The sequence below is a fragment of the Salinimicrobium sp. CAU 1759 genome (assembly GCF_054482715.1).
This window is the reverse complement of record NZ_JBTLRK010000001.1, coordinates 1,344,945-1,402,615: the sequence shown is the minus strand read 5'-3', so window position 1 is coordinate 1,402,615 and position 57,671 is coordinate 1,344,945. Positions and strand designations below refer to the sequence as shown.

Below are 57,671 nucleotides of genomic sequence, written 5' to 3'. Positions count from 1 at the left end.
ACGAAAGATCTATCGCGAAATGACCGCCCAGCCTGATCCTTTTACTTTCTACTTAGGAAAAAAACGTTTACGAAACCTGCAGGTAGCTCCAACAGGAGATTATGCCACCTTTCAATTGATCACCCCGGTGGAGGCAAAAGACACAGATGTGCCTGATTATACCGACAAATCGGGCTACACTGTAGATCTTCCCGCCCGCAGTAAGGTAGGCAGTGAGCAGACCAAAATGGAAGCCATGGTGTACAATCTGGAACAGGATACTGTGTATCAGGTAAAAACAGATGATCTCCCCGGCATAAAAGACCTTCCCGATTACGTAAAAGACTATCCCGATAAGGAATGGAAAGAAGAAAACAGGGAAGTTTACGTAAACAGTCCAATATTTTCGCATGATGGAAAGCGTGTAGTAGTGGTCGTACGCTCGGCAGATAATAAGGACCGATGGATCACCTCGCTGGATCTGGAAACCGGAAATTTAAGATCTCTTGACAGGCAGCGCGATGAAGCCTGGATCGCCGGTCCGGGCATCGGTTACAACTGGAGCACGGGAGATATGGGTTGGTTGCAAAACAATAAAACTATATACTTTCAAAGTGAAGAGAGTGGTTTTTCACATCTTTATCTTCTTGACGTAACTTCCGGAAAGAAGACACAGCTAACAAGCGGAAATTTTGAGGTTTTTGACCCGCAGCTTTCCAGAGACGGAAAGACCTTCTTTCTAACCACTTCTGAAGTTGATGCGGGAGAAAGACATTTCTACCAGATGCCCGTAGGCGGTGGAAAAATGAAGCAGCTTACTACCCTTACAGGAAACAATGAAGTAAATCTTTCTCCGGACGAGAAATACATGGCGATAAGGTATTCTTATTCTAATAAGCCATGGGAGCTTTACCTGAAGAGAACAAATGCAAATGCAGAAGCAATCCAGATAACTTCGGGACAATCTCCGGAATTTAAGAGTTATAATTGGCGGGAACCTCAACGGATCCAGTTTGAAGCCCGTGATGGCGCTAAGGTGCCTGCCAGGCTGTATGAGCCCACAGCAGAGGCTAAGAATGGCGCAGCCGTAGTATTTGTGCACGGGGCAGGATATTTGCAAAATGCTCATAACTGGTGGTCGAGTTACTTCAGGGAATACATGTTCCATAATTTACTCACAGATCTGGGATATACTGTTTTAGACATTGATTATCGTGGCAGTGCAGGCTATGGACGCGATTGGAGAACAGGGATCTACAGGCACATGGGTGGAAAAGATTTAAGCGATCACATCGATGGGGTAAAATATCTCATTGATGAACATGAAATAAATCCCGATAATGTTGGGATCTATGGAGGCAGCTATGGCGGCTTTATTACTTTAATGGCCATGTTCACTGAACCTGGCACCTTCGAGTCTGGTGCCGCATTGAGATCGGTTACAGATTGGGCTCATTACAATCACGGTTATACTTCGAATATTCTCAATGAACCTGTTAATGATCCCATTGCCTACAGGCGTTCTTCTCCTATCTATTTTGCTGAAGGTCTTGAAGGCAACCTGCTTATTGCTCATGGAATGATAGACGTCAACGTACAGTTCCAGGATGTTGTAAGGCTGGCACAAAGGTTAATAGAACTCGAAAAAGACAACTGGGAAATGGCAGTTTATCCAGTAGAAGATCATGGCTTTACAGAGCCCAGCAGCTGGACAGATGAATACAAGAGGATTCTGAAGTTATTCAATGAAACGCTTCTCGATTAAACCTTCCAAAAATGAAATAAAACCGGCCCAATTCCAGGTGCCGGTTTTTTTATTTTCAGACTGGACTGCTTCTCAAAGCTCAGTTATTTTCCTACCTTTAAGTAACTAATCCATACCACCATGAAAAAGATCCTTGTTGCCATTAACGTTGAAGAAAATGCTCAACAGCTTCTTGCAAAAGCTGAAGAAATAGCTAAAGCTTTTGGATCCAAAATATGGATCCTCCACGTTAGCGAACCCGATCCCGATGACTACCTCGGCCTGGAAGCAGGCCCTCAATTCGCCCAGGATAAGAGGGTAGAAAACAGAAAAAAAGAAAAAGCACTTGTCAAACGTTTGGCTGAAGAACTAAGAGAGAGGAATGTTGATGCCCATGGAGTTCAATTAGAGGGATCTACTGCAAAAATGATCAAAAAAGAAGTTCAGGAAATACAGGCTGACTTGGTTATTGCCGGACACCATAAGCGAAATTTCTTTTATGAATTATTTGTAGGAAGTATTGAACAGGACCTAATGCAGGACTTGGATGTACCAGTTATGCTAGTTCCGGTGAAATACCAGGCTCCATAATCAACAAACTTGTAAGAATTCTATACCGACATAAAATTTTACACTCGCTAAAAAACATATTTATCGGGTAAAATCCATGTTTTTAGTTATTTATAAAAGGCATCCTGATTATTTTTTGTATATATTTGCATAATTCTTAACAAAAAATTAAGAAGGACATAACATCCCCCTACGATGACCGAATTCTGCTGGAAAGAAATTTTTGAGGCTATGCCATTCGCATGTCTTGTCCTCAAAATAGAACCGCAAAGTCGCTTCAATATTATCGACGTAAATCAAGCTTTCCTCAATCTTACAGGAGCTTCAAGAGAAAATTATATTAGAAAAGACATAAGTGACTTCCTGCCTGATAACCCAAATCAAGATCATGAAGTAATAATTTCTCTCAAGAAAACCCTTAAGACCGGGAAAAAACAGGTTGTCCAGAATCTGAAGTTCGATTTAAAAAATTCTGAGACAGGAAATCTTGAAGAGCGATATTTCTCTTTCCAGAATATCCCTATAAAAAATGACAGTGGAAAAATAGAGGTAATTCTACATACTACTAAAGAAGTAACTTTTGAGAACCTTCTTGCTCAACGTGAGAAAGAAATAGAACAGGAGTTAACGATAAATCGGCAACAGTTTAATCATTTTATTCGTGATAATCCCGATGCCCTGTTCCGCCTAGATCTGAACGGAATCTTTTTACACGCCAATAGTGGACTTGCAAAACTTGCAGAGCTACCTTTAGATCAACTTATACATACCAGTTTTTTCCCATTCTGTTCTCCCGAAGACAAGGAGCGCATTCTGGAAAATTTTGAAAAAGCTGTATCAGGGAAAATTACATCCTTTGAAGCCACCTATATTTCAGCGCTAGGCACGAGAGTGATTCTCAAAGTCCTTTTAATGCCCATGATCTTAGACGGGCGAGTTGTGGAAATTCATGGTATAGCAAAAGATTTTTCCGAGCTCCGGAACAATGAGAAAATAGTTATTGAAAAAAGCAAGTTTTTAGAAGTTAACGCATCCTTTGTTAGTTCCCTATTGGAAAATGAAATTAATGAAGACATTCTTCACGAAACTTTTGGGATCATCGCTCAAACAGTTGAGGCAGATCGTATGTATTATTTTGGTGCCGATGAAAATCCCGAAACAGGAGAGATTCTCATAAGCCAAAAAGTAGAATGGTGTAGTTCTAATGCTCAACCGCAGATCGACAATATCGAATTGCAAAACATGCCTATTTCAAAAGTAAAAGAAATTACTCCTCCCCTCATAAAGAATCTCCCTTTTACAGCAACTATTCAAGAGCTATCCCCCGGCATGTTAAAAGAGATTTTTGAAGAGCAAGACATAAAATCTATGTTGTTGCTTCCAATTTTCGTAGATGAAAAGCTTTACGGGTTTGTTGGTTTTGATGACTGTACCAAAGTTCGCAAATGGAAACAAGAGGAGATAACATTTTTAAAGAGCTTAACACAAAATCTTACAAATGCATTTGAGAAGAAGACTGCCCTTGAAAAAGTACGGAAAAGCGAGGAGGATTTAAAAAGGAGTGAACAAAAGTTTCGCGCCCTTGTTCAGGAAGGTTCCGACCTTATTGGGATCCTCGATATTGACGGTTTCTATTCATTTGTAAGTGAGAACTACAGGAAAATATTAGGTTATTCTACCAATGATCTTATTGGGGAAAATGCTTTTCATTTTATTCATCCTGAAGATGTTAATCGCGTTAAACAAGAATTTTTACTATTAAAGAAACAGAAGCAAATAATCTTGTCTCCTTTCCGCTTCAGAAACAATGCAGACGAATATCGATGGATACAAACTACAGCCACTAATTTACTTGACGATTTTGCTGTTCAAGGAATTATTGCCAATTCCAGAGACATTACAACTGAAATTGAACAAGCACAGCAAATTGAAGAAATTAACGAAAGATATAAATTGGCTGCTACGGCCACAGAAGACCTAATTTATGATTGGGACCTAACTACAAATGAAGTAACAAGATTTCACCAAAGCCGGAAAGAACTATTTGGATATCCTGCAGATGCAGTAAATGAGCGAAAATTTTGGAAAAGAAATATGCATCCAGAAGATCTCGATCACGAAATGCAGAAACTCAAAAATGCACTCTCTAATCCTAACGAAAACTATATTAGAGCAGAATATCGTTTTCGTCGTGCCGATGGAAGCTATGCCCAGGTTGTAGATAAAGGATATATTTTAAGAGATCAATCTGGAAAGGCAATAAGACTGATTGGGGCCACAAGTGATGTGACGGAGCTCTTAGCTAAAAAACAAGCATTGAAAGTAGCTAATAAGCGCTTCAAGATGGCCATGAAAGCCACCAATGAGATGATATGGGATTGGGATATTGAGACCGATTCGGTAACCAGAAGCAAAGGTTATAAAAGAATCTTTGGTTATGACACAAATGAAGCTACTTCTGTACATTCTTTCTGGCTTAACAAAGTTGCCGAGGAAGACAGAGAGAAAGTTAAATCTTCACTTAAAACAGCAGTTGGTGATCCTAAAGTTAAAAAATGGAGGCACGAATATCGATTCGTTAAGGCCGATGGAAAGATAGCATACATACAGGACCGGGGCTACATCTTGAGAAATAAAAAAGGTAAGGCTACTCGGGTAGTGGGTGCAGTGCTTGACGTTACTAATTCCCGAAGGCTGTTGCGCAAAATTCAAAGGCAAAATAAGCTGCTCAAAGAAATTGCGTGGGAGCAATCTCATGTAGTAAGAGCTCCCCTTGCGCGCATCCAAGGTCTACTCAACCTGCTGGAACAGGACCACCAGGAAGAAATGTCCCGTGAAGAGGTGTTGTATCATCTAAAAAATTCAGCCAATGAGCTCGACGATATTATTCGAAGCATAGTGGGAAAAACAGAAGAGCTCAATGTCGAGATCCAGTAGAGCATCTTCGCTGGAGATCCTGCTGGTAGATGATGATAAAGTGGTAGCTTTATTACATGAATACAGGCTGAAGTCAACAAAAATAAGCCTCCCGCCTATAATTTGCTGTAATGGCATGGAAGCTCTGGAACGGCTCCACAGGAATGATCATAAGTCAAAACATTTCCTGGTCCTTCTTGACCTTAACATGCCTGTTGTTGATGGCTGGAAATTTCTAAAATTATTGAAGAAAAATCCGCCGAAAGCCGAGGTTTCGGTTGTAATTGTAACTTCCTCTATTAATCAGCAGGATTATCTCAAATCCCAATCCTATGATTCGGTAATTCATTTCTGCAGTAAACCATTAACCGCTGATTGTCTTAACAATATTAAGAAGCTCGAGCAGGTACAAAAATTCTTTTAGGATAGAAAAGTGAGGTGACAGGATCTCTGGAAATTGCTAAAAATGTCACTTTTGGAAGGAATTAATCTGCGGAAATTAATAACTTGAAAAATAAAATGAACCAGGTAAAAACTGCCTTTGCCGGTTTTGGACCCGGCGGAAGCGTTTACAACTCCCCCATCCTCGCCAGTGTACCGGGATTTATTGTTGCCAAGATCCTCACCTCCAGCACTTCAAATGCAGCCTTAGCCCGAAAAGATCACCCAAAAGCCGATATAGTCCGGAATTTTTCAGAGATTTTAGAAGACCCGGAAATCGATTTGGTCATCCTGGTCCTGCCGAATCATCTTCATTATTCTTTTGCAAAACAGGCACTTGAGGCAGGGAAACATGTGCTGGTCGAGAAGCCATTTACCTCAAATGTCAAAGAGGCGAATGAGCTTATCAACCTGGCTCATCAAAAGAACCTTATTCTCAGCGTGCACCATAACCGGAGATGGGACAGCGATTTTCAAACTGTCAAAAAACTGGTTGAAAGTGGCATTTTAGGCAAGGTAGTGGAATATGAGGCTCATTTTGACCGCTTCAGAAATGAAGTAAAACCCGGGTGGAAAGAAAAGAAAGAAAATCCCGGCAGCGGAATTTTATATGACCTGGGCAGCCACCTTATTGATCAGGCGCTCACGCTGTTTGGGTTACCAAAAGAAGTCTTTGCCGATATAAGGATGCAGCGGGATGGAGCTAAGGTTCCCGACGCCTTTGAACTTCTGCTCTTTTACCCTAACCTAAAAGTCACTCTAAAAGCCGGCCAGCTCGTCAAGGAAAAAGGTCCTACATTTCAGGTTTTTGGGACTAAAGGAAGTTTTGTCAAATACGGTGCAGATGTGCAGGAAGAAGCTATGAAGCAAGGCAAAAAACCTTCAGAAACACAGGATTGGGGGATAGAACCTAAGGAGCTCTGGGGAAAACTTAATACCGTGGACGAGGAACGGCTGGTGGAAAGTGAACCCGGGAATTACCCAATTCTCTACCAAAACCTCTTCAAAGCCATTACAGAAAAAGAATCTCTGGCTGTGACATCCCAACAAGCCCGTGACGTGATAAAGATCATTGAAGCGGCACAGAAGAGCCAGGATGAGCGCTGCGTAGTTACTTTCGGGTAAGTTGCCTCTCGCCTTCTTTAAGTGCTGAAAAATACCTTTTTGCCTCCTTCAGCACCCGCGGTGCCATGATCAAAGTTGCCGTCATTGTTGGTATGGCCATCAAAGCAAAAAATCCGTCGATGAGGTTGATCATCATGCTAAGGGAAGTTGTTGCTCCCAGCAGGATACTTAAGATATAAAAGTAGTTATAGTAATGCTTCCGATGAGCTCCTATTAAAAATGAAAGACATTTACTTCCGTAGTATGAATAGGAAAAAAGAGAAGAAACACTAAAAATTGCGATGCAAATAAGCAACAGGTAGTTTCCGTAGAAAGGTATGGAAGCATCAAATGCTGCTGCCGTTAAACTTACCCCGTTGACGTCGTGCGTCTGCCAAACCCCGGTGACAAGAATGGCCATTCCGGTTAGAGAACAAACGATAAGGGTGTCTATAGCAGGACCCAGCATGGCCACAAGTCCTTCCCGAACGGGCTCTGCAGTCTTTGCCGCCCCGTGAGCCATAGGAGCCGTACCAATCCCGGCTTCATTCGAAAAAGCTCCCCGCCGAATACCCAAAATTATAAGTCCGCCAAGCATACCTCCCAAAAATGGCTCCCCGGCATAGTTTTCTGCTGCAAAGGCATCGGTGAAAATGAGCTGAAAATAGTAAGGCACCTGTTCATAATTCACAAAGAGAATGATCAAAACAGACACAAAATAAAGCGCCACCATAAGGGGCACCATTTTCGAGACGGTATTACTAATCCTTTCAAGGCCGCCATAGATCACCACAGCTGTAATTATTGCCAGAACAATTCCTATACTAAGGTTGGATATAAAATCCACCTCTACTCCATTTGGAGTAAGTAGAATATAATTTATGGCCTGTGTGAGTTGATTGACATTGAACACAGGCAATGCCCCCACCAGACCTGCAACGCTGAAAAAGGCGGCCATGATCCACCATTTCTTTCCAAGTCCTACAGTTATGAAGTACATGGGACCTCCCTGCAGCTTGCCTTCGGAGTCTTTTCCGCGGTACATTACTGCGAGCGTATTGGTGAAAAATTTTGTCGCCATCCCTATTATGGCACTTATCCACAACCAGAACATCGCCCCAGGTCCTCCAATAGCAATAGCCACCGCAACTCCGGCAATATTGCCCATTCCAATCGTTGAGGACAGTGCAGTAGAAAGGGCTTTAAAATGGTTGATCTCCCCCGGATCATTGGGGTCATCATATTTTCCCCGCAGCACTTCCAGGGAATGCCTGAGATATCTAAATGGTAAAAACTTTGAAAGAATTAGCAGATATAATCCGCCACCGGTAAGTAAAATTAAAAGCGGAAGTCCCCAAACAAAAGAGGCGAATTCAGCTATAAACTCATCTAGTTCAGCCATGGAACAAATATAGCTATTGCAGAAGATTGTGCAAGTCACTTACAATTCGAACCACAAGAATTTGTAGCGCTCTGATAAACCTCTTTAGGAAATAACAAATATTAATATTCTGTTAAATACCTACTTCTAATTCTTTACATTTGAAGCCCGAAAGCCACTCCCTAACCCGGCATAAATAGAAGTGAAATCCTCCATGGGGCAAATTTTCTTTTTTCTCATTTGTTTGTCCATTTGCTGCCAGAGCTGGAGCCAGGAACTCTTATGGGAAAAAACTATTGGAGGAGATGGTACAGACTGGTTTCATCACGCTTTTCAAGACAGCCGCGGTAATTATTTCTTTTCGGGGTATTCCTACTCTTCAGCTTCAGGAGATAAGACTGTCCCCAATCATTTGAGTGGTGACTCCGACTCCTGGATCGTAGAAACGGATCCCAATGGAAATATTCTATGGCAGCAAACCTTTGGGGGATACAGCCAGGATATGATCATGAAAGTCATCGAAATGGCGGACGGCACCTTCCTTTTGGCGGGATATTCTTACTCAGGAGCTTCCGGGGATAAGACTGAAGTTTTAAGAGGTCACAGGGACCTCTGGCTGGTAAAACTGGATCAAGACCGGGAAATACAGTGGCAACGCACCTACGGAGGGAATGATGCTGAAGATCTTAATGACATTGTAGTCACCAACGATGGTGGTTTTCTTCTTAGCTCTACCTCAAATTCCACAGCTTCAGGAGATAAAACAACTCCGGCACTGGGCAATTCGGATATCTGGATCCTGAAACTTGACAGGGTGGGCCGACTCGAATGGCAAAGAAGTTATGGCGGTAGCGGATATGATCATGATGCGCAGATCGAAAAAATGGACAACGGTAACTTTCTAATAGCTGCAACTTCTTCTTCAGGAATTTCAGCCACAAAAAGTGAACCCTCAAAGGGATTAGGGGATTACTGGGTATTTGAAATAAATCCTAAGGGGGAGATCCTTTGGCAAAGAACCATTGGAGGAAATAATGGCGAATATTTAAGCGACCTGCAGGTCACCCGGGACGGAGGTTATTTGTTGGGTGGGGATTCAAGTTCAGAAATCAGTGGAGATAAAACTGTGGGCTCAAATGGTTTTATAAATCTCTGGGTAGTGAAGATAAATAGCCGCGGAGATGTCTTATGGCAGCAAACCTATGGCGGGAATTCTACAGAATGGCTTTCAAGTTTTTATCCGGCACAAGAGGGAGGTTATATGATTGGAGCAATGTCGGGTTCCGATCCGGGATTTGATAAAACGGAAACCAATCGCGGAGACAGGGACTTCTGGATATTCCATATTTCGGAGGAAGGAGAAAAATGCTGGGACAAAACAATAGGTGGTAGCAGTACAGATCAACCTATGCAAGGTTTTGTAGATGTTGAAGGTAATTACGTCCTGGCGGGCTGGACAGATTCGGATGCTTCGGGTGATAAGACTGAAAATTCCAGGGGAGGCAGAGATGGCTGGGTAGTAAAAATTAAGCCACTTAAAATAGCTCCTCCTTCAGTAAATAACCCGGACACGTATATTGCCTGTGACGAGAATGGAGATGGGTTTGCAGAGTTTGATCTAAGCGATCTACAGCAGGATATATTAGGAGACCAGACTGATCTGGAGATCTTTTACTTTGACGCTAAAGGAAAGCCTTTACCTTCACCCCTGCCAGATAAATTCACTAATACTATAAAAGGAAATCAGATCATCACGGCTCGAATATCCAATGTTGACAATTCCTGTTCATCGGTGACTATAGAATTTACTTTGGCACTTGATAATTCCTGTAAAAAACCGGGCGGTACCGGAAGACCACCTGATTTCAGGCTCTATTTTCCTGAATTCTTCACACCTAATGGAGACGGCTATAATGATGACTGGGGTCCATTGACAGACAAAGTAAGGAATATTAAGGTTGTAGAGATCTATGATCGCTACGGAAAGTTGCTGAAGAAACTTGCTCCCGAAGAAACCTGGAATGGAGAATACAATGGCAATGAAATGCCTGTGGATGACTACTGGTTCACAGCGATCACTTCCAAAAATGACATTTTAAAAGGACATTTTAGCCTGTTGCGGTAAAGGCTGCTCAGTTTTCTCTCCTGATTCATCCTCCTGTAAATGAACAATTCCTTTTGGCAGAATAGCCATTGGAAGCGGATCCTGGAGATGAGCCGGAATCCCATTCACATACTCCTGGATGATCCCTATCTCGTCTGCCAGTTCACTACCGGCAAATCCGGTGATCTCTTGGCTGGTGATAGCACGGTTGTACAACGAAAGAAATCTTGACGCTAAAGGCATGTAAGACCAATGCCATTTTTCCTCGTGATACCCTTTTCGATCAAGTTCCTGAGAAGTATAGACCTGATGAAACCCAAAGCGTGCGGCATTCTTTACCAGCCATTCGTAAACAGCTTTACCCCTCCCCCCTTCAAAATGACAATTTTCAAGGTAATTCAAATCTATATCTGTACCCCAGTGATGTCTGGAAGTGGATGGCATGGAACTGAACTCCAAAATCGATCTGACCCGTTCTACAGGAGAGAGACTTTCCAGTTTTTGCCATTTGTATTCCCATATCTTCTTTTGCTCCTCAAAATTACGCGTACCCGAGAGGATCTTTAGATCAATACCATCTTTTAAAGCTGCACGGTGCATCTCCCTATAGGCCGCGTAAACTACAGAATTCAAATAAACAGGTTTATCTGCATATTTTTTATCTACCTTTTCAAAATCTCCCGATTGTCTGTAATCAAACTTTCCCAGGAGGAGTTGTTTAACACCTGCAGCCTCTTGAGAGGAAGCAGGAAAGGAGATAAAGAAAATGATAGCAAAGATTTTCCGTATCATTGGGAGAGTCGCGACATCAAGTTATTTTGACCTTCGATTTGGATTTTCTCTTTGACACCTGCCATGATCCTCCAAATTCAAATAAAGCAGCCAAAATCTTAAAAGTTTCTTAATAAAGCAAGTGAAATTTTTGCAGGAGGAGTCAATGCGGTCAATAAGCATAGCGAAGAAAAAAATAATTTATTTCACCTGAATTTATTTTCCTTTTTTATAAAATGGACTATATTTGCACCCGCCTACGCAAAATGGTTGACACCTTTTGCTTCGGCGGGCAAGCCCGCCCGATACAGGCGCAAGTTTAGGCCTCGTGGCGCAACTGAATAGCGCATCTGATTACGGCTCAGAAGGTTCCAGGTTTGAATCCTGGCGAGGTCACTTAAAAGACAAAGTCCGCAGCGAAAGCTGTGGACTTTTTTGTTTTCGGGAAAAGCACAATTTTGGAGCTATAGGACAATCATCCTGTCCGGAGAAAAAGATTTGTAAAGTCTTTGAAACCTAGCTTAAGATTTGGGTTTACACTTCCGCAAATTCCTCACTTCTCAAAATTAATAGCTCAATAAGCTCCAGCTCCCGTTCTTTTTTCAGAAGTTCGGAAGAGAATCCTTTAGCGTCTACGAATTCAATGAAAATACTGATATTTTCTGTAGAAATGTTTAAAACATCCTGGAAGAAGACCTCATCATAGCGGCTTCTTATTTCCCGCTCCAGTTTAATTAAACCTATTATATTCCGTTGAGAAGGTGCCGGTTTTTTGACCTTTTTGGGAGGTAAAAGCAAGCCTATGGCTTCACCAAAAAGAGCTTTTAGGTTTGCCCCATTTTTCATGCCTGTACTTGTAGGCATCGCAGCATTTGTTACCCCGGTCTGTCCATCTGCCCTCCATTCCCAGTCATAATCATTAATAGAAATAGCAGACATCGTGGGAAGAACAAGTTGCTGAGTCTCAATATTTCCCGCATCGACCTCAAGATCTCCTGAAAGATCATGTGGCCTAATCACTACTTCGGGAAGCTCATTTACTCCCTCTAATATTTCCACCACCAACCGCCGGTCCTTTATGACTGTTGAATCAATGCTCACAAGTAATTTTTTGAACTGCAATGCGGAAAAATAAACTGAATCTCCTTCCTGTACATATAAATCAAAATTTCCATCAAGATCAGAGATATCACCTTTACCCGAAGATTTATTGTAAATATGAATTGAACCAGGCGAAAATCCTGCAGGAACTATAATTGTTCCGGTCACCTCTACTCGCTCCTGGGATTGAGCAGCAGAAAAAGTAAGGAAAATGAAAGAAATTAAAAGTAGAAGTTTCTTCATCTCCTAAAGAAACGGAAAATCTTGTAAGAAATTGTAATCTACCTCCTACCCAAATTGACTCTTAAAGCTTATTCTTCAGCCTTCCGCTGCTTGTACTTCTGACTTTGAGCTACCAAGAAATCAACCAGGAGCATTTCGTTATCGGGTTTCAGCATTTCAGAAGTCAATCCATTATCTTCAGCAAAATAAATGAACTCGCGGATGTTGTCCTGAGAGATATTCAGCTGTTCCATAAAGAATTCGTCTTCATATAAGAGCAGCACCTGTTCGTCCAGTTCTTCCTCTTCTCCCACTGTGGTCATTACATCGCGGGAAGTAAAGATATTCCTGAAGATATTGGCAAAGTCCATTCCGCTGTAGATCATTCCGCTTCGCATTGCAGCATTGGGAGGCGAGACCAGCGAATCGGGCCTAAAAATATGTTCATAGGGATTAATTTCGGCAGCCGGCTTTGTGGGGAGATCTACCGTCACCACCGGAATAATAGCCACATCTACCCTCACATTTCCGGAAAGATCATAAGGAGTCACCACCACCTCCGGGAGCTCTGTAACCGCCTCGGACATGAATACATTGAGCAATCCGCTATCTAAAACTCCTTTATCAATAACTACAGAAAAATTCTGGAACTGCAAGGCAGAAAAATATAATGTATCTCCTTTTGCCACCCTCATCATAAAATCTCCCGATTCATCGGCTATTGTGGCACTTTTGGCGGTTCGGTTAATAATAGAAATACCCTCTGCACTCTCCCCAATAGGTGGCGTAATATTTCCTATGATCTGTACCCTCTCTTGCGTAAAGGCGGTCAAAGAAAGAAACAATGTGATAAGGCTTAAGAGGTATTTCATATGTCCGTTTTTTTAAAGAAACAAAATCTAATCTTTATAAAAATCTAATTTCCGACTAAACTTTAGTTAAAGTCAAGTCTCGGGAACAGTAGTTAATGGTGGAAATCTCAGGCCTTTCCTAAAGATTCCACAATCCTTATCTTGAATATTGAGTCCAGCTGAGAATTGGCCAAATTTTAAAACATCCCTTGGCGAGTTTTCTTAATTTTACAGTCATTACTAATTTTTAAAAAATGAAAAACCTCCTCCTTGCCAGTACTTCAACCCTGCACGGCCAGGATTATCTTGAATATTTAATTCCTACTCTAAAAAGCCATTTTTCGGGCTGCACCGAGATCCTGTTTATCCCCTATGCCCGCCCCGGCGGAATTTCTCATGATGAATACACCGTAACAGCCCAAAAAGCTTTTGAAAAGGCAGGTCTAAAAATTAAAGGTATCCATGAGTTTGACAGGCCAGCTGAAGCCGTGAAAAAGGCTGAAGGCATTTTTACAGGCGGCGGAAATACCTTCCTGCTCGTACAGCAGCTGTACAATTATGACCTCATTCCGGTGCTAAAGGAAATGCTGAATAATGGAACTCCTTATATGGGAACCAGTGCCGGAACAAATATTGCCGGCCTTAGTATGAAGACGACCAACGATATGCCAATTGTCTACCCTCCCTCCTTTACCACATTAGGGGCTGTGCCTTTCAATATAAATCCACACTACCTCGACCCCGATCCTAAATCCACTCATAAAGGAGAGACAAGAGAAACCCGCATTAAAGAATTCCATAATTTTAATACACCCCCGGTGGTTGGACTGCGAGAAGGAAGTTGGCTTGAAATTAAAGGCAAGGATATCAAGCTAAAGGGAACCCTTAATGCACGAATCTTTGAAGCCGGTCAGGACGCCTATGAAGTTGAACCGGAAACCCTGCTAAATGACCTCACATAGTGTAGAATATCAAAAGATCCTCGACCAGATAAAGCAGGAGTTCATCAACAAACCCCGCTCCGGTAAGGTAGCCTCCTATATTCCGGAACTGGCTAAAGTGCCTTCCTCAAAATATGGAATGCATCTTTATGACCTGCAGGGAAACAATTATTGCTTTGGCGATAGTAAGGAACGTTTTTCCATTCAGTCTATTTCCAAAGTTTTCACCCTTTCCCTGGCAATGAAGGTCATGGGTGATCAACTGTGGAATCGCGTGGGAGTAGAACCTTCCGGAGACCCTTTTAATTCTCTTTCACAGTTGGAAAATGACTCGGGGATTCCCAGAAATCCTTATATCAACGCCGGCGCGCTGGTTATAGCCGATGTTCTTGTATCTTCATTTAGTAATGCCAAAGCCTCGCTACTGGCTTTTTTGCACGAGATCACCGGCAATTCCAATATTGATTACGACCCCGTGGTTGCTGCATCCGAAAGATCTGAAGGTTATAGGAACTACGCTATTGTCAACTACCTTAAATCTTTCGGAAACATTGAGAATGATGTGGAAGATGTGCTGGATTTCTACTTTCACCAATGCTCCATCGCTATGTCCTGCAAAGAATTGGCCAATGCTTTTATCATTTTTGCCAACAATGGCACCACCATAGATTCGGACAGAGAATTCCTTACCGGCCGGCAGGTGAAAAGGATCAATGCCCTTATGCAAACCTGCGGATTCTATGATGAGGCAGGAGAATTTAGTTTTGAAGTTGGTCTACCGGGGAAAAGTGGTGTTGGTGGGGGAATAGTTGCTGTTCACCCCGACAGGTTTGCGGTAGCAGTGTGGAGTCCGCCGCTCAATCCCAAAGGAAATTCGGCTCTGGGCATGGCTTCCCTGGAACGACTTACGACCCTTACCGGTTTTTCTATCTTCTAATATTTCTGAAGGTGAGGTTGATCCTCGGCTCCTTTATCTTCTTTGACTTCGGAAGGCTGTGCAACCAGTATTTTTGAGTTTCCCCGGCCATAAGCAGAAGACTTCCAGGTTCCAGCTGAAGTTCTATCTTTTCTCCTGATTTTTTGTGTTTGAACAAAAATCTTCTTTCTATCCCCAGGCTCAAGGAAGCTATTGCAGGTTCAGGACCCAGCTCTGCCTCGGCATCCGAATGCCAGGACATGCCTTCATCCCCGCTGTGGTAAAGGTTGAGCAAACAGGAGTTGAATTCCAGGCCCGTCAACTGCTCTACCTTCTGCTTTAGTGGCAGTAACTGTGGTATCCAAAGATTTGCCTTTTTTGTCATTTTTGAATATGTATATTCAAATTCCCTGTCTCCATACCAGGCAGTCTTTCTGGCGGTAGTGATCTTTTTTCCTAAGATCAAAACCTCGTCATGCTTCCAATCCACCTTTTCGATCAATTCTTTAAAAAACTTCTCTTCCTCTTCTTTATTTAAGATGCTTCCGAAGTAGAAACTCTTCCCATCTACAGGTAACAAATTTTGAGGATCCTGGTAAAATTGCATCTTACTATGAGTTTTAATTATTACTTTCTTTTCGGAAGGGATTTAATACTTAAATTTTAAAAATGATCTAGTCTTAAATGATCATTTCCATCTCGTACTGATTAACGGGGTTCGAAAAATGCCATTTTTGGAGAGTCTTTATCAATTCAGTTCTTCCTGAATCAATATTCTTTAGTTTTACATCTTTCGCCAAAACAGCTGCCGATTGAAGCAGTAACTCATATTCATTGTTTTTGCTCTCCAGTTGAAGGATACTTCCGGTTTCATCAATTACCAGGTAGGCATCAGGAGAAATTTTATTGCCCAGGCACCAGGTCTGGATTTCTTCGGCCATCATTGCTACGGCTTCCGCAGTATTATCCCATGAATAATGTTTTGCTTTGTAAAGATCACCCTCCAAAGCCTGCGAAAAATGACATTTTTGAAGGTAATTTTCCGAAGTCACTTCAGGAATAGTCCCGGTGAAGCTGCGAAGGGTGCGTATAGCTTTAAAGCCCACACGTTTATAAACTTTTATTGCTCTTTCATTCTCACAGATCACCTCCAGTAAACATTTTTCTATTCCGTGTTGCTTTAGAAATGGCAGTGCGTGTTCATAAAGACTATCTACAATTCCATGACCGCGATATTCGGCTAAGACCCCCGTTCCTGTATTGTAGGCAGTAAGCTTGTTGAGGTGACTGTCCACTGCATTAATGATGTAGCCAACCAATTTATCACCATCAAACATCCCGTACGATAACTCCCAGTCTACCCGCGCATTTTTAAATCGCTTTTTCCAGTAAATTCTGTCGGTGGGTAGTTCAACGAAATAATTTTGAAAGGCAGAAAGGAAACAGGTCAACACCTCATCAAAAGGAGTAGAAGCAAGATTATTGATCTTCATGAGCCGAAAATTAGCGGCTCAAATTTAAATGAATTTATTCTTTAACGGTCTGTTTTCTTTTCATCATTACAAAAGTGCCGGCGATAAGAATACCGGCAAAAACAGGGTAAAGCATCCAAAAAGCTGAAGCAGTTGCTTCTTCAGAAATAATGGCAGCCATTACGATATGGAACATGGATGTGAAAAGCATTCCGAGTGTACCGGTAAGAAAAAGCGGATTGATCTGTCTCATTCTTTTTAGGTTTTTGAATGATTATTCAATCAAATTACAAAGAATATCAATGAATGGTACCGTTTTAACTAAAAAATTAACATTTAAGAGGAAGACTTGCCAAAAACAAGAAGCAAATGATCAGGTAAATGAAAAAAACGTCTCTCAATGAGCTGCTGAGGGTTAGTTCTACCTCATTTCAATTCGGCCGACACACCGGGTTCCCCTCGACTATGCTCGGGACAGGCTTCTCACCCGCTCTCCCGCATAAAAAAAAGCCCCGTCTTTCGACGAGGCCTGGAGCGGGAGACCGGGTTCGAACCGGCGACATTCAGCTTGGAAGGCTGACGCTCTACCAACTGAGCTACTCCCGCGTTAGTAATGCTCTGCAAATATATATTGAAAGTTTTTATTGCTCAAAATATTTTTAAAGCTTTTTCAAGAAATGATATCCCTTGATCTCATAGCCTTCATTAAGGTAAAATTTATGGCTGCGGTAATTACTCACATAGCTGTTCAACTCTGAAGTTTCACAACCTTTCCCTGCAGCATAGCTGTAGATGAACTTGAAAAGATGTTTACCCACACCTTTACTTCTGTAATCCTCTTTTATAAAGATGTGATCGGGTTCACACGAGCGACCGGCATAGTGGCGGGTCATGAACCACATCCCAAACACACCGATCATTTCCTCCTTATCGAAGATTCCAAAACATTCGTAATTCTGGCTGAACATTTCGCTAAACCTTTCAGTTAAAATTTCATCTGAAAACTGGTTGCCCATTAACTCTTGTATCATAGGCAGTATTTGCGGAATTTCTTCCTTTAAAATCTTGTTAAATGCAAGCTTCATCCCCTATTTTTCTGCAAAAATAGTCATATTTTTAGCTACCAATCTTTAAAAATTCACATGAAAGACACAGATAAAACCGGAAAACTTCAGGATCACATAGAACGTTCCCTTCTCAATGAACGTAAAATTTTCCTTTGGGGAACTGTAAATGAAAAAACAGCAAAACACATCATCGAAAGAATGATGTACCTGGATGCCACCGGAAACGAGGAAATACAATTCTTTATAAGCAGTCCGGGCGGGTATGTAACTTCCGGATTTGCCATCTATGATACCATGTTGAGCCTCAACAGCCCGGTTTCTACGGTTTGTACAGGCCTTGCTGCATCCATGGCTTCTATTCTGCTTTCGGCAGGTGCTAAAGGAAGAAGATTCGTGCAGCCTCACGCCAAGGTAATGATCCACCAGCCTAGTGGTGGGGCGCAGGGACAAGCATCAAATATTGAGATACAGGCCGCTGAGATCCTTAAGATCAAGGAACAAAGTGCCCGCATCCTGGCCGAAAACTGCGGACAATCCTATGACCGGATCATCAAGGATTTTAACCGCGATTATTGGATGGACGCAACAGAATCTGTAGAATATGGTATTGTAGACGAAATCCTTCAAAAGAAATAAAATGGATAAGAAAATTCAGCAAAAAGAAGCAGACGGTAAAGGAATGTTCTACATAGAAAAAGATGGTGACATCATTGCTGAACTCACCTATACTCTTCAGGACAATAATGTCATGACCCTGGACCATACGGAAACCGAACCAGAATTTACAGGGGAAGGACTCGCCAGTGGCCTGGTGGAGCACAGTGTAAAGTATGCCCGGGAAAAAGACCTTAAAATTGATCCTTTGTGTAAATATGCTGCTGCCCAGTTCGAGCGACATGAGGAATACCACGATGTAAAAGCTACGGAGGAATAATTATAAAGCTTTGATCCGTAAAATATCAGCCGAAGACACTTACCCGGTACGGCAGGAGGTGCTACGCCCTGGAAGACCTTTAAAAGAGTGCTTTTTTGAAGGAGATCTCGAAGAGGAAACTGTTCACTTAGGTTATTTCAACCGGCAGAAGCTGGTGGCTGTTGCTACCTATGTCGCCCGCAAAAATGAGCTTTTTGAAGCAAATTTTCAGTACCAATTGCGAGGCATGGCGGTACTACCATCCTTTCGTGGAAAAAATCTCGGAACAAAACTACTCTTATACGGCGAAAAGCTCCTGAAGGAGAGAAATCGACAGATTCTTTTATGGTTTAATGCCAGAGAAACAGCGGTTGCCTTCTATGAAAAGCATGGATATAGACCTATTGGTACTCCGTTCATGATCCCAAATGTGTGCATGCATATTGTGATGTACAAAAACCCTACTGAACTATGAAAAAGAACTTTTTACTACCATTGATCATTCTCCTTATTAGTCTTAGCGCCTGTGAGGGAGACAAAAAAGATCCAATGACCCGGGCGTCTTCAGATGAAGCATCGCAAAGAATTGCAGAAGCCACGCCAGATGGCATACGTACAGAAATATCAGCTAAAAATGACATTTTTGAAGGGGGAAGTCTGGAGGAAATTTATAGTCAAAGGGAATACAGGTCTTTATGGCGTGATGGAGAAGTACTACATTCCTTCTATAACAGCTTAAAAGCTGCCAACGACGAAGGTCTTGACTATAGAGATTATCACGGCCAGGAAATTGATTCTCTGCTTTCCCGATCTGATCTTGATGCAGGGCAGGCAGCGCGTCTGGATCTCCTACTTTCTGATGCTTTTCTCACCTATGCAAATCACCTTTACTACGGAAAACTGGATCCCGAAAAATTACACGAATTCTGGGGTATCTCAAGACAGCCGAAGGATATTAAAGAATTACTTATACAAGGTGTAGAAAATAATGAGATTCCGGAAATACTGGAGGATCTCAAACCAAAGAGTCAAATCTATCAGGGATTAAAAAAGAGCTTAGCTGAATATAAAGAGCTGAAAAACAAACAGGATACCATTAACAAAATCTCAAAAGGAGAAGTAATAAAGCCTGGCGATTCCGACCCCCGAATCCCTGCTATAGCTCAAAGACTGGAGCAGCTTAAAAGCTTCCAACCTGATACCTCGATTACTCAAAATATTTATTCTGAGGTTCTGGTAGAGGCCATTAAGGAATTTCAGGAGAGTAAGAGTATCCAAACAGACGGAATTATTGGAAATTCAACTATTGATGAGCTAAATAAGGGTCCGCAGGATATATACAATCAAATCCTCGCAAATCTGGAGAGATGGCGTTGGTATCCCCGCGACCTTGGAGAGCATTATATCCTGATTAACATACCTCACTTCAGGCTGGCGGTCGTAAAAGATGGCGACACTGTTAGGAAACACAATGTGATTGCCGGAGCCAAGGCGCGACCCACCCCTATTTTTTCAGATACTGTAAATCACCTGGTGATCAATCCTACCTGGACGGTTCCTCCTACCATAAAATCGAAGGACGTCATTCCAAAAATGGCAGCTGACCGTACTTACTTAAGCAGAAATAATATGACGGTCACAGGAACAAATGGAGAAAGGATCGATCCCTCAAATGTGAATTGGGAAAGCAGTGAAGCTATGAGCTATAGCTTCACCCAGCGTGCAGGACCTTCCAATCCTTTGGGACAGGTGAAGATCATGTATCCCAACAAATATCTCATTTATTTACATGATACTCCTGCAAAAAGCCTGTTCAGTCAATCCGAACGGGCAGAAAGCTCGGGTTGTGTGAGAGTTGAGAACGCCATAGATCTTTCGGCTTATATTGTAGAGAATCAGAGTGAATGGAATAAAAATAAGATTGAGGAGGTAATTCGATCTGGTAAGACAACCACTGTAAATGTAGACCGGCCCATCCAGGTCCATCATTTCTATTGGACAGCCTGGCGGGCCGGAGATAAAACTGTTGTCATAAATGATGTATATGATCTTGATGAACAGATCTACACCAAATTGACAGAAAACTAATTTTTAGACTGCCTGAGAATTGATATAGGTAGAGTTCGCAAGGTAATCTTCACTTGTGTGGTAGATGAATAATGCAGACCCTCCTTTGATTTTGTTGATGATCTCTTTGGATACTTCAGTAGGTACGGCAGGACATCCATAGCTACGACCAAGTCTTCCAAGTCTCTTGATAGAACCTTCTTTGGCATAATCTGCACCATGAATAACTACGTAACGCTCACGTGCTTTAGAGTTGAATCCTTCTTCCATCCCATCGATGAAAAGAGATAGTCCATTTTTCCCGTAGTAGGTTTCAGCAGTAACGTAAAACCCAAGGGAACTTTGTAGAGAGTTCGGTGTGTTGGAGAAATTAGTAGCCATATTACCACCTGTATTCTTTCCATGGGAAACGTAAGTGTGATATAGCACTTCATTAGTTTCCATGTCCAGGATCCATAGCCTTTTTTCAGTTGAAGGAAGACTGAAGTCGACAATACTCAAAAGTCGGTTTTCGATCTTCTCCTCTGCTTCTAGTTTGTTATAACCTGTAAGTGCATAAGTAAAAGAAACTCTGGATGGCATATTAGTGTTAACCGCTACAAAATTTTCGTATAGTAGGTCGATCTTTTCTTCGGCAGTTGGCTCAACTATTTCATTGGTAGCAGTCACTTCTTCAACCGGAAGAGCAGTTTCTGCAGGTTTGTAAGCAGTGAAAGCAAAAGAGGCAGTAAGAGTTAAAAATAGAGTTAGGGCAGTGATCTTCTTTATCATATCTTTTTGTTAAAGTTGTTGGTTGCCAATAATTATTCAAAGGTCATACCAAAAAGGGAAAAACTTCAATTAATTCAGTACAAATGAGCAGTTTAACATTCTCCTCCTCCACTTATAAGAACTCAAAAATTATAAAAATATTGCATAAAATAAATCTTAAAGTGTTAAACTTTTTCTTTTAGGTTTACTTCATTTTTCCGGACATTTTTGATTGGGTTATAAACTTTTCTCCCTATGCATATTTCGTATCTTTGTGCAAACCCTATTTTAATGGATAAGAAAGTAATATTGATGATCCTGGACGGCTGGGGGATCAGCAACGATCCCGGTACATCGGCCGTAGACCAGGCAAATACTCCTTTTATTGATTCACTATATAACAAGTATCCTCACAGTACACTTCGCACCGACGGAATGAATGTTGGCCTTCCCGAAGGGCAAATGGGAAATAGTGAAGTGGGTCACATGAACCTGGGAGCAGGAAGAATAGTTTATCAGGATCTTGCGAAGATCAACCTTGCAGTTGAAAATAACAGCCTTGGAAAAGAACCTGTACTGGAACAGGCTTTCAACTACGCCAAAGCTCATAACAAACCCATTCACTTCATGGGACTCGTAAGTGACGGCGGAGTTCATTCCCATATCAACCACCTCAAAGGACTGCTTACAGCAGCCGAAGAATATGGCATTTCTGAAAAGTATGTTCATGCTTTTACCGATGGTCGTGATGTTGATCCAAATTCCGGAAAAGGTTTTATTGAAGACCTGCAGGCGCACCTGAAAAAAACAAATGGAAAATTGGCTTCAGTAATCGGAAGATACTATGCCATGGACCGTGACAAGCGTTGGGAAAGGACAAAACTGGCTTATGACCTTATCGTCAATGGACAAGGTGAAAAACATCAGTATGCTTCCGAAGCTATTCAAAAAAGCTATGATGACGGGGTTACAGACGAATTCATCAAACCAATTGTAATGACCGATAGCTCAGGTAATCCTGTAGCTACTCTAAAAGAGGAGGAAGTAGTGATCTTCTTCAATTTTAGGACAGACAGAGGTCGCCAGCTCACACAAGCCTTGACGCAGCAGGATTTTCCCGAACAGGAAATGAAAGCTATGCCGCTGTATTTCGTTACTATAACACGCTATGATGAAACCTTCAAAAATATTCATGTTGTTTTCAGCAAAGAAGATATTAAAGCTACTCTGGGTGAGGTATTGGAACGTGCCGGTAAATCACAGATCCGGATTGCGGAGACTGAAAAATATCCTCATGTCACCTTTTTCTTCTCCGGCGGAAGAGAGCAACCTTTTAAAAGAGAACGCAGGATCATGATCAACTCTCCCAAAGTGGCCACTTACGACCTGCAGCCGGAGATGAGTGCATATGAAGTAACTGATGCTATCGTGCCGGAGATCAAAGATAAATCGGTCGACTTTATTTGCCTGAATTACGCCAATCCCGACATGGTTGGGCACACCGGAGTCTTTGAAGCTGCAGTGAAAGCCTGTGAAACGGTGGACGAATGTGCGAGAAGAGTTGTGGAAGCCGCCGAGGAAAATGATTATTCGGTTCTGGTAATTGCCGATCATGGTAACAGTGAATACATGATCAATGCCGACGGAAGTGCCAATACGGCCCATACCACGAATCCTGTACCTTTTGTTCTTGTAGATAAAGATATCAAAGAAATAAAGGACGGAATTTTGGGTGATATAGCACCCACTATTTTAAAACTTATGGGTATAGAACAGCCTGAACTGATGACTCAAAAACCCCTATTATAAATATGAAGATCTTATTTTATTTAATGCTGTTGATCACAGCAACGAATTGTGGTGGTTCTCAAACAACAGAGCCAGTAGCAACTCAGCCAGAGCCGGCAACCCAGGAAGAGCAATCTGATATTTTGGTTGGAGAAATAGACCATGATGATCTAAAAGAAGTTCCTTTTTCAGGCTGGTTTGATCCAATGTACAAGTCATTTAAGCCGAATGATGAAGCCCTGCAAACGATAAAAGAAAATATCAATGAATATGATATCGTAATGTTCATGGGTACCTGGTGCGCCGATAGTCAGCGGGAAGTTCCAAAACTCTACAAGATCCTGGAACTAAGTAATTATGATCTTGACAGAATGGAAGTGAGAGCAGTACGGGAAGACAAGACCCTGCCTGATGATCGTCAAATGAAATATGATGTCACTTATGTTCCCACCATCATTTTTTATAAAGATGGAGAGGAAGCAGGAAGATTTGTAGAGTATCCACAGGAAGATTTCGAGGATGATATTGCGAAAATAGTATCGGGTCAGGATTATAAACATTCATACGAGTAAAGAAAATTCCCCGTTAATTATAATTCCTATTTTTGCGCATGTCTAAAATGTTGACCATAGCAGTTGATTTTGATGGAACTCTTGTAGAGAACCGCTATCCTAAAATTGGAAAACCGATCTTGTTTGCTTTTGAAACCTTGAAGAAGTTGCAGCAGGAAGGCCACCAAATCATTTTATGGACCTATAGATGCGGAGTCAAACTTGAAGAGGCTGTGGAATTCTGTGAAGCTAAAGGCATTAGATTTTATGCCGTTAATAAGAGCTATCCTGAAGAGGAATATGAGGAAAAGCTAATGAGCCGAAAGATCCTTGCCGACGTTTTTATCGACGACCGCAATATTAATGGCTTACCGCCATGGGGAGAGATCTATCATCAGCTTGTAAAATCAGATCCACTGGAAAATGAGCTTCCCCGGAAAAGTAATGGATTGCTCAAAATTTTTAAAAGGTTATAATGATCATACCAAAGACCAGAGAAGAAATTGAACTTATAAGACACAGTGCCTTGATCGTGTCCAAGACCTTAGGAATGCTCGCCCGGGAAGTTAAGCCGGGAGTAACAACCTTAGAGTTGGATAAATTGGCAGAAGAATTCATTCGCGATCATGGCGCCGAACCCGGATTTTTGGGGATGTATGATTTTCCCAATTCCCTCTGCATGAGTCCAAACGCCCAGGTAGTACATGGCATACCCAACAAGGAGCCCCTTAAAGAAGGGGATGTAATTTCCATTGACTGCGGTGCCTATAAAAACGGATTTTACGGAGACCATGCCTATACTTTCAGTGTAGGAGAAATAGATCCTGAAACTCAGAAATTACTTGATGTTACTAAGGAATCACTTTATATAGGGATCAGGGAATTCAAGATAGGAAACCGGGTTGGAGATGTGGGTTTCGCGATCCAGCAACATGCAGAGAAAAATGGCTTTGGAGTAGTTAGGGAACTGGTTGGACATGGGTTGGGTGCAAAAATGCACGAAGATCCGGAAATGCCGAACTACGGCCGAAGAGGCCGCGGTAAAAAGTTCGTTGATGGTATGGTTGTGGCTATTGAGCCTATGATCAATGCGGGAACTCACAGAATAAAACAGCTAAAAGATGGCTGGACTATTTTAACCGCAGATAATAAACCGAGTGCACATTTCGAACACGATGTTGCAATTATTGATGGAAAACCCGAACTATTATCAACTTTTCATTACATTTATGAAGCTTTGGGGATAAAAAGTGACGAAGAGGAAGAATTCCGGGCACAAACCATCAACTTCAATGATTAAAAATTTTCGGCAGGAAAAGTGGCTCCCTTATTCCAGGGAAAACTGGCAGGAACGTTTCCGTTATGCTGTCTCTAACTATGGAAGGGTGGTGAGCTATGTCAAGAATCCTGACGGAGACCTGCTAAAGGGTGGAAAGTCCCAGGGCTTTCTCACTTTTGTTGCAACACTCAAAAATGGCAAGAAACAAGCCTGTTATATTCACCGCGTCGTAGCCGAGCTATTTCTTTCTAAGAAAGACGGAGATGAGTATGTGATCCACAAAAACTACAATAAGACCGAGAACAAGGCGAGCAATCTCGCATGGGTGAGCAAGAAGCAATGGGTTGCGCACCAGCAGAATAATCCACAAGTGAAGGAGAATAAACTTAAGCGCAAGCTTGGAACCATCAAATGCTACTCAAAGCTCTCTTATGCCCAGGCCACAATTCTGAAGAAAAAACTACTTGATCCAAACCGAAAAACCAGAATCAGAGTACTTGCAAAGCAATTTGGGGTTTCAGAAATGCAGTTGTACAGGATCAAGTCGGGCGAAAACTGGGGAGATATAAAAGTATGATCGGGAAGGCTTTTAAGTTTTTTCTGAACAAGATCCCGCGTCCCATTCTCATTAGGCTAAGCTATGTGGTGAAACCTTTTTTCCTGCTTAGCCTCCGTGGAAACAGATACACAGATCCCATAGACGGCAGAAGCTTTTCAAAATTCCTTCCCTATGGCTATGAACAACAGCGGGAAAATGTACTCTCCCCCTCTACCCTTTCTCTGGAACGACACAGGCTGCTATGGCTATACCTTAAAAACCACACTGATTTCTTCACTGCTCCTCATAAAGTGTTGCATTTCGCACCTGAGCAGGCTTTTTATAAAAGATTTCGGAAGTTAAAGAACCTCGACTACACCACTACTGATTTGGAATCACCTCTTGCAGATGTAAAAGCAGACATTTGTAACTTACCTTTTCTGGATAATAGCTTTGATATTATATTGTGCAATCACGTCCTGGAACATATTCCAGATGATACGCAGGCAATGAAGGAACTATACCGCATTCTTCAACCCGGGGGCACAGCCATTCTACAAATCCCACAGGATTTACAACGGAAAAAAACCTTCCAGGATGACGCTATTACAGATCCAAAAGAAAGAGCGAAAATCTTTGGGCAATATGACCATGTAAGAGTGTATGGAAGAGATTATTTCGATAAACTCCGCAGTATTGGATTTGAGGTTGAGGAAGTGGACTTAACATCAAACCTGGATCCACATCTGGTGGACAGATACAGACTGGCAAAAGGAGAAATTATTCCTGTGGCAAGGAAGTGAATTACTTAGTGGGGAAATTAAAATTAGTTAATGGTTAGTAAAGGATTAGCAGTTCAGTACCGGTGCGCATCCACGCAGTATGATTATCAGTTGTGTAAGGAATTCCATTCAAGCCGTTGTAAAAAATATTTCTTTTAGTATAGATCTGTCTACCAGATCGTTCTCCATCCTTGTTCCTCCGGCAATTCTGTTCAACGGACACAGAACCCAGAACACCGTTAGAATCTAAGAAATTCCCGGATCTTGGCCCCTGGCTCTTGATTCACCCCCTACAGATCCTTCAGAACTTCCTGGAAACCTGGAGTAGCATATTCCTTCATTTCTCCCTCTAGTGTGGAATAGATAAAAAAAGCATCCAGATTTTCCTGTTGTAAAAGCACCATTTTTGAGAGGTCATATCCCATGGCCATAAAAGCGGTAGCATAAGCATCGGCTAAGGCGCAATTCTCAGCAAGGACTGTCACACTTAAAAGATCACTTTTTTGAGCAAAACCGGTGAGTGGGTTGATAGTATGCACGTAAAGCGCACCGGTCTCGGGATCTGTTCTATGCTTTCGGTAATTCCCTGAAGTAGCCATTGCTTTATTTCGCAATTCTATAGTTGCAGTGAGCTCCCTTTGACCCATTTGCTGTATAGGGTCATCGATTCCCACCACCCAGTAGGATCCTCTTTCCCTGTTCACCCCACGGGCCAGGAGTTCACCTCCCAATTCTATTAGATAGTCTTCTACGCCTTTAGAATCTAAATAATGACCGATAAGATCTATAGCGTAACCTTTTGCTATTGCATTGAAATCAAGGTACATCTCAGGAGATTCCTTCACCACTATATTATCCTGCAGCTTCATCTTTCCAAAGCCCACATATCTCATAAGTGAATCAATAGTGAGTGAATCTACTTCCCTGGGTCCGCTTTCGGGTCCAAAACCGTATTGATTTACAAGGTCTCCAACAGTTGGGTCAAAATACCCGTTACTGTCCTCCCACACCTCCTTGGAAACTAAAAATACTTCCTGAAAAAGACTATCCACTTTCACCAGGCTGTCTCCCCTGTTAATTTTCGAAATATCGGAAGAATCCCTGTAGGTACTCATCGACTGATTTACCCTCTCAAAAATGGAATCCAGAGCCCTATCTATTGGGATCAAATCTTCAGAATAATAAGCGATGGAATAAGTAGTTCCTAAAGCTTCTCCATTGGCGCTTCTTTGCTCATCTATCTCCGAGCAGGAAACCAGGAGGAAAAAGGAAAACAATAAAATAATAGGTCTCAAAAATGTCATTTTTAGATCTCTTTTAATCCGTGGTAATTGACCACGTAATCTTCAGAACTGGACACAGGCAGATCATAATCTTTTGAATTTGCCAAACCGACTCCTGCATAAAAGGTACGTGCATCAAACTTCTGTGCATGTTGCTTTATAGTCTCAAGAAAGAACATATCCATTTCCTTGGGATCGTGTGGATATTCTATAGCCCGCACTATAACAAAATGAAGCTTCTTATCTTTCAATGCGACAAACTGTGGATCCTTTTTGAATTCACTGTTCACTCCGAGAAATTCATAGCCCTGCTCTTCAAGGTCCTTTCCAACAATGTTCATTGCCAAATTATGAAGTTCCTGATCTGTAAGTTGCGACATACAGCAAATTTAGTCAATAAAGGCAAATGTATTCAACCTTAAACAAAAACAGCCGCCCCTGGGCAGCTGTTTTTTATAATTTTGCATTAGATTATCCTCCAAAGTCATCAAATCTTACATTTTCCGGTGGCACTCCAAAGTCCTCGGCCATTTTCTCAACAGCTTTGTTCATTAGCGGTGGTCCACAGAAATAGAACTCTATTTCTTCCGGCTCATCATGAAGACTTAAATAGTTATCTATTACTACCTGGTGTATAAATCCAACGAAACCATCTCCTTCTCCATCAATTCCATCCTTCACCTTCCAGTTGTCCTCTTCCAGAGGTTCAGAAAGGGCGATATAGAATTTGAAATTTGGAAAATCTCTTTCAAGAGCTCTAAAGTGCTCGGTATAGAACAATTCTCTCTTAGAACGACCTCCATACCAATAAGTCACTTTTCTTCCGGTCTTAAGAGTTCTGAAAAGGTGATACAGGTGAGAACGCATTGGAGCCATTCCGGCACCACCACCTACGTAAAGCATTTCTGAATCACTGTGGTTTATAAAGAATTCTCCATAAGGCCCTGAAATGGTTACCTTGTCTCCTTTTTTCTGATTAAAGATATAAGAAGAAGCGATACCCGGATTTACAGCCATCCAGTCATTCTTTGCGCGATCCCATGGCGGAGTCGCAACACGAACGTTCAACATAATTCTTCTTCCTTCGGCAGGATAAGAAGCCATTGAGTAAGCTCTTTCCACAACCTCAGGGTTCTTCATTACAAGCGGCCAAAGGTTGAATTTATCCCACTCAAGCTTGAATTTATCAGGTTCTCCCGGATGTTCTTCAGGGTGAGCGGTGATATCCATATCCTCATACTTCACTTCACACTTAGGGATCTCAATCTGGATATATCCACCTGCTTTGTAATCCATATCTTCAGGAATCTCAACTACAAATTCCTTGATAAAAGATGCCACGTTATAGTTACTCACTACAGTAGCTTCCCATTTCTTAATACCGAATACTTCTTCAGGAATGGTGATCTTCATATCCTGCTTAACTTTCACCTGACAACCAAGACGCCATCCATCGGCAATCTCTTTACGAGTGAAATGAGGCTCTTCAGTTGGTAGAATAGTTCCACCACCTTCAGCAACAATACACTTGCACTGTATACAGGTACCACCCCCACCACAGGCAGAAGGCAGGAAAAGCTTGTTCTCACCCAAAGTAGAAAGAAGAGTTCCTCCAGAGCCTACTTCGATGTCTTTTTCATTGTTAATATTGATCTTCACAGGTCCCGACGGGATCAACTTGGCTTTTGCTCCCAAAAGAACAGCCACCAGGATCAAGATCAGGGCTAAGAATACAACAACACTTGCTATAATTACTTCCATTGCTTTCTCTCTATAATTTAATTCCCATGAAACTCATGAACCCAAGGGCCATAAGTCCGGTGATGATAAAAGTTATTCCTAATCCTTTAAGGGGAGCGGGAACATTTGAATAGGCAATCTTTTCACGGATGGCAGCGATCCCCAAAATAGCAAGGAACCAGCCAATTCCACTTCCAAAGCCGTAAGTAGCAGCTTCTCCAATACCGGAGAAATCCTTTTGTTGCATGAAAAGTGCACCTCCTAAAATGGCACAGTTCACCGCGATCAAAGGAAGGAAAATTCCCAGCGCTCCATATAGGGCGGGTGCGAATTTTTCCACGATCATTTCAACAAGTTGTACCATGGCTGCGATCACCGCAATGAACATGATGAAACTTAAGAAACTGAGGTCTATAGTTGCATACTCCTCGTTCAACCAGGTAAGAGCACCGGGTCTAAGAAGGTATTTGTCAAGTAAAAAGTTGATAGGTACAGTTATAGACAGAACGAAAATAACCGCTGCTCCTAATCCTACCCCTGTTTTTACTGTCTTGGAAACTGCAAGGTACGAGCACATCCCAAGGAAATAAGCAAAGATCATATTCTCTATGAAGATGCTTCGTACGAATAAATTAATATAATCCATATTCGAATTTTTTGTGGTTAGTGATTAGGCCTCGATTAGTTTTCTATTCCTTGAACGTTGTACCCAAATAATGATACCTACAACAATTAGTGCCATTGGTGAAAGTAGCATCAATCCATTGTTCTCATAGCCCAAAGCGTAAAGTCCGGTGGATTCTGCAAGAGTTGCACCTTTGTGTCCAAGCACCTCGTAACCAAAAAGTTTTCCGGCACCTAAAAGTTCACGGAAGAAGGCTACTATGATAAGAATAAGACCGTATCCAGCAGCGTTCCCTATTCCGTCAAGGAAGGATTTGTAAACTCCGTTCCCAAGGGCAAAAGCTTCCAAACGACCCATTACGATACAGTTGGTAATGATAAGACCAATAAATACCGAAAGCTGTTTACTTACATCATAAGCAAATGCTCTTAATACCTGGTCTACCAAAGCAACCAGGGAAGCAACAACTACAAGTTGAACGATGATCCTGATCCTGTTTGGGATCATATTTCTCAAAACCGAAATGATCATGTTACTAAACGCCATTACTGCCATTACTGCAATCGCCATTACAATTGCCGGTTCTAACTGAACTGTGATCGCAAGTGCAGAACAAATCCCCAGAACCTGAACAGTAATAGGGTTATCATCGTCAAGAGGATCTGTAAGAAGTTTCCTGTTGGCTCTCGATAGAAAGTGCTCTTTCTCCTCTGAATCTGAAAGAAAAAGAATCATTGCATCTTTCTTGGTTTCCTTGTCTACCTCAGCTACTTGCTCAGGTTTATTTTGTGTTTCCTGTGCCATAATTAAAAATTACTTGCAAAGTTCATATCTGTTTTGCTCTTGAAATAAGGCAGGTAGTGCTGAAGTCGTTCAGAGATCATATCTGATACACCATCTCCTGTAATTGTTGCACCCGATATTGCGTCTACCTTATTGTCATCCTTAGAAGTACTGGTGTTTCCTTTCACGACAGATACTCCTATTAGCTCTCCATTCTCATTAAAGATCTTTTCATCTGTAAAGCGCTCTCTAAACCATTCCTGAGTGATTTCTGCACCAAGCCCCGGAGTTTCCCCAAGGTGGTCAAACACTGCTCCTTTGATGGTATTCACATCATTCTGAAGAGCAATGTATCCAAAAATGGCATTCCAAAGCCCGGCTCCCCGAAGTGGAATAATGTAATAGGTCTCCCCATCAACCTCTGCTATATAAAGCGGAAAGTTTTGTTCTGTATCAGACTTCTTAAGCTCCTTTGCAAGGTCTACATCAAAAGCATTAACTCCTTCTTTTTCCTGACCCTGATTATTAAGAACAAGCTGTTCTTTAATATACTCCTGAAACAAAGCTTCAGCTCCTGCCCTGTCGGTTTGCACCCCAACTGTCGCAAGAATATTCTGCATTTTCTCCTGGCGCATGTTCTCATACTGCATTGGCTGCAAAGAAGTCGCAGCGAATGCAAGTACAACTCCTACTACCACCACCATTATAATGGCGAATATAAAGGTATACGAGTTGGAATTCGTTTTGTTTACTGTTTTCTCTTCCATAACTATACTACAGTTTCAACTTGATTGTTAATTCCTGCTGCCTTCCTTTTCACTCTTCGCTTAATGTTCCCCTGGATCACATAGTGATCAATTGTTGGGGCAAACACGTTCATCAACAGAATGGCAAGCATCACACCTTCGGGATAAGCAGGGTTGAATACCCTGATCATTACCGATAAGAATCCTATAAGGAATCCATAGATCCATTTACCTTTATAAGTTTGTGCAGCCGAAACAGGGTCTGTCGCCATATAAACAATACCAAAAGCAAGTCCTCCTGCAACAAGATGGTTGTACCACGGGAAGTTAGTAAGAGCATTTCCTTCAACTCCCATTGCCGGAAGTGCATTAAAGATCAAGCCCATCGCTGCAGCTCCAACCACGGCACTTAGCATAATTCTCCAGCTACCTACTTTTGTATAGATCAAGAACAGCGCACCCACCAAACATAAAGCTGCTGAAGTCTCTGATACCGATCCCGGGATCAATCCCCAGAACATATCCATCGTTGAATATTCTACCGGCTGATTTGCAGCAAGGGTTCCTAAAATGGTTTCCCCCGAAACTCCGTCAACTTCGGCAGCATTCATCACCCAAACCTGGTTACCCGACATATAAGTAGGATAAGCAAAGAAGGCAAAGGCACGAGCAGTAAGCGCAGGGTTAAGAATATTCATTCCGGTCCCACCAAACGCTTCCTTTCCAATCACTACAGCAAATACTACAGAAATTGCCAGCATCCACAAAGGCAGCCCCACAGGCATGATCATAGGGATCAAGAGACCCGTCACAAGGTATCCCTCGTTTACTTCATGGCCTCTAAAAATAGCAAACGCGAACTCAATTCCAAGACCTACCGCATAAGACACCACGATCATTGGAAGAATATCCATTGCACCGTGACCAAACGCATCCCAGAAATCAACTTCTGGCTGAATTTGCTTGAGATACTGGTAACCTTGATTCCACATACTAAATAGCAGTACTGGTAGAAGCGCAATTACTACAGTGATCATCACTCTCTTCAAATCAACCGCATCTCTAACGTGCGCACCTTTTTTGGTGGTGTGATTTGGCGTAAAAAGAAAAGTATCAAGCGCATTAATTGCGGGAGAATACTTCTCTAGTTTCTTACCCTTAGCAAAGGGCTCTTTAAACTTATCTAGTTTTTGTCTAATCCATTCCATAGTAAACAGTTTATCCAACTTCGGTGATCATTAAATCCAGCCCTAAGCGTATTATTTCTTGCGCCTCAATTTTTGAAGTATTCACATAATCTACAAGTGCAAAATCTTCGGGAGCAACTTCGTAGATCCCAAGATTCTCCATCTTCTCAATATCGGCTGCCATACAGGCTTTCAATAGCTGCATAGGATAAATATCCATTGGCATCACCTCTTCCATTTCACCGGTCACCACCAAAGCTCTTTCTTCCCCGTGAAGATTGGTATTCACTTCAAATTTCTTTTTAGGGAACATCCAGCTCAAAGAAGTTCTGGAATTAGAAGGGATGTTATTATATGTAAAAGGCAACCATCCAAACATACGGTACTTATTTCCTTCCGGGATCAAAGTAAGTTCATTCGGAAAGAATCCGATATACTGCTCGTTGTTCACCTGTTGTCCAGTAAGCACATCTCCAGATATGATCCTCACATTTTTGGTGTCAACAGAACCAACAAGATCAACAACCGGAGCTCCAATTGTTGTTCTAAAGTATTTTCTGTCTTTAGCCTCACTACCACAAACCGCAACAGTGCGAACAGCAGTGAATTTTCCTGTAAGGAAAAGATCTCCAATGTTGGCAACATCCTCGGGCTGCACAGTCCAAACACGATCTCCCATGTTAATTGGGTCGATCTTGTGGATCTGGACACCTACATTGGCAGCCGGATGCGGACCATAGACCTTATGAACCTCAACATTTTGAAGGCTATTTAAAACCCCTTCGCCTTTACCCGCAACAGATACGTGCACTTTTCCCGGGGTCAACCTGGTAAGTGCATTTAGACCGGCCTGAAATGCCTCAAGACGATCCTTTAGTATAAACTCAACATCTGCAGAAAGTGGCGCTGTGTTTAGTGCTGAAACAAAAATGGCCTTAGGGGTATCTTCAGGATCAGCCGGGATATCGTAAGGTCGCTGGTTGATAAAAGCCCAGCTCCCGCTTTCAAGGATCCTGCTTTTCACAGCATCCGCTTCAGCTTTTAATGGATCAAGAGTTCCAAAATCACGGAAATCATCTGAAGCGTCGGCCTCAATTACCACCTCAAGTATACGGCGTTTTTCACCCCTTACTATTTCTTTTAGAGTACCACTAACAGGAGACGTAAACCTGATCTTCTCGGTATATTTTGAGAAGAAAAGTTCATCACCTGCCTGTACTTTTGCACCCTCCTTTACAACCATCTTAGGTATCACCGAATGAAAATCGGGTGGTTTTACAGCGTAAGTTTTGGAACGGGGTGCGTCAACAAGGGTCTTTTCGGCTTCTCCTTTAAGGCGAAGCGTGAGCCCTCTTTTTATTCTAATGTCGTTTGACATAGGACGAAGTGTTAAAATTTCATTTAAAATCCGGGCAAATTTACTGATTTCCGACCCACAAATCCCAATTAAAACTAAATTAATTCCCCTTCAAACTTGTTAAAAAAGTCAAATAGTGACGGTAATCAGTTTTTGAGTATCTTTAAACTTATTTTCAGTGCATGAAGTCAATCTTTACCCTCTCCTTTCTCTTTTTATCTGGGATCTATTTTGCTGCTGCCCAGGCAGTCATTGAAACTCCCCCGCCTAATTACATTCGCACAGTAATCTTCACAGGACCAGAAGGATTCAGTGGCACTCCAATTATACAACTGGGACAACCCATTTTCTTAAGTTTCGATGATCTAATTGGGGATGAAGCAAACTACTATTATACTATTGAACATTTTAATTACGACTGGTCACCCTCTCAACTACTTAAAAATGAATTTCTAGAAGGCTTCGATAATGTAAGGATAACCGATTACGAAAATTCTTTCAATACCTTACAGCTCTATTCCCACTATGAACTGCGAATACCAAATGATAATACCCGTGCGCTCAAGGTTAGCGGAAATTATTTATTAAAGATCTTTAATGAAGAAAGAGAGCTAGTTTTCTCCCGGAAATTCATGGTTTACGAACCTCTCACCCGCGTGCCGGTCACTGTACGAAAATCCAGGGAGGTGAAATTCATTCAGACTAAGCAGGTGGTGAATTTTGAAGTAGACTCGCCCGAATTCATTATTCGCACCCCCGAAGAGTCTGTGTGGGCAGTAATACTTCAGAACAACAATCTTAAAACAGGTATATATAATATTCGGCCACAGTACCACATCGGGTCTACCCTGGTCTACAAGTATGATCAACTCACTTCCTTTTGGGCCGGAAATGAGTACCTCAATTTTGACGGGAAGGATCTTATGGCCGCTACGGTCAAAATACAGTACATAGACGTGCAGGAACTCTACCATCATTATCTTTTTCCGGATGTGATCAGAGCGTTTCAACCCTACACATACAATCCCGATATTAACGGAAAGTTCGTCGTCAGGAAGTTCCAGGCAGAAGAAGATGATATTGAAGCCGGGTATGTGTGGACTCATTTTGCTCTTCAAACTCCCGAACCTTTCCCAGGTGGAGAGGTTCATCTCTACGGAGAATTCAACAACTTTATCCTGGACGAAAGCACCAGACTCACCTATAATTTTGAAAAAGGAGCCTATGAGACCGCCCGTCTCTTTAAACAGGGCTACTATGACTATAAATATGTGTTTCTGCGGAATGACGGAATTTTGGATGAAGGCTTTATAAGTGGAAATTTTGTTAGCACCGAAAACAATTACACCGTTCTCATCTATTACCTACCTCCCGGCGGAAGATATACCCGGATCATTGGAGTTGGGAATGCCAGTTCAATAAACATCAGCAATTAAGGTTTCAAGAAAGATTTCACATGAGCAGAGAAAGAAATGTGCCTACCATTTATAAGGAACGGCATAAACTCAAGTACCGCAACACAGAATGTCTCAATTGCTATCATCCACTTGATATAAGTGACGAATACTGCCCTAATTGCGGACAGCTCAACAGCACTAAAAAACTCGCTTTCAATGACTTTTTCAACGAGTTTTTTGCAGGAATTTTTGCTTATGACTCCAGGTTCTACAGAACTTTAGGAGTTCTGCTCTTTAAACCGGGAAAAATCTCAAAAGATTATATTGAAGGAAAGCGGGTGCGATATGCCAACCCCTATAGATTTTACCTAAGTGCCTCAATAATATTTTTTCTGCTTTGGAGCACAACTCACCAGGTGGAGGCACCTATAGAAATTGATCGTGAAGCTTCCCTGGAACAGCGAAGAGAAGCAGATTCCCTTTTGGCAGCCCAACGCATTGAAAATCCAGCATTGGACGTGGTTCTCCCCCCCATAGATACTACTGATACTGAAACAGTGGAATATGTCCCGGAAAGTGCTCTGGATACTATGCCCTATTTTAATGCCCGCATAAAACAGTGGCAAGTGTTTTCAGACCACTATAGAAGCACAGAAATGAGAAACGCTGAAGCTGCTTTGGATAGTCTCAATTACTCCCAAACCGGCTTCAATCAATGGTACTACAGGAAAACGGTTGACGCTGAAAGATTCAGCTCAGATTCCGATCTGTTCTGGAACTATTTTTACAGCAAGTTGCCTTTCATCATTTTCTTTTATCTTCCGGTCTTCGCCCTTTTCATATGGCTATTATATTTGCGCCGACCCTTCACCTACATGGAACACCTCATCTTTACCTTCCATAATCAAACCACCTGGTTTGTTCTCTTTGGAATTGCGGTGGGATTTAATTCGATCCTTGACAACAGTGCAGCCACCTGGATAGCTACTCTCATCTTTGGTTTTTACCTGTATAAAGCCTTTCGCAGATTCTATGGTCAGGGAAGAGTTAAAACCCTTTTAAAGTTTATAATTATCAACATTATATTCTTTATTTTAGCCATAATAGCTGCCGCGTTTTCAGTACTGGCATCATTCGCGATCTACTAAGATGATACAACAAGTAACCAGAGGCATTAAGATCTCAATAGAAACTAACTTTGAGGGGACCTTCTACAAGAATTACAGGGTCCACTTCGCTTTTGGTTACCAGATAACCATTGAAAATCAAAGCAAAGATTCAGTACAGCTCACTTCCAGGTTCTGGAAAATTAAAGACGCTTTGAACAGAACTGAGATCGTGGAAGGCGAAGGCGTTATTGGCAAGAAACCTGTCATAAAACCCGGCGAGTCCCATACTTATAAAAGCGGATGCCTCCTCACCTCTCCTTTTGGTGCTATGAGCGGATTTTATAATATGATCAATTTCACTTCCACCAGGAAATTCAGAGTTGCAATTCCCTCCTTTAAACTCAGCGCTCCATTTGCGTTGAATTAAATCAAAATTTAGGATTCAAGGCTTGAGTTATGAGTTGCGAGTTTCTTTGAACGCTGTGGCTTAGGACATTTTGAAATTACCTTTCAAAAATGCCATTTTTGACTCGGCTAAATATTCCGGATGTCTCCTCAAGTGGAGTCGAGAGGTCTTTACGATTAAAAAATTGAATTCCCACCTGTCACCTGTCACTTGTCACCTGGCAGTAGGTAAGCCAGTTAATTTTTCGATGAGTATTTGGCACCACGACGTTTGGAAATACTGACCTCCCAAAAATGTCATTTTCGACATCTCTTTTTGAGGGTCTAGACCTGCCAACAAAATAAAATTACCTCCCAAAAATGCAGTTTTTCATTACTTCTTTTTTTGAAGTAAAATCTGTTTTCAAATTATCACATTTTCAAATTTTTAAATTCAAGACAGTCTCCTCCTCTGTAGTAAGATCTTTATATAAGAACTTTGTCTTATCCTCTGAAACTACCACCTGTGAAATACTCATAGTTTTCACAAATCCGCGATCTATGATTACCCCACGATCCTTGTCTCCCTTACCTGCCGAAAAATGGAAATCCAGCAATGCTTCAGGTGTCAATTCTCTTTTCTGCTGAAGCTTTTGGAACCACTCCTCCCGCAGCTTTTTCATTTCTTCTGAATATAAAGGACTGGATGACCAGATGCGAGGCTTCAGGGGCAGATCCTTAAAATGTTTTTCACTTCCGTCCCAAACGAATTCGAAGAAACGGAGTTTGTCATGCCAATCTGCTGCCACTATTGTAAAGGGCTCTACTTCAGACAGATCATATACTTCCGCAGCTTTAGGAAAATCTTTAGCAGCCAGGAGGTCCTTTACTACAACTCCCCTGCTCTTTCCGTAAGGTAGCTCTCTCTCATGTCGTTCAAAACCACCATTCAGAAGGCAGATGACTCGCTGACGTTCACTTATTCCCAGCCAGGTACCGCCGGCAAGAACATCTTTCGGAAATACCATTTTTAAACCCGCTATATCATACATCTTTGGCGGCAGAGTTTCCCTTCCCGGTGCTTCATCCCGATTGGAAGTAAGCATGAACAAATTTTTCCCTTTTACAGGGGTAATTGTGACGGTACACATTATGAAATAATTAAGATTCTATAGCTTTTAGCTGCTCATTTTGAGTAAAGTTCAGTAAAAAATAGTGTAACTAAAACTATTTTAATTTTTTTACCTTTACGACCACTCATTTAGAAATCACAAAAAATCAAAAACAACTATGGGAAAAGGTGTATTCCAGGTTCCGCAGGCAGTTAATGAACCAGTAAAATCATATGCTCCCGGAACACCCGAAAGAGAGGCCGTTTTAAAGGCTTATAAAGAATTGTATAACAGCAAAGTTGAAGTGCCGCTTTACATTGGAAGCGAGGAGATCAAGACCGGCGATACTGCTCCAATGAATCCGCCACACGATCACCAACATCATTTGGGAGATTATCACAAGGCTTCAAAAGAACACGTAGAAAAGGCTATTCAAAGTGCTCTGGATGCCCGGGAAAAATGGGCGAACCTCGAATGGGAGCAGAGAGCCGCAGTATTCTTAAAAGCAGCCGAACTTATTGCAGGTCCTTACCGCTACAAGATCAATGCAGCGACAATGATTGGGCAGTCAAAGAATATTTTCCAGGCAGAGATCGATGCAGCTTGTGAGCTTATAGATTTCCTTCGATTCAATGTAGAGTACATGACTCGTATTTACGAAGAGCAGCCGGAATCTTCTTCGGAAGCATGGAACAGGTTAGAATACCGTCCGCTCGAAGGGTTCGTCTACGCAGTGACTCCATTCAACTTTACCGCTATTGCCGGAAACCTGCCATCGGCACCTGCAATGCTTGGAAATGTGGCTATCTGGAAACCAAGTGACTCGCAGGTGTATTCTGCACAGGTGATCATGGAAGTATTCAAGGAAGCAGGATTGCCAGACGGGGTGATCAATATGGTTATGGGAGATCCAAAAATGATCTCTGATGTTATTCTTGAGCACAGAGATTTTGCCGGACTTCACTTTACCGGAAGCACAACCGTATTCAAGAATCTTTGGAAACAAATTGGAGAGAACATTCACAATTACAGGTCTTATCCTCGTATAGTTGGAGAGACAGGAGGTAAGGATTTCATCCTTGCGCATCCAACTGCAAGACCAAAGCAGGTAGCTACAGCAATATCTCGTGGAGCTTTTGAATTCCAGGGTCAAAAATGCAGTGCTGCTTCCAGAGTTTACATTCCAAAAAGCATGTGGGAAGAAGTTAAAGGATATGTAGTGGAAGATGTAAAGTCTTTCAAAATGGGTTCACCCGAGGATATGAGCAACTTCATTACAGCCGTGATCCATGAAGCTTCTTTTGATAAACTGGCAAAATTCATTGACGCCGCTAAGAACGACAGCGATGCGGAAATTGTTGTGGGTGGAAACTATGACAAATCAAAAGGCTGGTTTATTGAACCAACAGTGATTCTAACAGATAATCCAAAATACAGCACTATGTGCACCGAGTTATTTGGACCTGTAGTTACTGTATACCTTTACGAGGATGACAAATGGGAAGAGACACTAAAGCTGGTTGATGATTCTGAATATGCCTTAACCGGAGCTATCCTGTCCCAGGACCGCTACGCAGCTGCCGAAGCAACCAAAGCACTTCAAAATGCAGCCGGAAACTTCTATATCAACGATAAACCAACCGGTGCGGTTGTAGGTCAGCAGCCATTTGGTGGTGCCCGCGGCAGTGGTACTAACGATAAAGCAGGATCGATCCTAAACCTATATCGTTGGATTTCTCCGAGAACCATCAAGGAAACATTTGTTACCCCGACAGATTATCGTTATCCGTTTTTAGGGGAGTAATAAAAGAGAGGAAAATTAGATAGAAATTTCCTACAGTCCGGAATTCCGGTGAGCATATTCCAAGCTGAATGTTAATGATTTTCAAAAAAATTAACATTCAGCTTCTTTTTTTAAGAGTATTTTTCTCTAGAAATCCTAATTTTTTCCCTAAAAATTTCTTAATTCGTGTAGTTCGTCGGAAATACTGTTACAGATATCTAAAAATCAGTTAATTAACGTTTTTTAGCTGTAAATTAGCATGTTATAAAGCTCCCTTCGGAGTTAAATGAGTCCCCCTACTCTTAACGCTGCTACTTATGGTTAAAAAACTACTCTTAAAAGTTTTCGCTTTTTGGGCTTTAATATTGACCCCGTCCCTGGGGTGGGGGCAGTGTACTGATGGCCCTACTACTTCAGCTACCGCATCGATAAGCCTTCAGGGTTTAACTAACATTTGTTCTGATGAAAGTATTTCTTTTACATCTAATATAGACCTGAAGGATGGTGTTAACCCTGTATATCAATGGCAGGTACGAGTGGGGTCAGGTTCATGGACAGATCTTACGGGAGCAACAAGTCCAAATCTAACCAACTACACGCCTGTTCAGAATAACTCCAGATTCAAACTTCAGATAATTTTTTGTGATGGTACAGCCGAGCAGGAGGTTTTCGAAAGTAATATCTCATCCAGTATTACCGTAAATCAGATTTCCACCGCTAAAGCGTCAATTTCGGCCAATAAAACTGAAATATGCCCAAATGAAAGCATCAATTTTTCCGCTTCACTGGAGAATCAGGGAGGAAGTCCAACCTACAGTTGGAGGGTAAATAATGTTGAGAGAGGAACTTCTTCTACTTTCTCTTGGAACCAGTTTAATAATGGGGATAGCGTTGAACTTTGGATGACACCGTCTAAAGCCTGTGCAAATGATGGTGATGCCGATGAGAATAATATAGTCGAAAGTAATATAATCAGCATAACAGTAAAAGATGCTATTCCAGACCAGCCTTCAACTATAGATGGTCCTGCGAATTTATGCTCAAATACTTCTGCCACCTATAGTATTTCAGCTGTAGATCGGGCTACATCATATCAATGGACATTACCTACAGGCTGGACAGGAAACAGTACCAGTACCAGTATAAATATTATTTCCGGGAATGTTGCGAATGGTCAGGTTGTAAGAGTAAAAGCAATAAATGATTGTGGAGAAAGTACAGAATCAACCCTGACTGTAGATATTGGACCCGGAATTCCTTCTAATCCCGGCACTATTTCGGGACCAGGTCTAATTTGTCCAGGGGATACAGTTACCTTTTCCGTTTCAAATGATCCTGATGTTAATTCGTATACCTGGGGTTTACCTTCAAACTGGAGTATCCAGGGAGGAGATGACGGTGCTTCTATAACCGCCATAGCAGGAGGAACAAATGATGATGGAACTGTAACAGTTTTTTCCACTAATAATTGTGAAGACAGTAATATCTCGTCACTTTCAGTAAACATAAATGATCCCATTCCTGCAGATCCCGGTATAATTTCAGGACCAACAATGGTGTGTCCCGATACAGATGTGAGTTATTCAATTGCACCAGTAAATTATGCAGATGAATATATCTGGTACGTTGATAATGCTGAATTAACAGGACAAAACGGAACCACTATTGCCATTAACTCCGGAACAACCGGCACTAGAAACATAAAAGTCATTGCAGTTAATGAATGTGTAGATCCCACAGATTATACCAGCATAGCCGGTAGTATCCTTTCTATAACCGTAGACGATGGTACCCCGGGAGACAATTCAATAACTCAATCTTCACCTGATGGTAGCTCGGGTAATAGCACCTTCTGTCCGGGAGAAACCGGATTAATGTTTAGTGTGTCACAAGATGGTAGAATTGACACTTACAGCTGGACCGTTCCTTCTGGGTGGACTATTACATCTGGGGCCGGAACGAATGAAATAACTGTTACTTCAGGACAATTAGGCAATGATGGAAATATACAATTCACCGGTACCAGTAATGATTGTGGTAGCGTTAGCACCAGTTATGCAGTGAGCGTAAAAAATCCTGCCCCGGTGATTAACACTGAAGCTATTTCTGGTGAAGCAAAAGTTTGTCGTAATGCCACCGGACTAACCTATACTTTACCGAGCATTCAATACGCAGATAATTATGTATGGTCTGTTCCCGGAAACTGGAATATTACCAGCGGTCAGGATACAAATACAATTATTGTATCGGCAGGATCTGATGATGGTAATGTTACAGTTTATGCTGAAAATGACTGTGGTCAAACCTCAATAGTAAATTTTGCTGTTGAAAGCATAGACGCAGCCCCTGCAGCACCCGGAGCTATAGAGTCTACAGATGCTTTTGAAGCTGACCCTAAAATATGCCCGCCATTAAATCCGCTTTTTCTCAGTGTACCTTTTGTTTCCGATGATATATCATATAACTGGATCCTTCCTACTGGCTGGGAAATTATAGGAGATGAAACTTCCAACGAAATATCTGTAAACATCACCGCCGGAGGAGACTACAATGATACCGAAACAGTGCAGGTTACTGCCACCAATGGCTGTTTCACCAGCGCTGCTACCACGTCATTTGCAATGACTATTTCCGATTATATCATTACCGATCTTGGCGATGATCAAACCGTGTGTTCTACTACTAATCAGATTACCATTCCCGGAGAAATAAGATTTGGAAACTCTAAAAAATTTAATCCTATCTATACAGCAATTAATGGTAATGGTACAGATGTAACCACTAGATTATCAGGATTACCTACTAGTTTTAACAACTATCCAAACACCTTTACTTTTAATTACAATCCAACTGCCACAGATCGAGCAAGCGGTTTCGTTACAATAAGTGTACAGGTTCCACCCCCTGCAACTTCTGGAAACAATCCCGAGGCGTGCGGTACAGGATATGCTGAAATGACTATAATATTCAGACCTGAACCTACAGCAAGTATTTCGGCCACCACCGAAATCTGTGAAGGACAGACGGCAGAGGTTAGCTTTACAGCAACACCCAATACTACTCTTACTTACAGTATTAATTCAGGCACCAATCAGACTATTCAAATAGGCGACACTGGCCAGGCCACGCTCACTACAGCAGCACTTTCGGGTGATACTTCTTATTCACTTACAGGTATTCAATATACTCAGGCTCCTAATTGCTCGACGACGATCAGTGAATCTGCGAATATCACAGTTAATCCAATCCCCAGTGTAGATATCTCTTATGCCGACTATTGTAGTTCTGAAACTACTCCGGCAACCGTAAGCTATTCTAATGAGGTTGGGTCATGGCAAACAGGAACTTTTTCAGCCTCCGGAGCCCTGGGGAGTGAAATACAGGCTGATGGTTCTTTTATTCCTGCAGATGTTGCACCGGGAACTTATATTGTGACATATGAGATTACTGGTAGTGGCGGTTGTGAAAATGTTTCTGTAACCACAGAGGTGACTGTTTACGAGGAGGTAAGTATAACACAGGATCCTTCCAACCAAAGGATCTGTGAAGGGGGAAATGCAGAATTTGAGGTAACTGCAACAGGAGAAGGTTTAAGCTACCAATGGTATAAAGGAGCCGCTTCTGCAGGAAACGAAATCTCCGGAGCAACCGGAAATATTCTCAATCTTAGTAATATTGATATTACAGACGCCGGAGACTATCTGGTTGTAGTAAGTGGTACAGACCCTTGTTCTTCAAAAACTTCCCTTCCAGGAACTTTAACTATTGATGAAAATATAAATATAGATTCCCAACCAGCAGATCTTACCATTTGTGAAGGAGAAAACACTTCTCTTACTGTTTCCGCTTCGGTAGGTGGGGTTTCGGTAGATAATTACAATACGTACTCCTATCAATGGTATAAAGGAAGTCCGGGAAGCGGGACAGAAATACCTGGTATGAATGCAGCCACTCTTCCCTTGAATTCAGTTAGTCCTGATGATTCCGGAAGTTACTATGTAGAAATTAGCGGACCTTCAGAGTATAAATGCTCCCTGGCGGTTTCAGCAGCAGCTGTAGTTAATGTAAAACCCACACCAACTGTGGCAATAAGTGGCGATAATTCTATATGTAATGGTGAAAGCACTGAGATAAATTTCTTCAATGGTATTCCGGGTACGCTTGTGACGTTTAGAATTAATGGAGATAATAATAACCAGGCCAACATTATTCTGGATAATAATGGCGAAGCGACTTTAGACACCGGAAGCTTGCAGGCTACAAATGATACAGACACTCCATTCGTTTATGAAATAGTTTCTGTCAGTTATGCTGACACTCCGGATTGTATCCAAAATTTTACTTCTCCTCTACCCTCTGCCACGGTAATGGTAGCTGCTAATCCAGATGTTACAATATCATTTCCTGGGGATCAGACAGAATTCTGCACGGCAGATAATACCGAGTATGTTCCTTCATTAAAAGGGACTGGTGAATTTTCCGGTGGTACGTGGAGTGCTAATGGCATAAGCATCAATTCCTCAACAGGAGCATTTATACCTGGTGCAGAAAATTCAGGGGATTATACTATTACCTATACAGTGCCTGCCTACGGAGGCTGTGCAGAAGAAACAACCACTCTAGATATATCAATTTATGAAGAAGTACAAATAACCTCAGAACCCACAAATATAGGAATCTGTTCTACCATGGATGCTGAATTTTACGTTGGAGCATCAGGGGACGAGCTTACCTATCAATGGTATAAAGACGGAAATGTGATTGAAGGAGCCACTTCTCCTACCCTTTCACTCCCGGTGGCAACATCGGCAGATGCCGGTGATTATTTTGCAATGGTGAGTGGTACCAATGCCTGTACACCAGATCAAGAATCTCAAGTCCAGTCAGAAACGGTTACTCTCAATGTTGATGAAGATATAGTAATTCTCAAACCGGCCGATGATGTTAGAGTTTGTGAAGACAGTTCGGCGTCGGTCGAATTCAAATTCATTGCTCATGCTGAGGGGGCTCCTTTAACTTTTGAATGGATATACGCAGATGGTACTCCTGTAGATATTTCAGATTCAGATATAAGTACTACACTCCTTGAAAAGGATACCACCGCATTTTCATTCAAAGTTTATGAAGGGACTTTAAAAATAAGCAACATTACAAGTGCAGACCAGGCATCTTATGCGGTGAGAATTGATGGTAGCGCCAATAATTTTAATTGTCCGAAAGCTACTTCCAATTCGTTCAATCTTGACGTGGACCCTTTGCCAGATGCACCTACGTCGACTTCTCCCGTGGAATACTGTTTAGGAGAAAACGCAGAAGTACTTACTGCTTCAGGCGATTCAGGAGCTACTTTTACCTGGTATGATAGTAATGGCAATGAGATTAAAGATTCTGAAGGAAACCCTAAAGCACCTACCCCAGATACCAGTACTCCGGGTACTACAACTTATTATGTGACCCAAAAAGACACTTATTGTGAGAGCCCTCAATCTGAAGTGGTCGTTACTGTGTTCGACAAACCGGCAGCTCCGGTTTTAACAGAGAGTGAAAAAAACATCACTTACTGCCTGGGAGACACTGCAGACCCGCTTTCTATAAATTTAAATGGAGCTACCTCAGCGAATTGGTATGATTCAGCATCTTCTACCACACCCCTTGAGGAAACTCCAACCCCGCAAACTACTGCACAAGGAGACATAAACTACTGGATTAGTTTTATTGATGAGAATGGCTGCGAAAGTGAAAAAGCTATGGTTACTGTTCACACAAGTGCGCTCCCCGAAATAATTCTACCTGAGGATCAGGAAATTTGTGAAGGCAATTCATTTGAGGTTACTGCCAGTGACAGTAATGAGATTACCGGTAGCCCTACAACCTACACCTGGAACTGGGAAGGTAATACGGGAGATCCTCTAACGGGTGCTCAGCAAACGTTAAGTCCTATAGAAACTACAACTTATACAGTAACCGCTACCAACGCAAATGGATGTACTAACACTAATGAAATTATTATTAATGTAGACCCAGCACCAGCGGGAGGAAATTTGGAAGGACCGTCAAGTGTTTGTGTAACAAATCCGTCCGGGGTACTAGATCTCAGCGAATATTCCGGAACCATTGCACAATGGGAAAGAAAGACCGAGTCTCAATCGGTCTGGTCTGCGATTGCGGAAGATACTCCTGATGCAAACTTCCAGTTTAACGGATTAACCGAGACTACTTCATTTAGAGTTTTAGTGGGTAATGGAGTTTGTGAAGAAGTTTATTCAAATGAACTGACTGTAACAGTAGATCCTGAACCTGTGGCAGGCCAAATTCTGTTTAAAGGAACAGACAGGGTTTTCATGATGTGTGAATTCCCTACCGATGATTACCTGGTTCCACTGCAAACTTCCGGAACATTTATAGGAGATATAGTGGCATGGCAATATAGAAGAAATTCCCAGACAGATTGGACAACAATTATGGACGGAACTGAACCTTTTACAGGTTTTAGCTTATCAGGAACCCAGGTTAATCAATACAGTGCCAATGAATCGACTTTGTTTAGAGTAGAGGTTCAAAGCGGTGCCTGTACACCAAATGTTTATTCAGATTATGCCACCTTAAGTATTATTCCTTCAGATATTGCTCCGAGTCCGGTAGAAATGACGCCGGGAGAAGTTTGTTTAGGTGAGATTGTCACGATGAGTTCGCAAACAGGATATGGTGGCAGTGGCACGTTTGAAGGAGGAGCTTTTGATAATTCTTCAATTGCCAATCATGGTTGGAGAGTAATGAGATATGGAAATAGCAATAACGGGACAGAATATACTTTTGAATCTGCAGCAGATAACACCCGGCCTGACAGATGGATGAGAACCAATCCCCATGATTACCTTATGGCCAATCCAAATGGTAATGGAAATAATATATACCAAAGATTTGACTCCTGTTCCTGTGATGAGGGAAATAAAGGTTTTGCTATAGTTTCGGGAAATAACCCTTCAACCTTAGAAACTCCTGTTTTCAACACCTATACTATGGATAACCCTACTCTTACCTTTGATCAGGCTTACAACCTTACCTATGGGGATACCATAAGAGTCGAACTTTCTTTGGATGGCGGGAACACTTATGGAATTATTTTGATGGAAATTGGAGGACCAGCAAACCCCGGAGATGCACCGGTCGTGAGTGGTAATTATGCCAAATTTGGAGATGATGGTTTAGGGGAGCCCAACAACATGGAAATAGATCTAAGTAATTATGCCGGCCTTGATAATCTTAGAATTCGTTGGCTGTATGATGGGTCAACGGGAGGTATTTATACCATTGACGATATAGGAATTCCTCAGGACCCTCAGAATGTACAACTTATCTGGTATTATGACGAGGATATTAATGATGACTCCAATCCACTTGAGCAAATAGGAGAGGTAAATCAACAAACTGTGACCTATCCACAAGATGGAGCGGAATGGCCAAAAATAGGCTGGAACGATTTTGAGGTTCAAACTGCACTGGTTTTCGATACCAATGGAGACCCTTGTGAAAGTGCAGAAAATTCAGCAGTTGCAAGTGTGTATGTTTTCGACAATTATACTTCCACCGCTACTGCTCAGGTTGGTAATTGTGGAAATACCGATGTGCAGCTTTCAGCCACAATAAATGGAGTATTCCAGGGAGAGATTACCGAATTTCCAGAGGGAGAAGGTTCAACAGTGGCCTGGGAGATCATCGAAGCTCCAACAGGTTATGAGTTTTCTGAATCCCACTTTATCAATTCAGATTCTGAGTTAGCGGCAATAAACGATCCTAATGCAATCTTTCAGCCACCACTAAAGGGTAATTATACTATTAGGTTTACTATTACGCCTAATATATCTCAAACAACAAGAAATATATTAGGAGAAATGGTCACTCAGGATGTAGGTGCAAACCCTTGTCCCATGACACATATTGATACTTCATTTGAATTCCTTGATTGTACAACTCTTGATTTTGATGGAGTAGATGATTATGTCGACCTGGGTAGTGCATATAACGGTAATTTCTTTATTGAAGCCTGGATTAGACCATTTGACAGACCAATCGACGGTGGAGGTACTACCAATGCTTCAACAGGAGTTATTTTTAGTAGCTCCGGATTCGAAATAAAAATGGAAAATCTTCCAGCAGAAGTTGTGAAAAACGGAAGATGGTATCATATAGCTGTGGCTAATAATGGGGATCTCTGGATTGATGGAATTTCATCTGGAAAAATTGATGTTACTGGATCAGGAATTAATAATACCAGTATTGGAGCAAGGTATAATGCGAACACCAAAGCAACTTCAAACCATTTCTCAGGTTGGATAGAAGAAGTAAGGATCTGGAATAATCCACCTACTCTAAAGGAGCTAAGGTTCATGATGAATCAGAGATTAAAGCTGAATGCCGCCGGAACTGTAGTTAGTCCTCTGGAAGGTGAAGTTGTGCCTAACAGAACTACCGCCGGAAGTTATCATACCAGCAATAGTAATAATTTAGATTGGGATGATGAGCCGTTTTACGATCAGGAAGCCTCTGACCTGGCTGGATATTACCGCCTTATTTCCGCAGAACCGGACCCAATCCTTTATATTATACCTGACACTTATAAACCTACAGGTGGTGAAACTCCGGATTTATCGGGCAATGGAGTGCCAGGACGCTTACACAATATGACGACTCACCAGCAAAACACCTCTCCTACTCCTTATTTTTCAGGAGCTGATGGAGTTTGGCATGATGAAAATACCTGGGCCCGACCAGATGTTTGGACTTATCCTCATGAAGGAGATATCGAGTGGAATATTGCAAGAAGCCTCCATCAAATTACTTCTGATAAGAAAGAAATATTTCTTTTAGGATTACTGTCTGAAGCCGGAGTTTTAGACATGGAAGGATCGGTAGCGGGAGTTACTGGCAACGAGCTTTTTATTTCCCATTACCTCTTACTTGATGCTGTTATAGACCTCAATGGAGAATCACAACTGGTTCAGCCTCATGGCAGCATAGCAGCGGGAAGTGGTTATTTGGAACGTGATCAACAGGGAACTGCAAGTAGCTTTAACTATAACTATTGGAGTTCGCCGGTCACAACCGAGTTTGGTAGCACCAACTACGAAGTAGGAAGTACAATGTTTGATGGTTCAATTACAGGTACTGGTAAATTTAGACCTATTACATTCGTAACTGGACCTTTTGGCGCCGACACTCCCTATGTAGCTCCTCCATCCAATCCCGCCATTTCTATAACAGATTATTGGATCCATGCATTTTTCCCGGAGAATGCAGGTATATATGTTAACTGGAGTTGGATCAAAGAAGATACCTCAATTAAAATTGGGGAAGGTTTTACCATGAAAGGTGCCTGGGATGTGAACGTAAGTGAAAATAAAGTGCAGAACTACACCTTTAAAGGATTTCCTAATAATGGTAACATAAATATGAGAACAGTAAGTCCAGACCAAAATTATCTTATTGGAAATCCATATCCCTCTGCTATTGAAGCTAAGAAATTCATTGATGATAATAACGGTAAAATAAATGGAGCACTTTACTTCTGGGACCATTTTGCTGAAAAATCCCACTATTTACAGGATTATGTGGGGGGATATGCGACTAGAAGTAGAAGTATTGGAGTTCCGGCTGCTGCCAGCGATCATAGGATCAATGCCACAGGGCAAATACACACAGAGGAAGTTCCAGGACCCTATGTTCCTGTAGGCCAAGGGTTCTTCATCAATTCTTCTCCTACGTCAGAAAACGGTGGCACCTCTGGAATTCCTGTCTTTAATAATACTCAGCGACACTTCTATACCGAAGCCAATAAGGGAGACACAACTGCTATCTTCCATTCGGCTGAAAGAAAGGAAATAGAAACCAGGACCCAGCAATCATCATCTACAGGCATACCTATTATTCGCCTCAATTATACCTCTCCCAAGGGGTTTTGGAGACAAATAGCTGTGGGAGCAATTGAAAATACAACTGAGAATTTCGACTATGGGGAAGACGCTCCACTTCTGGATGACTTTAAAGAAGATATGTATTGGCTAATCAATGACAGAAAGTACGTTATTCAAGGAGTGCCCGATTTTCATGAGCAAAGAGTTCTTAAACTAGGAGTAAAAATTGATGAAGTAGGAGAGTTTTCAATTCAACTTGCAGCTGCTAAAAATGTGCAGGATGAAAAGGAAATCTATATCCTGGATAGAAACGACAGCCTCTACCACGACTTAAGAGCTCAAAAATTTACCAAGACCTTAAAAAGGGGAATCTACAACGACAGATTTGAACTTGTCTTTAGCAAGCCCGGTACTGTAATTGAGCCGCAAGAACCCGAAGAACCCATTGTCCAAGACGGCCCACTGGAAGTGATCTATGTCAATGGCAGCAGGGAAGTACTTATAAAAAATCCGGAACTATTAGACATCTCGAGAGTGTATCTTAATAACATGCTGGGTCAACAGGTACATGTTTATTATAATATTCCAAGAGATCGTGAAGTAAACCTTCCCGTCCAAAGGTTTGGTGCCGGAGTATACATTGTGAAAATGCATACAGAGAAAGGCATAATCGTCAAAAAGGTCATTCTTGAGTAGACTTCTATAGAGGAAGATCTGATCAAAGGCTGCAGCACTGCAGCCTTTGTTGTTTTTAATTAGCAATTTGGAGGTAGGATTATTCTTGCTACTTCTTGCACTTTATCTCGATAATCTGCACTTTATCTCTTAATAATTTATTAAATAAAGAGAATTCTGCTTTTTTTTCCTACTTTTACCCACTGATTTCTAATGGTTTGGTATGGAGAAAACTTTTACTCCGCTAAAAATTTTGGTTTTTTTTCTATTGCTGACCTTCCCGGCACTGGCCTCCTATTGGATTAATCCGGCTCTTGAAACCTATGAATATCCACAGAAACCGTCTGAACTTTCGCACCGGTGGTATGAATCCCCGATGGGGATTTTTGCTTTGAAAATTTCCAATTGCGATACAGATACTGAACCTCCTTCCGTTATTACTCAAAATATTACTGTTCAGCTTGACAACAATGGAGCGGCTTCAATTACTACAACTGATATTGACAATGGATCGAATGATGCCTGCGGAATTGAATCAATGAGTGTTTCTCCAAGTAGCTTCACTTGTTCGGAAGTTGGTGCAAACACAGTTACTCTAACTGTAACAGACAATAACGGAAATACCAACACTGCCACTGCCACTGTGACTGTGGAAGATAATCAGGCTCCTGTGGCTCTTGCTCAAAATATTACTGTTCAACTTGACAACAATGGAGCGGCTTCAATTACGGCAATTGATATTGACAATGGATCGAATGATGCCTGCGGAATTGACTCAATGAGTGTTTCTCCAAGTAACTTCACTTGTTCGGAAGTTGGTGCAAACACAGTTACCCTAACTGTAACAGACAATAACGGAAATACCAACACTGCCACTGCCACTGTGACTGTGGAAGATAATCAGGCTCCTGTGGCTCTTGCTCAAAATATTACTGTTCAACTTGACAACAATGGAGCGGCTTCAATTACGGCAATTGATATTGACAATGGATCGAATGATGCCTGCGGAATTGACTCAATGAGTGTTTCTCCAAGTAACTTCACTTGTTCGGAAGTTGGTGCAAACACAGTTACCCTAACTGTAACAGACAATAACGGAAATGTCAGTACTGCTAATGCTATCGTAACTATAGAGGATACAATTTATCCTACAGCAAGTGACCCCGCACCAGTAAATGTACAATGTTCAACGGATATTCCTGCAGCTGATATTTCAGTAGTAACTAATGAGAGCGATAACTGCAATTCTGGTCTATTTGTTAGTTTTATATCAGATATCAGCGACAATAACAGTAATCCTCAAGTCATCTTTAGGACCTATAGAATTACAGATCCTTCAGGAAACTCTATTGATGTTACCCAAACCATAACTGTAGACGACACTGAAAACCCTACAGCCAGTAATCCGGCAGGCATAGATGTGCAATGTTCGGCTGATGTCCCTGATCCCGATATTTCTGTAGTCATTGATGAAGCTGATAACTGTACTCCAAATCCTACGGTAACCTTTGTCTCGGACTCAAGCAATGGTCAATCCAATCCAGAAATCATAACCAGAAAGTATAGGGTAACCGATGAGGCTGGAAATTCTATTGATGTTACCCAGACCATAACTGTAAACGACACCACAGATCCTACAGCAAGTAATCCGGCAGGCATAAATGTGCAATGTTCGGCGGATATTCCTAATCCCGATATTTCTGTAGTCATTGATGAAGCTGATAACTGTACTCCAAATCCTACGGTGACCTTTGTCTCGGACTCAAGCAATGGTCAATCCAATCCAGAAATCATAACCAGAAAGTATAGGGTAACCGATGAGGCTGGAAATTCTATTGATGTTACCCAGACCATAACTGTAAACGACACCACAGATCCTACAGCAAGTAATCCGGCAGGCATAAATGTGCAATGTTCGGCGGATATTCCTAATCCCGATATCTCTGTAGTTACTGATGAAGCTGATAACTGTACTCCAAATCCTACGGTAACCTTTGTATCGGATGTCAGCGATGGTAACTTTAATCCTGAAATAGTTACAAGGACCTTTAATATAGTTGATGAAGCAGGTAACACTACTGAAGTAACCCAGGAAATCTATGTTCAGGATACACAAATTCCAGACATACCGATCCTACCAGATATTACCAGCGAATGCCCCATCACAGTCGATCCTCCTACGTCTACCGATAATTGTGATGGTACTGTAACAGGCACTACGGGTTTAAATGATTTAACCTTCAGCGAGTCAGGCTCAGTTTATTGGATCTTTACAGACGCTTCGGGAAATGCGACTGAGCCTGTTGAGCAAAAAGTAATAATTGATAACACTATTGCTCCTGTGCCTGATGTTGGATCTTTACCTACAAAAACTATTGACGGCTGCCAGATATCAAGTTTATTGGAATTAGATATACCAACAGCCACGGATGCTTGTGACGGCACAATTTACGGTACCTTGAGTGAGGATTTTGAGTTCCCCTTTTCATTTTCAGGAACTGAAACAATTGAATGGGAATTTATTGATAGTGTGGGAAATATGTCCACACAGATTCAAGAAATTAAACTCAATCCGCTGCCTGTAGCTGGAGGCTTATTAAGAGGAACATATCTGTCTACCCAGTACGATAACCAAATTGATATTTCGTCCTGTGGGGATGCAATTTCTGTGGAATTAAATCTAACAGGGGAAACGGGAAATGTTGTTCACTGGGAAAAATATGCAGTTAATGAAGGTATCTGGGAAATCATACCAAATTCCGCCAATATTACTTCTTATACAGCAGAATTTGCAGAAGGAGCTTTGGAATCTACTTACTTTAGAGTTCTTGTTCAAACCGGCACCTGTAAAGAAACTTCAAATAGTTTCTACATAAGAGCATTACCTGTGGGGGCTGCTCCAACCGTCTCAAATGAAGATCCTGATAACATTTATTGCTTAGGAGAATCTGTAAATCTTTTAGCCATAAGTAACTATTTAGGAACAGAAGATGCCATTCCAGATTCAACAGGGGACTTCAATGAAGGACAATTAAATACACAAGACCCAAATTCATGGTTGGTAGACGGAGATCCAGGCGGGTTTTCTGCAGGGGGAAATGCGAAACAAGCAAGAAATTGGTCTGGCACCAACGATCATAAGTTTGGAGATATTACCTACGACGGTGGAGATGGTAAGTTTGCTATTGCCCAGGGAAATTTCAATGATGGTAAATACAAGGGAGCGAATCCCACAACCCTGGAAAGTCCAATAATGGATCTTTCAGATGCCGAAACAGCAAGTTTAGATTTTGATCAGGCCTATTACTTCGCAAACGGGGATATTGCGAAAATTGAGATTTCTCTTGATGGAGGAGCAAGTTACACAACCCTTAAAATAATACATGCTGCAGGTGGTGGAATAAAACAATGGTTTACAGCAGGGACAGCTGAGTCTACTACGGGCTCAAATGCCACTAATTACAACTTTAGCACCGATAACACATCTATATCTCTTAATGATTACCTGGGAGAAAGTAATGTCAGAATAAGATGGTCATTTGTGGGCACCAGTGATAAGAGTGTATGGGCATTGGACAATATTTTCGTCAACAAGAAAACTAAAGTTGATACAGAACTAGAGTGGACAATTGGTATAGGCGATCCCGACGAAGAACCCATAGCAATTGGCCAGACCCAGTTACCGATAAGCTTTATACCCGATACTCCCGGTGTCTACGAATATGGAGGAACAGCTTTAATAAATGAATGCAGAACGTATAGTGAGGACGGTACAGGTTTAACTCCAATTAAGGTTTCCTATTCTTACGCCGGGGAAGATATTATCTATACAAGTGCGGAATGCGGCCGAAACACGGTACAACTAAATGCCTACGACAATACCATTACAGCCAACGAAAATATTGTAAAGGGTGCATTTACAGCACCTGCTTCCGGTTGCAGGACTTGTGACGCTCCGGGAACCGGAGACATCGGCGAATGGTCCTGGACCGGGAACGCATCCTCCTGTCAAGACGTATCCTTTTCAGATGTCCATGATCCCGATGCAACATTTACTGCAGGACCGGGAACCTACACTCTAACATGGACCGTCAATGGTTGTTCCAATGATATCACTGTTACCATTACTAATTGTGATCAGGTAGACTTTGATGGAACAAATGATCATATTGACTTTGGAGATTCTTATGACCTTACCGGTGCCTTTAGTCTGGAAGTCTGGGTAAAACCTGAAGCTAAAGATGGCACCCGAACGATCATCTCGAAAAGGGACGCAAATTTCACTGGTACCGCAAAAGGATATGACCTGATAATAAAAGATGGAACTGTTTCTTTTAACTGGGATCAATCAGGGTCGATAAGTTCCTCACCTTATGAAATTGACACTAACCGCTGGTACCATTTAGCCTTAACTCATTCTGCGTCGGGAGAATATAAGTTATATGTTGATGGAATTTTAATGAAATCCACTGCAGGTGGCGCTCCTGGTAATAACACTTATAAGGCCCTCTTGGGAGCAATGGATAGGAACGGATCTGCCGGTCCAACACATTTCTTCAATGGCTGGATGGAAGAGCTAAGGATTTGGAAAGTAGCTTTAACACCAGGCCAATTGCGACTGATGATGAATCAACGTATAAAAAATGTCGCAGGCAACAAGGTACAGGGAGAAGTTCTACCGCTGCCTGTTCCCAACCTGGACTGGAGTAATTTGGCAGGATATTACAGAATGGATGAAGTGGGATGTGGCAATCTTTATCCATTCAACGACGGTGTAAATTATATAGGTCACTACGGCCAATTAAAAAATATTAATACTGATCAAAATACGACCGCTCCTCTTCCCTACACTACTTCCCAGAATGGGCAATGGTTCAATAATAGTGGAACCTGGACGCATGCCGATGTATGGGATCCTCCCTTTAGTCCCGGAATCAACAATACCAAAATTGAGTGGAATATTGCGGAAATAGCTCATGATGTACAATCTAACAATAAAGACATAAAACTCTTAGGATTAATTGTGGAAACAGCAGGGACTTTGGATATTCAAGGAACGGTGCAAACAAGAACCACAGCTGGATCCGGGAACGGATTAACTGTTACTCATTATTTGGACCTGAGCGGTTATATCGACCTCAACGGGGAATCTCAACTAGTGCAGCCTGAAGGTAGCCAGCTAGTTGGTTCCGGATATTTAGATCGTGACCAGCAGGGTACGGCCAGCAGTTATAATTACAACTACTGGAGCTCACCTGTGAACACTGGCAATACTACAGAATTCACTATAGGAGGTGTCCTTAGGGATGGAACAGATTCAATTCCAGGGACCATTAACTTTAAATATAATTTCCGTCACGCTGACGGTCCCCTTTCAAGCCCAATTAAAATAAGCTCCTACTGGCTTAACAAATTTTTTGGCGAAGCAGGAAAGTATAGTAACTGGAAACAGATTGGTGTAGACACCCAGTTGAAACCGGGAGAAGGTTTTACAATGAAAGGTCCTTCAGGACAAAAAGCAATTCTGGATTTACAGAATTATACCTTTAGAGGCATGCCAAATAATGGCACTATAAAGCTCAACATTGGAACAGATCAAAACTATCTGATTGGAAATCCTTATCCTTCAGCTATTGATGCCAATAAATTTATTAAGGATAACCTAAAAGATGTCACCGGTGGAACAAACTCCCAGAACGTTTTCAACGGCTCTATCTACTTTTGGTCCCACTTTTCCGGACAAACGCATTATCTTCAAGAATATGTGGGAGGTTACGCAGTTTATAATCTTTCGGGAGGGATAAAGGCAACCGCAAATGATGAAAGAATTAATGCTACCGGTGATGAGGGTGGTGAAAGACCACGGCAATACATTCCTGTGGGGCAGGGATTCTTCATTAACACAGTTTTGGATCCAGATCTCAGCCTTAGTAGCAATACTACCGTTTCCGGCGGGGATATCATCTTTAGAAACAGCCAGCGTATTTTCCAAAGTGAAGCAGACAACACCAAATCTGTTTTTCATTCTGCTGAACGAAAGGAATTGAATATGGCCAGTAATTATGTTTCTAACCGCCCCGAGACTGAACCTCAAAGAATGCAGCTATGGTTAAAATTTAAATCTCCCGGGGGATATCACAGGCAAATTCTAGTCACAAAGGATCCCGCCACTACTTCGCAATTTGATCTTGGATACGACGCTCTTTTAATCGAGGATAACAAAGAAGACATGTACTGGCTAATGGGTGATGGAAAGGTGGAGCTTGTGATCCAGGGAGTACCCGACTTTAACAGGGAAAGAATTCTTCCACTGGGTATAAAAATTGCGACCAAAGGTGAATTTAGAATTGCCATTGATGAAATGCAGGATGTCCCCGATGAACTTCCTATTTTTATAAAGGACAACCAAACGGAAACATATCATGATCTTAGGGCATCTGATTTCGTTATAAAAAGTAAAAAAGGTCTTTACCACGATCGTTATTCCATTGTCTTTAGCGACGGCAAGGATCCTGATGGAGGCACTGACGGTCCGGGTGAAGGTGATGGCAATGATGGTGGCGACGGAAAAGGTGACGGGGAGGAACCTATAAACCCTGAACAGCCTCAACCCACTCCCCCGGGGCTTGAATTAGCTTATTCTTTAAAAGAGAAACAAATTGTAATTGGCAACACCAATCTTTTACCTGTCAAAAAAGTGGTTTTATACAACTCTTTGGGTCAGGAGATCCAAACTTATAGAAATATTCAGGTAAAGACTATTATAGAACTTCCGGTAGAACTACCGAGCGCAGGAATGTATTTCGTAAGAGTTTATACTGAAGATTCTACGCAGATACTTAAATTCCTGGTAGACTAAACTGTTACCAACTAAAAAAAGAAGCAGGCTCAAAAATGACGTTTTTGGGCCTCTTTATTTTTTATACTTCAGCGGAAGGTAAACGACCTTTTTAGTTTCAAAGAAATCCTCCTCAAAAAAATCCGGAAGATCATATATAACGGCAGTACGGTACTCGGCGAGTTCTTCAGAAAGATCGCCACCTTTTAGATAAAGGATTCCGTTCCTCAAATCGTGTCGGCTTTCTTTGGCTATTTTCCCTTTGATCCAGTGAACAAAGGTTGGCATAACAGCTACTGCCCGGCTAACAATGAAGTCATAATGGCCGGAGACGTCCTCTACTCTTGCATTGGTCGTGTGAACATTCTTTAATCCCAATCCCTCAACCACTTCATTGACCACTTTTATCTTTTTACCAATACTATCCACGAGGTGGAAATTAGTTTCAGGGTGAAGTATAGCCAGAGGAATCCCGGGAAATCCTCCACCGGTA

General features: G+C 41.8%; 43 protein-coding genes and 2 tRNA genes (2 of these 45 cut by a window edge). 25 read left to right on the top strand and 20 right to left on the bottom strand.

What is annotated here, in order from left to right:
• From ACXYMT_RS06215 to ACXYMT_RS06195, 5 genes are all read left to right on the top strand, one after another.
• Nucleotides 1-1,744, top strand: partial view of a S9 family peptidase gene (locus ACXYMT_RS06215; protein ID WP_459058217.1) — the 3' portion only. The gene continues 620 nt to the left of window position 1, outside the view; 1,744 of the gene's 2,364 nt are visible here — the last part of the coding sequence; its start codon lies off the left edge, out of view; it ends in the stop codon at nucleotides 1,742-1,744.
• A gap of 120 nt (nucleotides 1,745-1,864) precedes the next feature.
• Nucleotides 1,865-2,314: a universal stress protein gene (locus ACXYMT_RS06210; RefSeq protein WP_459058216.1), complete on the top strand. Its 450-nt coding sequence runs from the start codon at nucleotides 1,865-1,867 to the stop codon at nucleotides 2,312-2,314.
• 174 nt (nucleotides 2,315-2,488) lie between these two features.
• Complete coding sequence (locus ACXYMT_RS06205; RefSeq protein WP_459058215.1) at nucleotides 2,489-5,230, top strand: PAS domain-containing protein; 2,742 nt, start codon at nucleotides 2,489-2,491, stop codon at nucleotides 5,228-5,230.
• Nucleotides 5,214-5,633, top strand: coding sequence for a response regulator (locus tag ACXYMT_RS06200; RefSeq protein ID WP_459058214.1), 420 nt, complete (start codon nucleotides 5,214-5,216; stop codon nucleotides 5,631-5,633). The genes ACXYMT_RS06205 and ACXYMT_RS06200 overlap by 17 nt, the downstream gene beginning before the upstream one ends.
• 95 nt (nucleotides 5,634-5,728) lie before the next feature.
• Nucleotides 5,729-6,775 carry a Gfo/Idh/MocA family oxidoreductase gene (locus ACXYMT_RS06195; RefSeq protein ID WP_459058213.1) on the top strand — a complete coding sequence of 349 codons (1,047 nt, stop codon included), beginning with the start codon at nucleotides 5,729-5,731 and terminating at the stop codon, nucleotides 6,773-6,775.
• Here the strand turns inward: ACXYMT_RS06195 and ACXYMT_RS06190 are convergent.
• Nucleotides 6,762-8,156 (bottom strand): alanine/glycine:cation symporter family protein, encoded by a 1,395-nt coding sequence (locus ACXYMT_RS06190; RefSeq protein ID WP_459058212.1) that lies wholly within the window; start codon nucleotides 8,154-8,156, stop codon nucleotides 6,762-6,764. The two genes, ACXYMT_RS06195 and ACXYMT_RS06190, sit on opposite strands and share 14 nt — an antisense overlap.
• A 193-nt stretch (nucleotides 8,157-8,349) precedes the next feature.
• Here ACXYMT_RS06190 and ACXYMT_RS06185 point away from each other — a divergent pair, with 193 nt between their 5' ends.
• Entirely contained in the window at nucleotides 8,350-10,260 is a 1,911-nt protein-coding gene (locus ACXYMT_RS06185) for a T9SS type B sorting domain-containing protein (protein ID WP_459058211.1), read from the top strand.
• On the opposite strand, the gene ACXYMT_RS06180 is transcribed toward ACXYMT_RS06185, so the two are convergent.
• The gene (locus ACXYMT_RS06180; RefSeq protein ID WP_459058210.1) at nucleotides 10,231-11,031 is read right to left on the bottom strand and encodes a M15 family metallopeptidase; all 801 of its coding nucleotides are present in this window, start codon (nucleotides 11,029-11,031) and stop codon (nucleotides 10,231-10,233) included. The genes ACXYMT_RS06185 and ACXYMT_RS06180 overlap by 30 nt on opposite strands.
• A gap of 301 nt (nucleotides 11,032-11,332) precedes the next feature.
• On the opposite strand from ACXYMT_RS06180, the gene ACXYMT_RS06175 reads away from it, so the two are divergent.
• Nucleotides 11,333-11,406 (top strand) — tRNA-Arg (locus ACXYMT_RS06175).
• A gap of 138 nt (nucleotides 11,407-11,544) precedes the next feature.
• Here the strand turns inward: ACXYMT_RS06175 and ACXYMT_RS06170 are convergent.
• Together ACXYMT_RS06170 and ACXYMT_RS06165 are read right to left on the bottom strand one after the other, a co-directional pair.
• Nucleotides 11,545-12,354, bottom strand: coding sequence for a hypothetical protein (locus tag ACXYMT_RS06170; protein ID WP_459058209.1), 810 nt, complete (start codon nucleotides 12,352-12,354; stop codon nucleotides 11,545-11,547).
• Nucleotides 12,355-12,422: 68 nt separating this feature from the next.
• Nucleotides 12,423-13,205 (bottom strand): hypothetical protein, encoded by a 783-nt coding sequence (locus tag ACXYMT_RS06165; RefSeq protein WP_459058208.1) that lies wholly within the window; start codon nucleotides 13,203-13,205, stop codon nucleotides 12,423-12,425.
• A 233-nt stretch (nucleotides 13,206-13,438) separates the two neighbouring features.
• Here ACXYMT_RS06165 and pepE point away from each other — a divergent pair, with 233 nt between their 5' ends.
• Together pepE and ACXYMT_RS06155 are read left to right on the top strand one after the other, a co-directional pair.
• The gene (gene pepE, locus ACXYMT_RS06160; protein ID WP_459058207.1) at nucleotides 13,439-14,146 is read left to right on the top strand and encodes a dipeptidase PepE; all 708 of its coding nucleotides are present in this window, start codon (nucleotides 13,439-13,441) and stop codon (nucleotides 14,144-14,146) included.
• The gene (locus ACXYMT_RS06155) at nucleotides 14,133-15,062 is read left to right on the top strand and encodes a glutaminase (RefSeq protein WP_459058206.1); all 930 of its coding nucleotides are present in this window, start codon (nucleotides 14,133-14,135) and stop codon (nucleotides 15,060-15,062) included. The genes pepE and ACXYMT_RS06155 overlap by 14 nt, the downstream gene beginning before the upstream one ends.
• Here ACXYMT_RS06155 and ACXYMT_RS06150 read toward each other — a convergent pair.
• The 5 genes from ACXYMT_RS06150 to ACXYMT_RS06130 form a co-directional block, all read right to left on the bottom strand.
• Nucleotides 15,052-15,648 (bottom strand): alpha-ketoglutarate-dependent dioxygenase AlkB family protein, encoded by a 597-nt coding sequence (locus tag ACXYMT_RS06150; protein WP_459058205.1) that lies wholly within the window; start codon nucleotides 15,646-15,648, stop codon nucleotides 15,052-15,054. The genes ACXYMT_RS06155 and ACXYMT_RS06150 overlap by 11 nt on opposite strands.
• A 73-nt stretch (nucleotides 15,649-15,721) precedes the next feature.
• Nucleotides 15,722-16,534, bottom strand: a complete 813-nt coding sequence (locus ACXYMT_RS06145; RefSeq protein ID WP_459058204.1) for a GNAT family N-acetyltransferase — start codon at nucleotides 16,532-16,534, stop codon at nucleotides 15,722-15,724.
• A 34-nt stretch (nucleotides 16,535-16,568) separates the two neighbouring features.
• Nucleotides 16,569-16,766, bottom strand: a complete 198-nt coding sequence (locus tag ACXYMT_RS06140) for a hypothetical protein (RefSeq protein ID WP_459058203.1) — start codon at nucleotides 16,764-16,766, stop codon at nucleotides 16,569-16,571.
• A 277-nt stretch (nucleotides 16,767-17,043) separates the two neighbouring features.
• Nucleotides 17,044-17,119 (bottom strand) — tRNA-Gly (locus ACXYMT_RS06135).
• Between the two features lie 53 nt (nucleotides 17,120-17,172).
• Nucleotides 17,173-17,544, bottom strand: coding sequence for a GNAT family N-acetyltransferase (locus ACXYMT_RS06130; protein ID WP_459058202.1), 372 nt, complete (start codon nucleotides 17,542-17,544; stop codon nucleotides 17,173-17,175).
• Between the two features lie 111 nt (nucleotides 17,545-17,655).
• Here ACXYMT_RS06130 and ACXYMT_RS06125 point away from each other — a divergent pair, with 111 nt between their 5' ends.
• The 4 genes from ACXYMT_RS06125 to ACXYMT_RS06110 are packed head-to-tail and all read left to right on the top strand — an operon-like array spanning nucleotide 17,656 to nucleotide 20,581.
• Entirely contained in the window at nucleotides 17,656-18,216 is a 561-nt protein-coding gene (locus ACXYMT_RS06125; protein ID WP_459058201.1) for a ClpP family protease, read from the top strand.
• 1 nt (nucleotide 18,217) lies between these two features.
• Complete coding sequence (locus tag ACXYMT_RS06120) at nucleotides 18,218-18,514, top strand: GNAT family N-acetyltransferase (protein ID WP_459058200.1); 297 nt, start codon at nucleotides 18,218-18,220, stop codon at nucleotides 18,512-18,514.
• Between the two features lie 10 nt (nucleotides 18,515-18,524).
• Complete coding sequence (locus ACXYMT_RS06115; RefSeq protein WP_459058199.1) at nucleotides 18,525-18,968, top strand: GNAT family N-acetyltransferase; 444 nt, start codon at nucleotides 18,525-18,527, stop codon at nucleotides 18,966-18,968.
• Nucleotides 18,965-20,581, top strand: coding sequence for a L,D-transpeptidase family protein (locus ACXYMT_RS06110; protein WP_459058198.1), 1,617 nt, complete (start codon nucleotides 18,965-18,967; stop codon nucleotides 20,579-20,581). The genes ACXYMT_RS06115 and ACXYMT_RS06110 overlap by 4 nt, the downstream gene beginning before the upstream one ends.
• Before the next feature lie 3 nt (nucleotides 20,582-20,584).
• On the opposite strand, the gene ACXYMT_RS06105 is transcribed toward ACXYMT_RS06110, so the two are convergent.
• Nucleotides 20,585-21,331 carry a murein L,D-transpeptidase catalytic domain family protein gene (locus ACXYMT_RS06105; protein ID WP_459058197.1) on the bottom strand — a complete coding sequence of 249 codons (747 nt, stop codon included), beginning with the start codon at nucleotides 21,329-21,331 and terminating at the stop codon, nucleotides 20,585-20,587.
• A gap of 270 nt (nucleotides 21,332-21,601) precedes the next feature.
• Between ACXYMT_RS06105 and gpmI the strand changes: the two genes are divergently transcribed.
• Genes gpmI through ACXYMT_RS06075 form a run of 6 tightly spaced genes read left to right on the top strand, consistent with a single transcriptional unit; the run spans nucleotide 21,602 to nucleotide 26,269 of the window.
• Nucleotides 21,602-23,119 carry a 2,3-bisphosphoglycerate-independent phosphoglycerate mutase gene (gpmI, locus tag ACXYMT_RS06100; RefSeq protein ID WP_459058196.1) on the top strand — a complete coding sequence of 506 codons (1,518 nt, stop codon included), beginning with the start codon at nucleotides 21,602-21,604 and terminating at the stop codon, nucleotides 23,117-23,119.
• 2 nt (nucleotides 23,120-23,121) lie between these two features.
• Nucleotides 23,122-23,670, top strand: a complete 549-nt coding sequence (locus ACXYMT_RS06095; protein WP_459058195.1) for a thioredoxin family protein — start codon at nucleotides 23,122-23,124, stop codon at nucleotides 23,668-23,670.
• A gap of 38 nt (nucleotides 23,671-23,708) precedes the next feature.
• The gene (locus ACXYMT_RS06090; protein ID WP_459058194.1) at nucleotides 23,709-24,125 is read left to right on the top strand and encodes a BT0820 family HAD-type phosphatase; all 417 of its coding nucleotides are present in this window, start codon (nucleotides 23,709-23,711) and stop codon (nucleotides 24,123-24,125) included.
• The gene (gene map / locus ACXYMT_RS06085; RefSeq protein WP_459058193.1) at nucleotides 24,125-24,949 is read left to right on the top strand and encodes a type I methionyl aminopeptidase; all 825 of its coding nucleotides are present in this window, start codon (nucleotides 24,125-24,127) and stop codon (nucleotides 24,947-24,949) included. The genes ACXYMT_RS06090 and map overlap by 1 nt, the downstream gene beginning before the upstream one ends.
• Nucleotides 24,942-25,505, top strand: a complete 564-nt coding sequence (locus ACXYMT_RS06080; protein WP_459058192.1) for an HNH endonuclease — start codon at nucleotides 24,942-24,944, stop codon at nucleotides 25,503-25,505. Before map ends, ACXYMT_RS06080 begins: the two co-directional genes overlap by 8 nt.
• Nucleotides 25,505-26,269 carry a class I SAM-dependent methyltransferase gene (locus ACXYMT_RS06075; RefSeq protein WP_459059152.1) on the top strand — a complete coding sequence of 255 codons (765 nt, stop codon included), beginning with the start codon at nucleotides 25,505-25,507 and terminating at the stop codon, nucleotides 26,267-26,269. Before ACXYMT_RS06080 ends, ACXYMT_RS06075 begins: the two co-directional genes overlap by 1 nt.
• Nucleotides 26,270-26,538: 269 nt before the next feature.
• On the opposite strand, the gene ACXYMT_RS06070 is transcribed toward ACXYMT_RS06075, so the two are convergent.
• From ACXYMT_RS06070 to ACXYMT_RS06035, 8 genes are all read right to left on the bottom strand, one after another.
• Nucleotides 26,539-27,552 (bottom strand): FAD:protein FMN transferase, encoded by a 1,014-nt coding sequence (locus ACXYMT_RS06070; protein ID WP_459058191.1) that lies wholly within the window; start codon nucleotides 27,550-27,552, stop codon nucleotides 26,539-26,541.
• Nucleotides 27,553-27,554: 2 nt separating this feature from the next.
• Nucleotides 27,555-27,911: a Na(+)-translocating NADH-quinone reductase subunit F gene (locus ACXYMT_RS06065; RefSeq protein ID WP_459058190.1), complete on the bottom strand. Its 357-nt coding sequence runs from the start codon at nucleotides 27,909-27,911 to the stop codon at nucleotides 27,555-27,557.
• 91 nt (nucleotides 27,912-28,002) lie between these two features.
• A complete protein-coding gene (gene nqrF, locus ACXYMT_RS06060) occupies nucleotides 28,003-29,292 on the bottom strand; it encodes an NADH:ubiquinone reductase (Na(+)-transporting) subunit F (protein WP_459058189.1) in 1,290 nt (429 codons plus the stop codon).
• A gap of 10 nt (nucleotides 29,293-29,302) precedes the next feature.
• The gene (gene nqrE / locus ACXYMT_RS06055) at nucleotides 29,303-29,917 is read right to left on the bottom strand and encodes an NADH:ubiquinone reductase (Na(+)-transporting) subunit E (RefSeq protein WP_459058188.1); all 615 of its coding nucleotides are present in this window, start codon (nucleotides 29,915-29,917) and stop codon (nucleotides 29,303-29,305) included.
• Nucleotides 29,918-29,941: 24 nt separating this feature from the next.
• The gene (locus tag ACXYMT_RS06050; RefSeq protein ID WP_459058187.1) at nucleotides 29,942-30,700 is read right to left on the bottom strand and encodes an NADH:ubiquinone reductase (Na(+)-transporting) subunit D; all 759 of its coding nucleotides are present in this window, start codon (nucleotides 30,698-30,700) and stop codon (nucleotides 29,942-29,944) included.
• Nucleotides 30,701-30,702: 2 nt separating this feature from the next.
• Nucleotides 30,703-31,446 carry a Na(+)-translocating NADH-quinone reductase subunit C gene (locus ACXYMT_RS06045; RefSeq protein ID WP_459058186.1) on the bottom strand — a complete coding sequence of 248 codons (744 nt, stop codon included), beginning with the start codon at nucleotides 31,444-31,446 and terminating at the stop codon, nucleotides 30,703-30,705.
• Nucleotides 31,447-31,448: 2 nt separating this feature from the next.
• On the bottom strand, nucleotides 31,449-32,633 hold the full coding sequence (locus tag ACXYMT_RS06040) for an NADH:ubiquinone reductase (Na(+)-transporting) subunit B (RefSeq protein ID WP_459058185.1): 1,185 nt from the start codon (nucleotides 32,631-32,633) through the stop codon (nucleotides 31,449-31,451).
• Between the two features lie 10 nt (nucleotides 32,634-32,643).
• Nucleotides 32,644-33,990, bottom strand: a complete 1,347-nt coding sequence (locus tag ACXYMT_RS06035; RefSeq protein ID WP_459058184.1) for a Na(+)-translocating NADH-quinone reductase subunit A — start codon at nucleotides 33,988-33,990, stop codon at nucleotides 32,644-32,646.
• Nucleotides 33,991-34,151: 161 nt separating this feature from the next.
• On the opposite strand from ACXYMT_RS06035, the gene ACXYMT_RS06030 reads away from it, so the two are divergent.
• The 3 genes from ACXYMT_RS06030 to apaG are packed head-to-tail and all read left to right on the top strand — an operon-like array spanning nucleotide 34,152 to nucleotide 36,902.
• The gene (locus tag ACXYMT_RS06030; RefSeq protein WP_459058183.1) at nucleotides 34,152-35,405 is read left to right on the top strand and encodes a type IX secretion system plug protein; all 1,254 of its coding nucleotides are present in this window, start codon (nucleotides 34,152-34,154) and stop codon (nucleotides 35,403-35,405) included.
• A gap of 20 nt (nucleotides 35,406-35,425) precedes the next feature.
• Complete coding sequence (locus ACXYMT_RS06025; RefSeq protein WP_459058182.1) at nucleotides 35,426-36,514, top strand: DUF3667 domain-containing protein; 1,089 nt, start codon at nucleotides 35,426-35,428, stop codon at nucleotides 36,512-36,514.
• Nucleotide 36,515: 1 nt separating this feature from the next.
• The gene (gene apaG, locus ACXYMT_RS06020; RefSeq protein ID WP_168137041.1) at nucleotides 36,516-36,902 is read left to right on the top strand and encodes a Co2+/Mg2+ efflux protein ApaG; all 387 of its coding nucleotides are present in this window, start codon (nucleotides 36,516-36,518) and stop codon (nucleotides 36,900-36,902) included.
• A 397-nt stretch (nucleotides 36,903-37,299) separates the two neighbouring features.
• Here the strand turns inward: apaG and ACXYMT_RS06015 are convergent, their stop codons facing one another.
• Complete coding sequence (locus ACXYMT_RS06015; protein WP_459058181.1) at nucleotides 37,300-38,010, bottom strand: NRDE family protein; 711 nt, start codon at nucleotides 38,008-38,010, stop codon at nucleotides 37,300-37,302.
• Nucleotides 38,011-38,149: 139 nt separating this feature from the next.
• Between ACXYMT_RS06015 and pruA the strand changes: the two genes are divergently transcribed.
• From pruA to ACXYMT_RS06000, 3 genes are all read left to right on the top strand, one after another.
• Entirely contained in the window at nucleotides 38,150-39,775 is a 1,626-nt protein-coding gene (gene pruA / locus ACXYMT_RS06010; protein WP_459058180.1) for an L-glutamate gamma-semialdehyde dehydrogenase, read from the top strand.
• Nucleotides 39,776-40,071: 296 nt separating this feature from the next.
• On the top strand, nucleotides 40,072-50,361 hold the full coding sequence (locus ACXYMT_RS06005) for an Ig-like domain-containing protein (protein ID WP_459058179.1): 10,290 nt from the start codon (nucleotides 40,072-40,074) through the stop codon (nucleotides 50,359-50,361).
• A 202-nt stretch (nucleotides 50,362-50,563) separates the two neighbouring features.
• Nucleotides 50,564-57,199, top strand: coding sequence for a LamG-like jellyroll fold domain-containing protein (locus ACXYMT_RS06000; RefSeq protein WP_459058178.1), 6,636 nt, complete (start codon nucleotides 50,564-50,566; stop codon nucleotides 57,197-57,199).
• A 54-nt stretch (nucleotides 57,200-57,253) separates the two neighbouring features.
• Here the strand turns inward: ACXYMT_RS06000 and rsmG are convergent, their stop codons facing one another.
• Nucleotides 57,254-57,671 carry the 3' portion of a 16S rRNA (guanine(527)-N(7))-methyltransferase RsmG gene (gene rsmG, locus ACXYMT_RS05995; protein WP_459058177.1) on the bottom strand. Its footprint extends 212 nt past the window's final position, so the window shows 418 of its 630 coding nt (coding positions 213-630); its start codon lies off the right edge, out of view; the stop codon is at nucleotides 57,254-57,256.

Coding starts and splice junctions, on each gene's coding strand:
- nqrF (WP_459058189.1), bottom strand. CDS start 29,292: ATGGAAGTAATTATAGCAAGTGTTGTTGTATTCTTAGCCCTGATCTTG.
- gpmI (WP_459058196.1), top strand. CDS start 21,602: ATGGATAAGAAAGTAATATTGATGATCCTGGACGGCTGGGGGATCAGC.
- ACXYMT_RS06140 (WP_459058203.1), bottom strand. CDS start 16,766: ATGAGACAGATCAATCCGCTTTTTCTTACCGGTACACTCGGAATGCTT.
- ACXYMT_RS06150 (WP_459058205.1), bottom strand. CDS start 15,648: ATGCAATTTTACCAGGATCCTCAAAATTTGTTACCTGTAGATGGGAAG.
- ACXYMT_RS06105 (WP_459058197.1), bottom strand. CDS start 21,331: ATGATAAAGAAGATCACTGCCCTAACTCTATTTTTAACTCTTACTGCC.
- ACXYMT_RS06210 (WP_459058216.1), top strand. CDS start 1,865: ATGAAAAAGATCCTTGTTGCCATTAACGTTGAAGAAAATGCTCAACAG.
- ACXYMT_RS06180 (WP_459058210.1), bottom strand. CDS start 11,031: ATGATACGGAAAATCTTTGCTATCATTTTCTTTATCTCCTTTCCTGCT.
- ACXYMT_RS06090 (WP_459058194.1), top strand. CDS start 23,709: ATGTCTAAAATGTTGACCATAGCAGTTGATTTTGATGGAACTCTTGTA.
- ACXYMT_RS06200 (WP_459058214.1), top strand. CDS start 5,214: ATGTCGAGATCCAGTAGAGCATCTTCGCTGGAGATCCTGCTGGTAGAT.
- ACXYMT_RS06170 (WP_459058209.1), bottom strand. CDS start 12,354: ATGAAGAAACTTCTACTTTTAATTTCTTTCATTTTCCTTACTTTTTCT.
- ACXYMT_RS06015 (WP_459058181.1), bottom strand. CDS start 38,010: ATGTGTACCGTCACAATTACCCCTGTAAAAGGGAAAAATTTGTTCATG.
- ACXYMT_RS06005 (WP_459058179.1), top strand. CDS start 40,072: ATGGTTAAAAAACTACTCTTAAAAGTTTTCGCTTTTTGGGCTTTAATA.
- ACXYMT_RS06145 (WP_459058204.1), bottom strand. CDS start 16,534: ATGAAGATCAATAATCTTGCTTCTACTCCTTTTGATGAGGTGTTGACC.
- ACXYMT_RS06110 (WP_459058198.1), top strand. CDS start 18,965: ATGAAAAAGAACTTTTTACTACCATTGATCATTCTCCTTATTAGTCTT.
- ACXYMT_RS06185 (WP_459058211.1), top strand. CDS start 8,350: ATGGGGCAAATTTTCTTTTTTCTCATTTGTTTGTCCATTTGCTGCCAG.
- ACXYMT_RS06030 (WP_459058183.1), top strand. CDS start 34,152: ATGAAGTCAATCTTTACCCTCTCCTTTCTCTTTTTATCTGGGATCTAT.
- ACXYMT_RS06080 (WP_459058192.1), top strand. CDS start 24,942: ATGATTAAAAATTTTCGGCAGGAAAAGTGGCTCCCTTATTCCAGGGAA.
- pruA (WP_459058180.1), top strand. CDS start 38,150: ATGGGAAAAGGTGTATTCCAGGTTCCGCAGGCAGTTAATGAACCAGTA.
- nqrE (WP_459058188.1), bottom strand. CDS start 29,917: ATGGATTATATTAATTTATTCGTACGAAGCATCTTCATAGAGAATATG.
- ACXYMT_RS06095 (WP_459058195.1), top strand. CDS start 23,122: ATGAAGATCTTATTTTATTTAATGCTGTTGATCACAGCAACGAATTGT.
- apaG (WP_168137041.1), top strand. CDS start 36,516: ATGATACAACAAGTAACCAGAGGCATTAAGATCTCAATAGAAACTAAC.
- pepE (WP_459058207.1), top strand. CDS start 13,439: ATGAAAAACCTCCTCCTTGCCAGTACTTCAACCCTGCACGGCCAGGAT.
- ACXYMT_RS06035 (WP_459058184.1), bottom strand. CDS start 33,990: ATGTCAAACGACATTAGAATAAAAAGAGGGCTCACGCTTCGCCTTAAA.
- map (WP_459058193.1), top strand. CDS start 24,125: ATGATCATACCAAAGACCAGAGAAGAAATTGAACTTATAAGACACAGT.
- ACXYMT_RS06000 (WP_459058178.1), top strand. CDS start 50,564: ATGGAGAAAACTTTTACTCCGCTAAAAATTTTGGTTTTTTTTCTATTG.
- ACXYMT_RS06190 (WP_459058212.1), bottom strand. CDS start 8,156: ATGGCTGAACTAGATGAGTTTATAGCTGAATTCGCCTCTTTTGTTTGG.
- ACXYMT_RS06050 (WP_459058187.1), bottom strand. CDS start 30,700: ATGGCACAGGAAACACAAAATAAACCTGAGCAAGTAGCTGAGGTAGAC.
- ACXYMT_RS06025 (WP_459058182.1), top strand. CDS start 35,426: ATGAGCAGAGAAAGAAATGTGCCTACCATTTATAAGGAACGGCATAAA.
- ACXYMT_RS06155 (WP_459058206.1), top strand. CDS start 14,133: ATGACCTCACATAGTGTAGAATATCAAAAGATCCTCGACCAGATAAAG.
- ACXYMT_RS06065 (WP_459058190.1), bottom strand. CDS start 27,911: ATGTCGCAACTTACAGATCAGGAACTTCATAATTTGGCAATGAACATT.
- ACXYMT_RS06205 (WP_459058215.1), top strand. CDS start 2,489: ATGACCGAATTCTGCTGGAAAGAAATTTTTGAGGCTATGCCATTCGCA.
- ACXYMT_RS06125 (WP_459058201.1), top strand. CDS start 17,656: ATGAAAGACACAGATAAAACCGGAAAACTTCAGGATCACATAGAACGT.
- ACXYMT_RS06130 (WP_459058202.1), bottom strand. CDS start 17,544: ATGATACAAGAGTTAATGGGCAACCAGTTTTCAGATGAAATTTTAACT.
- ACXYMT_RS06070 (WP_459058191.1), bottom strand. CDS start 27,552: ATGACATTTTTGAGACCTATTATTTTATTGTTTTCCTTTTTCCTCCTG.
- ACXYMT_RS06195 (WP_459058213.1), top strand. CDS start 5,729: ATGAACCAGGTAAAAACTGCCTTTGCCGGTTTTGGACCCGGCGGAAGC.
- ACXYMT_RS06040 (WP_459058185.1), bottom strand. CDS start 32,633: ATGGAATGGATTAGACAAAAACTAGATAAGTTTAAAGAGCCCTTTGCT.
- ACXYMT_RS06120 (WP_459058200.1), top strand. CDS start 18,218: ATGGATAAGAAAATTCAGCAAAAAGAAGCAGACGGTAAAGGAATGTTC.
- ACXYMT_RS06165 (WP_459058208.1), bottom strand. CDS start 13,205: ATGAAATACCTCTTAAGCCTTATCACATTGTTTCTTTCTTTGACCGCC.
- ACXYMT_RS06045 (WP_459058186.1), bottom strand. CDS start 31,446: ATGGAAGAGAAAACAGTAAACAAAACGAATTCCAACTCGTATACCTTT.